The sequence below is a fragment of the Pseudomonas sp. ANT_H12B genome (assembly GCF_008369325.1).
Classification (GTDB): domain Bacteria; phylum Pseudomonadota; class Gammaproteobacteria; order Pseudomonadales; family Pseudomonadaceae; genus Aquipseudomonas.
Genome location: NZ_VOBI01000003.1, coordinates 287,707 through 345,377, shown reverse-complemented (window position 1 = coordinate 345,377; position 57,671 = coordinate 287,707). Strand labels below are relative to the sequence as shown.

The 57,671-nt window shown below is 60.1% G+C and carries 49 protein-coding genes and 2 pseudogenes (1 of these 51 running past the window's edge); 31 read left to right on the top strand and 20 right to left on the bottom strand.

Annotation, left to right across the window (positions count from 1 at the left end; genetic code table 11):
- From putA to FQ185_RS06835, 3 genes are all read left to right on the top strand, one after another.
- On the top strand, window positions 1–597 hold the final stretch of the coding sequence (gene putA, locus FQ185_RS06845; RefSeq protein WP_149416847.1) for a trifunctional transcriptional regulator/proline dehydrogenase/L-glutamate gamma-semialdehyde dehydrogenase. It extends 3,357 nt beyond the left edge of the window; 597 of the gene's 3,954 nt are visible here — the last part of the coding sequence; the start codon falls outside the window, past its left edge; it ends in the stop codon at window positions 595–597.
- Window positions 598–855: 258 nt separating this feature from the next.
- A complete protein-coding gene (locus FQ185_RS06840; protein WP_149416846.1) occupies window positions 856–2,658 on the top strand; it encodes an acyl-CoA dehydrogenase in 1,803 nt (600 codons plus the stop codon).
- A gap of 184 nt (window positions 2,659–2,842) precedes the next feature.
- Window positions 2,843–3,565: a hypothetical protein gene (locus FQ185_RS06835; protein WP_149416845.1), complete on the top strand. Its 723-nt coding sequence runs from the start codon at window positions 2,843–2,845 to the stop codon at window positions 3,563–3,565.
- Between the two features lie 79 nt (window positions 3,566–3,644).
- Here the strand turns inward: FQ185_RS06835 and FQ185_RS30840 are convergent.
- The 3 genes and pseudogenes from FQ185_RS30840 to FQ185_RS06820 all read right to left on the bottom strand — a co-directional run.
- Window positions 3,645–3,992, bottom strand: a pseudogene (locus FQ185_RS30840) (chemotaxis protein); the annotation flags it as partial.
- Window positions 3,993–4,279: 287 nt separating this feature from the next.
- On the bottom strand, window positions 4,280–4,582 hold the full coding sequence (locus FQ185_RS06825) for a cell division protein ZapA (protein WP_149416844.1): 303 nt from the start codon (window positions 4,580–4,582) through the stop codon (window positions 4,280–4,282).
- The gene (locus FQ185_RS06820; protein WP_149416843.1) at window positions 4,579–4,809 is read right to left on the bottom strand and encodes a hypothetical protein; all 231 of its coding nucleotides are present in this window, start codon (window positions 4,807–4,809) and stop codon (window positions 4,579–4,581) included. Before FQ185_RS06820 ends, FQ185_RS06825 begins: the two co-directional genes overlap by 4 nt.
- A gap of 275 nt (window positions 4,810–5,084) precedes the next feature.
- Here FQ185_RS06820 and FQ185_RS30990 point away from each other — a divergent pair.
- The 6 genes and pseudogenes from FQ185_RS30990 to trxC all read left to right on the top strand — a co-directional run.
- Window positions 5,085–5,855 (top strand): annotated as a pseudogene (locus FQ185_RS30990) (MCP four helix bundle domain-containing protein); the annotation flags it as partial.
- Window positions 5,838–6,710, top strand: a complete 873-nt coding sequence (locus tag FQ185_RS30985) for a methyl-accepting chemotaxis protein (protein ID WP_371926599.1) — start codon at window positions 5,838–5,840, stop codon at window positions 6,708–6,710. The pseudogene FQ185_RS30990 and the gene FQ185_RS30985, both read left to right, overlap by 18 nt.
- A gap of 167 nt (window positions 6,711–6,877) precedes the next feature.
- Window positions 6,878–8,620, top strand: coding sequence for a potassium/proton antiporter (locus FQ185_RS06810; protein WP_149416841.1), 1,743 nt, complete (start codon window positions 6,878–6,880; stop codon window positions 8,618–8,620).
- A gap of 34 nt (window positions 8,621–8,654) precedes the next feature.
- Window positions 8,655–12,005, top strand: coding sequence for a mechanosensitive channel MscK (gene mscK / locus FQ185_RS06805; RefSeq protein WP_149416840.1), 3,351 nt, complete (start codon window positions 8,655–8,657; stop codon window positions 12,003–12,005).
- 48 nt (window positions 12,006–12,053) lie between these two features.
- Entirely contained in the window at window positions 12,054–13,517 is a 1,464-nt protein-coding gene (gene selO / locus FQ185_RS06800; RefSeq protein ID WP_149416839.1) for a protein adenylyltransferase SelO, read from the top strand.
- Window positions 13,518–13,605: 88 nt separating this feature from the next.
- Window positions 13,606–14,040 (top strand): thioredoxin TrxC, encoded by a 435-nt coding sequence (trxC, locus tag FQ185_RS06795; RefSeq protein WP_149416838.1) that lies wholly within the window; start codon window positions 13,606–13,608, stop codon window positions 14,038–14,040.
- A 52-nt stretch (window positions 14,041–14,092) separates the two neighbouring features.
- Here trxC and FQ185_RS06790 read toward each other — a convergent pair whose 3' ends face one another.
- Window positions 14,093–14,863 carry a ParA family protein gene (locus FQ185_RS06790; RefSeq protein ID WP_149416837.1) on the bottom strand — a complete coding sequence of 257 codons (771 nt, stop codon included), beginning with the start codon at window positions 14,861–14,863 and terminating at the stop codon, window positions 14,093–14,095.
- 356 nt (window positions 14,864–15,219) lie between these two features.
- On the opposite strand from FQ185_RS06790, the gene FQ185_RS06785 reads away from it, so the two are divergent.
- From FQ185_RS06785 to FQ185_RS06690, 20 genes are read left to right on the top strand one after another with little or no spacing between them, the layout of a single operon-like run.
- The gene (locus tag FQ185_RS06785) at window positions 15,220–15,945 is read left to right on the top strand and encodes a beta-ketoacyl synthase chain length factor (protein WP_149416836.1); all 726 of its coding nucleotides are present in this window, start codon (window positions 15,220–15,222) and stop codon (window positions 15,943–15,945) included.
- A complete protein-coding gene (locus tag FQ185_RS06780) occupies window positions 15,921–16,730 on the top strand; it encodes a 1-acyl-sn-glycerol-3-phosphate acyltransferase (RefSeq protein WP_149416835.1) in 810 nt (269 codons plus the stop codon). Before FQ185_RS06785 ends, FQ185_RS06780 begins: the two co-directional genes overlap by 25 nt.
- The gene (locus FQ185_RS06775) at window positions 16,711–16,971 is read left to right on the top strand and encodes a phosphopantetheine-binding protein (protein WP_149416834.1); all 261 of its coding nucleotides are present in this window, start codon (window positions 16,711–16,713) and stop codon (window positions 16,969–16,971) included. The genes FQ185_RS06780 and FQ185_RS06775 overlap by 20 nt, the downstream gene beginning before the upstream one ends.
- A 9-nt stretch (window positions 16,972–16,980) precedes the next feature.
- A complete protein-coding gene (locus tag FQ185_RS06770; RefSeq protein WP_017336166.1) occupies window positions 16,981–17,235 on the top strand; it encodes an acyl carrier protein in 255 nt (84 codons plus the stop codon).
- The gene (locus FQ185_RS06765) at window positions 17,232–17,777 is read left to right on the top strand and encodes a hypothetical protein (RefSeq protein ID WP_149416833.1); all 546 of its coding nucleotides are present in this window, start codon (window positions 17,232–17,234) and stop codon (window positions 17,775–17,777) included. Before FQ185_RS06770 ends, FQ185_RS06765 begins: the two co-directional genes overlap by 4 nt.
- Window positions 17,774–19,456, top strand: coding sequence for an acyl-CoA synthetase family protein (locus tag FQ185_RS06760; RefSeq protein ID WP_149416832.1), 1,683 nt, complete (start codon window positions 17,774–17,776; stop codon window positions 19,454–19,456). Before FQ185_RS06765 ends, FQ185_RS06760 begins: the two co-directional genes overlap by 4 nt.
- 53 nt (window positions 19,457–19,509) lie before the next feature.
- Complete coding sequence (locus FQ185_RS06755) at window positions 19,510–20,244, top strand: glycosyltransferase family 2 protein (protein ID WP_149416831.1); 735 nt, start codon at window positions 19,510–19,512, stop codon at window positions 20,242–20,244.
- Window positions 20,241–21,188: a glycosyl transferase gene (locus tag FQ185_RS06750; RefSeq protein ID WP_149416830.1), complete on the top strand. Its 948-nt coding sequence runs from the start codon at window positions 20,241–20,243 to the stop codon at window positions 21,186–21,188. The genes FQ185_RS06755 and FQ185_RS06750 overlap by 4 nt, the downstream gene beginning before the upstream one ends.
- A complete protein-coding gene (gene hutH, locus FQ185_RS06745; protein ID WP_149416829.1) occupies window positions 21,169–22,713 on the top strand; it encodes a histidine ammonia-lyase in 1,545 nt (514 codons plus the stop codon). The genes FQ185_RS06750 and hutH overlap by 20 nt, the downstream gene beginning before the upstream one ends.
- On the top strand, window positions 22,706–23,131 hold the full coding sequence (locus FQ185_RS06740) for a thioesterase family protein (RefSeq protein ID WP_149416828.1): 426 nt from the start codon (window positions 22,706–22,708) through the stop codon (window positions 23,129–23,131). Before hutH ends, FQ185_RS06740 begins: the two co-directional genes overlap by 8 nt.
- Complete coding sequence (locus tag FQ185_RS06735; protein ID WP_149416827.1) at window positions 23,128–23,730, top strand: outer membrane lipoprotein carrier protein LolA; 603 nt, start codon at window positions 23,128–23,130, stop codon at window positions 23,728–23,730. Before FQ185_RS06740 ends, FQ185_RS06735 begins: the two co-directional genes overlap by 4 nt.
- Window positions 23,714–26,053 (top strand): MMPL family transporter, encoded by a 2,340-nt coding sequence (locus tag FQ185_RS06730; RefSeq protein WP_149416826.1) that lies wholly within the window; start codon window positions 23,714–23,716, stop codon window positions 26,051–26,053. Before FQ185_RS06735 ends, FQ185_RS06730 begins: the two co-directional genes overlap by 17 nt.
- Window positions 26,050–27,210 (top strand): sodium:proton antiporter, encoded by a 1,161-nt coding sequence (locus tag FQ185_RS06725; protein WP_149416825.1) that lies wholly within the window; start codon window positions 26,050–26,052, stop codon window positions 27,208–27,210. Before FQ185_RS06730 ends, FQ185_RS06725 begins: the two co-directional genes overlap by 4 nt.
- Window positions 27,197–28,444 carry an NAD(P)/FAD-dependent oxidoreductase gene (locus tag FQ185_RS06720; protein WP_149416824.1) on the top strand — a complete coding sequence of 416 codons (1,248 nt, stop codon included), beginning with the start codon at window positions 27,197–27,199 and terminating at the stop codon, window positions 28,442–28,444. Before FQ185_RS06725 ends, FQ185_RS06720 begins: the two co-directional genes overlap by 14 nt.
- A complete protein-coding gene (locus FQ185_RS06715) occupies window positions 28,441–29,166 on the top strand; it encodes a class I SAM-dependent methyltransferase (RefSeq protein WP_149416823.1) in 726 nt (241 codons plus the stop codon). The genes FQ185_RS06720 and FQ185_RS06715 overlap by 4 nt, the downstream gene beginning before the upstream one ends.
- Window positions 29,166–29,771 carry a hypothetical protein gene (locus FQ185_RS06710; protein ID WP_178113500.1) on the top strand — a complete coding sequence of 202 codons (606 nt, stop codon included), beginning with the start codon at window positions 29,166–29,168 and terminating at the stop codon, window positions 29,769–29,771. The genes FQ185_RS06715 and FQ185_RS06710 overlap by 1 nt, the downstream gene beginning before the upstream one ends.
- Window positions 29,768–30,964, top strand: coding sequence for a beta-ketoacyl-[acyl-carrier-protein] synthase family protein (locus tag FQ185_RS06705; RefSeq protein ID WP_149416821.1), 1,197 nt, complete (start codon window positions 29,768–29,770; stop codon window positions 30,962–30,964). Before FQ185_RS06710 ends, FQ185_RS06705 begins: the two co-directional genes overlap by 4 nt.
- Window positions 30,961–31,422, top strand: a complete 462-nt coding sequence (locus tag FQ185_RS06700) for a hotdog family protein (RefSeq protein ID WP_149416820.1) — start codon at window positions 30,961–30,963, stop codon at window positions 31,420–31,422. The genes FQ185_RS06705 and FQ185_RS06700 overlap by 4 nt, the downstream gene beginning before the upstream one ends.
- Window positions 31,419–32,147: a 3-oxoacyl-ACP reductase FabG gene (gene fabG / locus FQ185_RS06695; RefSeq protein WP_149416819.1), complete on the top strand. Its 729-nt coding sequence runs from the start codon at window positions 31,419–31,421 to the stop codon at window positions 32,145–32,147. The genes FQ185_RS06700 and fabG overlap by 4 nt, the downstream gene beginning before the upstream one ends.
- Window positions 32,147–33,373: a beta-ketoacyl-ACP synthase gene (locus tag FQ185_RS06690; protein WP_149416818.1), complete on the top strand. Its 1,227-nt coding sequence runs from the start codon at window positions 32,147–32,149 to the stop codon at window positions 33,371–33,373. The genes fabG and FQ185_RS06690 overlap by 1 nt, the downstream gene beginning before the upstream one ends.
- Before the next feature lie 54 nt (window positions 33,374–33,427).
- On the opposite strand, the gene FQ185_RS06685 is transcribed toward FQ185_RS06690, so the two are convergent.
- Complete coding sequence (locus FQ185_RS06685) at window positions 33,428–33,871, bottom strand: DUF2846 domain-containing protein (protein ID WP_149416817.1); 444 nt, start codon at window positions 33,869–33,871, stop codon at window positions 33,428–33,430.
- Between the two features lie 131 nt (window positions 33,872–34,002).
- A complete protein-coding gene (locus FQ185_RS06680; protein ID WP_149416816.1) occupies window positions 34,003–34,905 on the bottom strand; it encodes a LysR family transcriptional regulator in 903 nt (300 codons plus the stop codon).
- 119 nt (window positions 34,906–35,024) lie between these two features.
- Between FQ185_RS06680 and FQ185_RS06675 the strand changes: the two genes are divergently transcribed.
- A complete protein-coding gene (locus FQ185_RS06675) occupies window positions 35,025–36,299 on the top strand; it encodes an MFS transporter (protein ID WP_149416815.1) in 1,275 nt (424 codons plus the stop codon).
- A 150-nt stretch (window positions 36,300–36,449) separates the two neighbouring features.
- Here the strand turns inward: FQ185_RS06675 and hemE are convergent, their stop codons facing one another.
- The 11 genes from hemE to FQ185_RS06610 form a co-directional block, all read right to left on the bottom strand.
- Window positions 36,450–37,517 carry a uroporphyrinogen decarboxylase gene (gene hemE, locus FQ185_RS06665; RefSeq protein ID WP_149416813.1) on the bottom strand — a complete coding sequence of 356 codons (1,068 nt, stop codon included), beginning with the start codon at window positions 37,515–37,517 and terminating at the stop codon, window positions 36,450–36,452.
- 240 nt (window positions 37,518–37,757) lie between these two features.
- The gene (locus tag FQ185_RS06660) at window positions 37,758–39,176 is read right to left on the bottom strand and encodes an FAD-dependent oxidoreductase (RefSeq protein ID WP_149416812.1); all 1,419 of its coding nucleotides are present in this window, start codon (window positions 39,174–39,176) and stop codon (window positions 37,758–37,760) included.
- Between the two features lie 33 nt (window positions 39,177–39,209).
- Window positions 39,210–43,655 (bottom strand): glutamate synthase large subunit, encoded by a 4,446-nt coding sequence (gene gltB, locus FQ185_RS06655; protein ID WP_149416811.1) that lies wholly within the window; start codon window positions 43,653–43,655, stop codon window positions 39,210–39,212.
- A 350-nt stretch (window positions 43,656–44,005) separates the two neighbouring features.
- The gene (locus tag FQ185_RS06645) at window positions 44,006–45,598 is read right to left on the bottom strand and encodes an AAA family ATPase (protein ID WP_149416810.1); all 1,593 of its coding nucleotides are present in this window, start codon (window positions 45,596–45,598) and stop codon (window positions 44,006–44,008) included.
- Window positions 45,599–45,608: 10 nt separating this feature from the next.
- Window positions 45,609–46,709, bottom strand: a complete 1,101-nt coding sequence (gene aroB / locus FQ185_RS06640; RefSeq protein ID WP_149416809.1) for a 3-dehydroquinate synthase — start codon at window positions 46,707–46,709, stop codon at window positions 45,609–45,611.
- Window positions 46,710–46,849: 140 nt separating this feature from the next.
- Complete coding sequence (gene aroK / locus FQ185_RS06635; RefSeq protein ID WP_010464421.1) at window positions 46,850–47,368, bottom strand: shikimate kinase AroK; 519 nt, start codon at window positions 47,366–47,368, stop codon at window positions 46,850–46,852.
- Window positions 47,369–47,372: 4 nt separating this feature from the next.
- Window positions 47,373–49,460, bottom strand: coding sequence for a type IV pilus secretin PilQ family protein (gene pilQ / locus FQ185_RS06630; protein WP_149416808.1), 2,088 nt, complete (start codon window positions 49,458–49,460; stop codon window positions 47,373–47,375).
- A 13-nt stretch (window positions 49,461–49,473) separates the two neighbouring features.
- On the bottom strand, window positions 49,474–50,001 hold the full coding sequence (locus FQ185_RS06625) for a pilus assembly protein PilP (protein ID WP_149416807.1): 528 nt from the start codon (window positions 49,999–50,001) through the stop codon (window positions 49,474–49,476).
- Complete coding sequence (gene pilO, locus FQ185_RS06620) at window positions 49,998–50,621, bottom strand: type 4a pilus biogenesis protein PilO (protein WP_149416806.1); 624 nt, start codon at window positions 50,619–50,621, stop codon at window positions 49,998–50,000. The genes FQ185_RS06625 and pilO overlap by 4 nt, the downstream gene beginning before the upstream one ends.
- Window positions 50,618–51,184 carry a PilN domain-containing protein gene (locus FQ185_RS06615; RefSeq protein ID WP_149416805.1) on the bottom strand — a complete coding sequence of 189 codons (567 nt, stop codon included), beginning with the start codon at window positions 51,182–51,184 and terminating at the stop codon, window positions 50,618–50,620. The genes pilO and FQ185_RS06615 overlap by 4 nt, the downstream gene beginning before the upstream one ends.
- On the bottom strand, window positions 51,184–52,248 hold the full coding sequence (locus tag FQ185_RS06610) for a pilus assembly protein PilM (protein WP_149416804.1): 1,065 nt from the start codon (window positions 52,246–52,248) through the stop codon (window positions 51,184–51,186). The genes FQ185_RS06615 and FQ185_RS06610 overlap by 1 nt, the downstream gene beginning before the upstream one ends.
- Window positions 52,249–52,470: 222 nt before the next feature.
- On the opposite strand from FQ185_RS06610, the gene FQ185_RS06605 reads away from it, so the two are divergent.
- Complete coding sequence (locus FQ185_RS06605; protein WP_371926598.1) at window positions 52,471–54,918, top strand: penicillin-binding protein 1A; 2,448 nt, start codon at window positions 52,471–52,473, stop codon at window positions 54,916–54,918.
- Between the two features lie 71 nt (window positions 54,919–54,989).
- Here FQ185_RS06605 and FQ185_RS06600 read toward each other — a convergent pair whose 3' ends face one another.
- The 3 genes from FQ185_RS06600 to rpmE form a co-directional block, all read right to left on the bottom strand.
- Complete coding sequence (locus tag FQ185_RS06600) at window positions 54,990–56,258, bottom strand: malic enzyme-like NAD(P)-binding protein (protein WP_149416802.1); 1,269 nt, start codon at window positions 56,256–56,258, stop codon at window positions 54,990–54,992.
- Window positions 56,259–56,442: 184 nt separating this feature from the next.
- The gene (locus FQ185_RS06595; RefSeq protein ID WP_149416801.1) at window positions 56,443–57,243 is read right to left on the bottom strand and encodes a thermonuclease family protein; all 801 of its coding nucleotides are present in this window, start codon (window positions 57,241–57,243) and stop codon (window positions 56,443–56,445) included.
- Between the two features lie 14 nt (window positions 57,244–57,257).
- Entirely contained in the window at window positions 57,258–57,491 is a 234-nt protein-coding gene (gene rpmE / locus FQ185_RS06590; protein WP_149416800.1) for a 50S ribosomal protein L31, read from the bottom strand.
- Between the last annotated feature and the right edge of the window lie 180 nt (window positions 57,492–57,671).

Below are 57,671 nucleotides of genomic sequence, written 5' to 3'. Positions count from 1 at the left end.
GGTGACGCAATCGCTGCGCCGGACGTTCGTCTGCGTGACGCCATGAGCAAACCGCTGACCGCCCTGCAAGCCTGGGCTGACAGCAACAAGCTTGCTGATCTGAGCGACCTGTGCGTGCAGTTCGCGGCGCAATCGCAAAGCGGGATCACCCGTGTTCTGTCGGGCCCGACCGGTGAGCGCAACAGCTACGCCATTCTGCCGCGTGAACACGTGCTGTGCCTGGCGGAAGTCGAAGGCGATCTGCTGACTCAATTGACAGCGGTCCTGGCGGTAGGCGGTTCGGCGGTGTGGCCGGAAGCTGAATTGACCAAGGCATTGTTCGCACGTCTGCCGAAGGAGATTCAGGCGAAGATCAAGCTGGTTTCCGACTGGAACAAGGACGAAGTGGTGTTTGATGCGGTTCTGCATCATGGCCATTCCGATCAGCTGCGCGCGGTCTGCCAGCAGGTTGCCAAGCGTGCCGGTGCGATTGTCGGGGTTCATGGTTTGTCGCAGGGCGAAACCAACATTGCGTTGGAACGTCTGGTGATCGAGCGTGCATTGAGCGTTAACACCGCTGCGGCGGGTGGTAACGCCAGTTTGATGACGATCGGCTAAACCGTAATAAGACCGGGCATCCGCAATGGTTGCCTGGTTTGCAAAATCCCTGTGGGAGCGAGCCTGCTCGCGATAGCGGTCTGTCAGTCACATCTTTTTTGGATGTGCAGGCGCCATCGCGAGCAGGCTCGCTCCCACATTTGTTTTGTGGCGCCTGCTAAGCTGCCGCTCTGCTCCACCATCACCCACATCAATCATCCTTTCAGCCAGCCCTCCCCACGCCTAGACTCGGTCCATTCCAAAAAAAGGTAGGCCGCCATGTCCGAGACGTTGCTCAGTTCCCGCAATCTGGCTTTCGAGCTGTATGAAGTCCTTGATGCCGAGGGCCTGACCCAGCGTGAGCGGTTCGCCGAGCACAACCGCGAGACCTTCGATGCGGCCATCGGTACCGCCCGCAACATCGCCGAGAAGTTCTTCGCCCCGCATAACCGCAAGGGCGACGAGAACGAGCCGCGCTACGAGAACGGTCAGGCGATTCTGATTCCAGAAGTGAAACCGGCGGTGGATGCCTTCCTCGAAGCCGGTTTCCTCAACGCGGCGCGCAGTTTCGACGCGGGCGGCATGCAACTTCCTACGCTGTTGTCCCAGGCCTGCTTCGCACACTTCCAGTCGGCCAACGCGGCCTCGACCTCGTACCCGTTCCTGACCATGGGCGCGGCAAACCTGATCGAAAGCTTCGGCACCGACGAGCAGAAGCAACGCTTCCTGCAACCGATGATCGACGGTCGTTTCTTCGGCACCATGGCGCTGACCGAACCGCATGCCGGCTCGTCGCTGTCGGATATTCGTACCCGCGCAGAGCCTGCGTCTGACGGCACCTATCGACTCAAGGGCAACAAAATCTTCATCTCCGGCGGCGATCACCCGCTGTCGGAAAACATTGTGCACATGGTGCTGGCCAAGTTGCCGGATGCACCGGCCGGAGTGAAAGGGATTTCGTTGTTCATCGTGCCCAAGTTTCTGGTCAACGATGACGGCAGTCTCGGCAAGCGCAACGATGTGTTGCTGGCCGGGCTGTTCCACAAGATGGGCTGGCGCGGCACCACGTCCACTGCGCTGAACTTCGGCGATAACGGCGAGTGCGTCGGCTATCTGGTGGGCAAGCCGCACCATGGTTTGAGCTACATGTTCCAGATGATGAACGAGGCGCGGATTGGCGTAGGCATGGGCGCGGTGATGCTTGGTTACGCCGGTTACCTGTATTCCCTGGAGTACGCCCGCGAGCGTCCACAGGGTCGCGTGCCGGACAGCAAAGACCCGAACACCGCACCGGTGGCGATCATTCAGCACGCCGACGTCAAACGCATGCTGCTGACGCAAAAGGCCTACGTCGAAGGCTCATTCGACCTCGGTCTATACGCGGCGCGGCTGTTCGATGACACCACAACCCTTGAGACCGAACCCGAGCGCAAGCAGGCTCACGAGCTATTGGATTTGCTGACGCCGATCGTCAAATCCTGGCCTTCGGAGTTCTGCCTGAAGGCCAACGAACTGGCGATCCAGATTCTTGGCGGCCACGGTTATACCCGCGAATATCCGGTGGAGCAGTATTACCGCGACAACCGTCTGAACCCGATTCATGAGGGCACTCACGGCATTCAATCGCTGGACTTGCTGGGCCGCAAATTGGCGCAGAACGGTGGTGCGGGGCTCAAACAATTGATCCGCCTGATCGCCAGCACCGTCGAGCGCGCCCAAGCGTACGAATCGTTAACCCCACTGCGTGAGCCACTGGAGCAACTGGTGGCGCGCTTGCAAACGGTGACCATCGGATTGCTGACAGATTTGGGCCAGGGCAAGGTCAACAGCAGCCTGGCGAATTCGGCGCTGTACCTGAAAGTGTTTGGTCATACGGTGATTGGCTGGCGCTGGCTGGAACAGGCGATTCGCGCCGAGGAAGGGTTGGCCAAGGGCAATGCGGCGGATGTCAGCTTCTATAAAGGCAAGCTGCAGGCGGCGCGGTATTTCCTGACGTGGGAAGTGCCAGGTTGCCACCATGAGCTGGCGATTCTTGAGGCGCGGGATGATGTGTGCCTGACGATGCAGGATGAGTGGTTCTGACAATTCAGTAATCGAACCGATAACCCGTCGCCCGTTTCAAACTTCCCACACCTGTCAACTTTGACAGGTGTGGGAATGAATAATGGAGGATAAGCTGATTTCGCCTGACATGTAGTTAGCAGTTTGCCCGGCAAGAATGGACTCGAATGACGTCCGACTCTTATCTTCAAACGAGCAAAACACCATGAGCAGCCAAACTTTCGAAGAGCGATCCATAAAGATTTCCGGGCTTGTGACGCAGGATTACTGCATCCTCGCATCTGTCTCACAAACGCCTTTGCGAAATGGCACTGTCTGGACGAACAAAAACTCAACACTTTCCACTGTATCCAGCAAAAATCACCACCGGCTTTCTGATGAAAAAACGCGGATCATCATCACAACATTACCTGACAACATTGAATCAAGTGTTGAAACAACAGCAACAGCAATGTTCGAGGTTACGTCGGTAGACGATCACTACCTGAGCACCCACCGTGTCACTTTCAAAGATTTTACGCATATCGGGATCGATCAATGGAATGCAACGGTGTATGGCACCCCATTACGTGGCGAAGCGTCAGAAATACTAATAGATCCTTATGTAATGCTCACCGAATACCAATTTTTCATGTCAGCCAGAGTCAACGACGTAATAAAGGATCAAGGTAACGTACGAATCAGCGAAAAGAGATACATAAAGCTAGGTGATGATCTGTATACGAATGAAATCGTAACTCCGGATACCACTTACACTAACTCTAAAGTGTTCAGACAAGACGACATGTTCAGAACGCTAGCTGCAGATGACATCTACATTGATGAGCAAGAATCGAACTGGAGGGTTAAGGAAAAGCAGGTTTTTTACATGTTAAGTATGGGAGGAGTCGACTTTTATGGGCGGGAAATTTTTCTGATAAGGGCATAACTGTCGCTTCGCAGACGCGCCTTCATCGGCGCGTCGTGTTCTTGAAGCGGTCAGGCTCAACTCAACCGAAACCCACCCATCCCACCGCGCTGGCGGCGAGGCCGATTTCGTCGGACATGCTTTCAATATGCCGGATCGATCCGCCCACCACTTCCCGCGCCTGCATCGCCTCATCACGAGCGTTTTGCGAAGCGACTGCCGCGTTGCCGGCGTTCTGAGCGATTTCCTGCACGGTCAGGCCCATTTCATGGACGGCGGTGGCGACCATGTCGGTCATTTCCTGCTGACGACCGGAGCGCTCGGCGGTGTTGTCGACTACCCGCGCGACCTGGCCGACGGCTGTGCGCAATTGCTCGCTGGTGGTCACTACTTCGCCGATCATCTCGCGCTGACTGTCGAGGAACCGGTTGAAGCCACGCGCCAACGAGGATTCGCTCGATGTCGTTGCGCATCGCTTCGATGCTCGACGGCAGTGCCTGTTCGACCAGATAGCTCTGGGCGAGACGGTTGACCACGAGGGTATAAATGCCAACCACAATCACAATACTGGCCAGCAGGGCGGTGCCCATACTCAGGATCAACTGCCATTGAATACTGCGTCGCCAGAACTGCATGGAGCACCCCCAAAGAATAAGAGGCTGAAACACTGCAACAGCCGTGCCGATTGTATACAACACAAACGACAATTTATTCTTTGGTTGTGCGCAAAGCCGATCAGGCCTGATTGATCGTCTTGGAGATCACTTCAACCGTGGCGCTGACTTGCTCTTGGTAACGGTCGAGTTCCTGCTTGTGCTGCTTTTGCATTTCGATCTGCTGGGAGCACAGATTCATCGCGGCCAGCACCAGCAGTCGGTCACCGATCAGTGTCGGGTACTTCTTTTTGGTGTCGGCCAGGGCAGCCTTCAACATTAATGCGGCGTCCAGCAGGGTTTGCTCTTCCCCGGCCGGCGCCTTGATCGAATAGTCCTCCCCCAGGATCGAGACGACTTTTACCCCTGCGGCGCCGTGACTCATGCGCTGACTGGGCCGGCGCTGACGCGCTCAACGAGGGCCTGAATGCGTGCAGCGGTGGCGCCTTGTTTCTCTTCCTGTTCCATCAGGCTCAGTTGCAGGCTTTCGTTTTCATCCTTGGCCTGGGCCAGTTCTGCGCTCAGGGTCTGGTTGGTGCCGAGCAGGGTCTGGTTCTGTTGCACCAAGTCGCTGACCAGCTGTTCCAATTGGTTGAGGGATGCTTCCAACATTTTGATTTTCCAGGCATTTTCAAAGGGCGCGTACGATAAAGAAAAGTCACCACGGATGCCAGGGTTATTCGGGCGCAAGGCCTTGATTTTGCTGGCGGGCGACCTTCCTCGCGAACTTTAAAGACTGTGATTGGCGGATCTGGTTCCTGCACTTCGTCGCCGAAGCCTTTGTGCGACAAAAACGCGCAGGGCCTCAAGACTTTAGTCGTCGGACCGATAAGTCCCCCATACCTCAGTCTCAGCGCCGCACGGATGCGCTCATTTCGGTAAAAACCATGTCCCTTCGTAACATGAATATCGCGCCGCGGGCGTTCCTGGGCTTCGCCCTGATTGGCGGGCTGATGCTGGTCCTGGGTGTGTTTGCCTTGAACCAGATGAGCAAGATTCGCGGTGCCGGTGAAGACATCGCCTCCATCAGTGTGCCGAGCATCAAGAGCCTCGATGAATTCACCCAGCTGACCCTGCGTCTGCGAGTGCTGTCTTATCGTTTGCTGGTCAACCGCGAACCTGAGACCCAGCAGAAAACCATGGAGTTGTTCGACCTGCGCAACCAGCAGATCCGCAACGCTCAAAAGATGTATGAACCGCTGATTGAAGGCCAGCAGCAACGTGCTGCTTACGATCAATATGTACAGTTGCTAAACCAATACCGCCAACTTGAAGACCGGATGAAAACCCTGTCGCGCAATAATCAGGTTGATGAACTGCGCAACATGCTCAATACCGATTTGCTGGCAAACTCTGAGGCGGTGAATTCGGCCTTGGCGAAGTTGCTTGAGATCAACACGCAACAAATCGACGAAACCACGAAGGGCGCCAGCGACCAGTATTCGTCTTCCTTCAACCTGGTCATTACCTTGCTGGTCACCGCCGGCGGCCTGACCCTTCTCTTCGCCTGGCTGCTGACCAACAGCATCACCAAGCCGATCGCCAATGCCCTGAGCGCCGCCGAAGAAATCGCCGAAGGCAACCTGACGCGTCCGATTACTGTCGACGGCGAGGATGAAGCCGGCCGTTTGCTGCTGGCCATGTCGAAGATGCAAGACAAGCTGCGCGATACCTTGCAACGGATTTCCGGCTCCGCCACGCAACTGGCGTCCGCCGCTGAAGAACTCAACAGCGTCACCGACGAAAGCGCCCGTGGATTGACTCAACAGAACAACGAGATCGAACAGGCCGCCACCGCCGTCAACGAAATGACCAGCGCAGTGGAAGAAGTCGCGCGCAATGCCGTCAGCACTTCCGAAGCTTCGAAAAACGCCACCACCTCCGCCGGTGACGGCCGTGACCTGGTGCAGGAAACCGTCAGCGCCATCGAACGCATGAGCGCCGATGTGCAGAGCACCGCCACCCTGATCGGCGACCTGGCCAATGAGTCCCGGGATATCGGCAAGGTGCTGGACGTGATCCGCGGCCTGGCCGACCAGACCAACCTGCTGGCGTTGAACGCAGCCATCGAAGCGGCTCGTGCCGGTGAGGCCGGCCGTGGTTTCGCGGTAGTCGCGGACGAAGTGCGCGCCCTGGCCCATCGTACTCAGCAGTCGACCAGCGAAATCGAACGCATGATCGGCAGCATTCAGAGTGGCACCGAGCACGCGGTAGATTCGATGCGCAACAGCACCGAGCGCGCTGAATCGACCTTGAACATCGCTCGCGGTGCTGGCATGTCGCTGGACACCATCAACAGCGCCATCGTCGAGATCAACGAACGCAACCTGGTGATCGCCAGCGCTGCCGAAGAACAGGCGCAAGTGGCTCGGGAAGTGGACCGTAATCTGGTGAACATTCGTGACCTGTCGGTGCAATCGGCGACCGGGGCGAATCAGACGAGTGCAGCCAGCAGTGAGCTGTCGCGATTGGCGCTGGACCTGAACAATATGGTTGGGCGGTTTAGCCTCTAACCCGTAACTGATCGTTCCCACGCACCCGCGTGGGAACGATCACCGTCCCTGCGCCTCCCTGCTGCAAAACCTTTTTGACAGCATCACATTTCAACAGGTTAGAATCGCTGGCACGCAGACTGCATGGTCAGTTTGTGCCCGCCTTTCAGCTTTCTGGAGTATTGCCTTTGAATGCGACGACCATCAACAGCCTGTTCTTGATCGGCGCGTTGCTGGTAGGTGCAAGCATTCTGGTGAGCTCACTTTCGTCCCGCCTCGGTATCCCGATTCTGGTGATCATCCTGGCCGTGGGCATGGCCGCTGGCGTCGACGGCGGCGGCATTATCTTCGATAACTACCCCACCGCTTATCTGGTCGGCAACCTCGCACTTGCCGTGATCCTGCTCGACGGCGGCTTGCGAACCCGGGTTTCCAGTTTCCGCGTAGCGTTATGGCCGGCGTTGTCTCTGGCCACGGTCGGGGTGTTGATCACCACCGGGCTGACCGGCATGGCAGCCGCCTGGCTGTTCAACCTGAACCTGATTCAGGGCCTGCTGATCGGCGCCATCGTCGGCTCCACTGACGCCGCGGCGGTGTTCTCGCTGCTGGGCGGCAAAGGCTTGAACGAACGGGTGACCGCCAGCCTCGAGATCGAATCCGGCAGCAACGACCCGATGGCGGTGTTCCTCACCGTGACTCTGATCGACATGCTCGCCAGCGGCCAGACCGGCCTGCACTGGAGCCTGCTCACCCACCTTGTGCGCGAGTTCGGCATCGGCGCCATCATCGGCCTCGGCGGCGGCTGGGTCATGCTGCAACTGGTCAATCGAATCAACCTGGCTACCGGCCTCTATCCGATTCTGGTGATTGCCGGCGGCTTGCTGGTGTTCGCCCTGACCAACGCCCTGCACGGCAGTGGCTTCCTCGCGGTCTACCTGTGCGGTCTGGTGATCGGCAATCGCCCGGTGCGCAGCCGCCACGGCATTTTGCACATGCTCGACGGCATGGCCTGGCTGGCCCAGATCGGGATGTTCCTGGTGCTGGGGCTGCTAGTGACGCCCCACGATTTGTTGCCGATCGCCCTGCCAGCACTGGGTCTGGCGTTATGGATGATTCTGTTTGCCCGGCCGCTGTCGGTGATGGTGGGCCTGCTGCCGTTCAAGGCGTTCCACGGGCGTGAGAAGGTGTTCATTTCCTGGGTCGGGTTACGCGGCGCGGTCCCGATCATTCTGGCAGTGTTCCCGTTGATGGCCGGTCTGCCTAACGCCCAGCTGTACTTCAACCTCGCCTTCTTTATCGTGCTGGTCTCGCTGCTGGTACAGGGCACGAGCCTGCCGTGGGTGGCGAAACTTTTGAAAGTGACCGTTCCGCCGGAGCCGGCGCCGATCTCCCGCGCGGCTCTTGAAGTGCACGTCACCAGCGAGTGGGAGTTGTTCGTTTATCGCCTCGGTGCCGAGAAATGGTGCATCGGCTCGCCCCTTCGCGAGCTGAAAATGCCCGAAGGCACCCGGATCGCAGCCCTGTTTCGGGGTCAGCAACTGCTCCATCCGTCGGGTAGTACGGTGCTCGAAGTCGACGATTTGCTGTGCGTAATCGGCCATGAACACAACCTTCCAGCCCTCGGAAAACTCTTCAGCCAGGCGCCGCAACGGGGCCTCGATTTGCGCTTCTTCGGCGACTTCGTTCTCGAAGGAGATGCCCAGCTGGCCGCGGTTGCCGCGCTGTACGGGTTGAAAGTCGAAGGTATCGATCCGGACATGTCCCTGGGCCGTTTCATTGCCCAGAAAGTGGGCGGTGCTCCAGTCGTCGGTGACCAGGTGGAATGGAACAACACCATCTGGACCGTCGCGGTCATGGAAGGGAACAAGATCGGCAAAGTGGGCGTCAGATTCCCCGAAGGAAGTCGCCCGGGTCCGGGCTTGTTCCTCTAAACTCCACACTTCGTCTTGTTTTCGATCGGTCTCTATGTCAACCCTGCGCACCTTTTTCGTCACGGCCCTGCTGGGCTTGAGTCTTTCTGTCGGTACGTTGCAAGCGGCCGAACCGCCGACCAGCGAAGCCGTGCAGGCGAATCTGGACAAGATCGCCGACCGCAAACTGCCGGAAACCGATCAAAAAGCCCTGCAGAGCATCCTGCAAGGCACGCTGACGCAGCTCAACAACAAGCGTGATTACGAGCAGAAGCTGGCCGACATCAAGCAGCAGCTGGCCACCGCCCCCAAGCAGAACATCGAAAACCAGCGCGAACTGACCCGGCTCAAGGCCACCAATATGGTGCCGGTGCCGCAACGCTATGCCAAAGAGTCCATTCAGCAACTCGAGCAGATGCTGACTGAGCGCTCCACCCAGCAAAGCGATCTGCAAAAGGCCCTGGCCGACGCCAACAGCCTGATCATTACCGCCCAGACCCGGCCCGAGCGCGCCCAGGCGGAAATCTCCACCAGCCAGACGCGCATCCAGCAGATCAATAACATCCTCAAGGCCGGCAAGGACAACGGCAAGACCTTGAGCGGTGAGCAGCGCGACCTGCTCAATGCCGAGCTCGCGGCACTCAATGCCCTGATCCCGTTGCGTCGTCAGGAGTTGGCCGGTAACAACCAGTTGCAGGACCTGGGCAACAGTCAGCATGACTTGCTCTCGGAAAAATCCGACCGCCTGGAAAAGGAAATCCAGGATCTGCAAAACCTGATCAACCAGAAGCGCCTGGCACAGTCTCAAGAAACGGTTACCCAACAATCCATCGAAGCGCAGAAGGCTGGCGGCAGCGCCTTGCTGGCCACCGAAAGCGCGGCCAACCTGAAGCTGTCGGACTACCTGCTCAAAAGCACTGACCGCCTCAACGAAGTCACCCAGCAAAACCTGCAGACCAAGCAGCAGTTGGACAGCGTGACCCAAAGCGATTCGGCCCTGGACGAGCAAATCAATGTGCTCAAGGGCAGCCTGCTGCTCTCCAAGATTCTCTACAAACAGAAACAGGCCCTGCCGCGCCTCAAGCTCGACCGCGACCTGGCCGACCAGATTGCCGACATTCGCCTGTATCAGTTCGAAGTCAGCCAGCAACGGGAACTGCTCAGCAATCCGGCCACTTACGTCGACAATCTGCTGGCCACCCAAACGCCGGAGCAGGTCACCCCGCAGCTGCGCAAAAGCCTGTTGGAACTGGCGACGACTCGCGCAGACCTGCTGGAGCGGCTGAACCGCGAATTGAGCGCGGTGCTTAACGAATCCATTACCCTGCAACTCAATCAGAAACAACTGCTCAGCACCGCGCAAAGCCTGCGGGCGACCCTCGATGAGCAAATGTTCTGGATTCCCAGCAATAAACCGCTGGATCTTGAATGGATGCACGGCGTGCCGGAGCGCCTGCAGCGTCAGGCCACCACCCTGCCATGGGCCTCAAGCCTGAGCGAACTGTCTGATGGCCTGACCCAGCGACCGCTGCTGTTCCTGCCGCTGGCGCTGCTGATCGGCGCCCTGTTGTGGCGGCGCGAGAGCCTCTATGCCCGACTGAACAAGGTTCACCAGGACATCGGCCACTTCAAGCGCGACAGTCAGTGGCACACCCCGCAGGCGATCCTGATCAATATCCTGCTGGCGATGCCGGTCTCGCTGGGTCTTGCCTTGTGTGGCCTGGCCCTGCAGATCGACGCCCGCGGACAGAACGCCAATATGGGCGCGGCGCTGCTGCAAATGGCTCAAGCCTGGCTGGTGTTCTACACCGCTTACCGGATCCTCGCGCCGGGTGGCGTGGCCGAATTGCACTTCCGCTGGGAAAAACCCCAGGTCGAATTCCTTCAAGGCTGGGTCCGCCGCCTCGGGCTGGTGGTGATGGCCCTCGTCGCGGTCGTGGCGGTCGCCGAACTGCAACCGGCGGCGTTGGCCGATGACGTACTCGGCATGCCGGTGGTGCTGACCTGCTACGCCTTGATGGCCTGGTTGCTCAGCCGCCTGCTGATCAGCAGCCCGACTCACCAGAACACGTCGCTGTTCCGCAAGGCCGTAGGGGTCATGTTCACGGTCCTGCCCGTCGCGTTGTTTGTGGCGGTGTGCTTCGGCTACTACTACACCGCTCTGAAACTCAGCGACCGGTTGATCAACACCCTTTACCTGCTGATGTTCTGGCTGGTGATCGAAGCCACCTTCGTGCGCGGTCTCAGCGTTGCGGCACGACGCCTGGCCTACCAGCGCGCCCTGGCTAAACGCCAGGCCGCGAAAGAGGCCGGCGACGGCGAAGCGGTGATCGAGGAGCCGACGCTGGACATCGAAAAGGTCAACGAACAGTCCCTGCGCCTGATTCGTCTGGCCCTGCTCGGCGGTTTCATCGCGGCGTTGTACTGGGTCTGGTCCGATCTGATCTCGGTGTTTTCGTACCTGGACAACGTCACCCTCTACGAATACACCAGCGGCACCGGCGCCAACATGAGCATGGTGCCGATCAGCATCGGCGACATGCTCGGCGCGGTGATCATCATCGGCATCACCTTCGCGCTGGCGCGCAACTTGCCGGGGCTGCTGGAAGTATTGGTGCTGTCGAAGCTGAACCTGGCTCAGGGCAGCGCTTACGCCACCACCACGTTGCTGTCCTACGTGATCGCCGGCGTCGGTTTCGTCTCGACCCTGTCCACGCTCGGCGTGAGTTGGGACAAGTTGCAATGGCTGGTAGCGGCGCTATCGGTAGGCCTCGGTTTCGGGATGCAGGAGATCTTCGCGAACTTCATCTCCGGGATCATGATCCTGTTCGAACGCCCGGTGCGGATCGGCGACACCATCACCATCGGCAACCTGTCGGGCACGGTGAGCAAGATCCGTATCCGCGCCACGACCATCACCGACTTCGACCGCAAAGACATCATTGTCCCGAACAAGACGTTCATCACCGGGCAACTGATCAACTGGTCCCTGACTGACACCATCACTCGCGTGACCCTCAAGCTCGGCGTCGATTACGGCTCGGACCTGGACCTGGTGAAAGAACTGCTGTTGAAAGCCGCACGGGAGAACCCTCGAGTGCTCAAGGAACCCGAGCCGCTCGTTTACTTCCTGAACTTTGGCGAAAGCACCCTCGACCACGAACTGCGTATGCATGTGCGCGATCTCGGCGACCGAAACCCGGTGCTCGACGAGGTCAACCGCTTCATCAACCGCGAGTTCAAGAAACAGCACATCAACATCTCGTTCCGGCAGATGGAGGTTTACCTCAAGAACCTTCACGGCCAGGAATACAAAATGGTGCCCGTCGAGCCGGAAGTCAAAACCATCGTGCCGCTGGCTGATGGCAAATCGCCGCAAGAGCCGCCGTCCGCCAAGCTCGACTAAGCGGCTTATCCCTAGCAGAATGCTCGGACATTCTGCTGGAGATGGCCCTTGAAAGCCCTCGACGAACTGACCTTCGATAATCGCTTCGCCCGCCTGGGCGATACGTTTTCCACCCATGTGCTGCCCGAGCCGATCGACAACCCGCGCCTGGTGGTGGTCAGCCCTGCCGCCATGGCGCTGCTCGACCTCGACCCGGCCGTGGCCGAAACCCCGGAGTTCGCCGAGCTGTTCAGCGGCCATAAACTCTGGGCCGATGCGGTCCCGAGGGCGATGGTCTATTCCGGTCATCAATTCGGTTCCTACAACCCACAGCTGGGCGATGGTCGCGGCCTGCTGCTGGGCGAGGTCTACAACGAGGCCGGCGAGCATTGGGACCTGCACCTCAAGGGCGCCGGCCAGACGCCCTTCTCGCGCATGGGTGATGGGCGGGCCGTGTTGCGTTCGTCGATCCGCGAATTTCTCGCCTCCGAAGCGCTGAATGCCCTGAACATCCCGACCACCCGCGCGCTGTGCGTGATCGGCTCCGACACGCCAGTGTGGCGCGAGAAGCAGGAACGCGCGGCGATGGTCCTGCGCATGGCGCCGAGCCATGTGCGCTTCGGGCATTTCGAATATTTCTACTACACCAAACGTCCCGAGAAGCAGAAAGAACTCGGCGAGCATGTGCTGGCGATGCATTTCCCCGAATGCCTTGAACAACCGGAACCGTACCTGGCGATGTTCCGTGAAATCGTCGAGCGCAATGCCGAGCTGATCGCCAAATGGCAGGCCTATGGTTTCTGCCACGGTGTGATGAACACCGACAACATGTCGATCCTCGGCATCACCTTCGACTACGGTCCGTTCGCCTTCCTCGACGATTTCGACGCTAACTTCATCTGCAACCACTCCGACGACCAGGGCCGTTACTCCTTCAGTAACCAGGTGCCGATCGGCCAATGGAACCTCAGTGCCCTGGCCCAGGCGCTGACGCCGTTCATCAGCGTCGAAGCCCTGCGCGAAACCCTCGGTCTGTACTTCCCGCTGTACCAGGTCCATTACCTCGACCTGATGCGCCGCCGCCTCGGCCTCACCACTGCTGAAGACGACGACCAGAAACTGCTGGAACACCTGCTGCAACTGATGCAGAACAGCGGCGTCGACTACAGCCTGTTCTTCCGCCGCCTGGGGGATGAATCACCCGAACTGGCCGTCGCCCGCTTGCGCGATGACTTCGTCGACATCAAGGGCTTCGATGCCTGGGCCGAGCTGTATATCGCCCGGGTTGCCCGTGAAGGCGAGATTGATCAAGCGCAGCGCCGCGTCCGGATGCATGCAGTGAATCCGCTGTACATCCTGCGCAACTACCTGGCGCAGAAGGCTATCGATGCGGCGGAAAGCGGCGACTATTCAGAAGTTCGCCGACTGCATGCGGTACTGAGCAATCCGTTCGAGGAACAGCCAGGGATGGAGAGCTATGCAGAGCGGCCGCCGGAGTGGGGCAAGCATCTGGAGATCAGTTGCTCGTCGTGACGGATCAGCGCAGAAGTTTGCGACTTGATAAACATATTTTAGGCTCCAGATCATTTTCACAGATTGCCCACCTATTCAGAGCCCAACCATGACCGACCCACTCCTCATCCCCTGCCCCCACTGCAACGGTCTCAACCGCATCCCCGCCGAGCGACTTGACGACCATCCAAAATGCGGCCGCTGTAAGGCCGAGGTCTTGCTGAGCAAGCCGTTCGAATTGAAGCAAGGCGATTACGCCAGCCAGATCAAGGGCGACTTGCCGCTGTTGGTGGACGTGTGGGCGGACTGGTGTGGGCCGTGCAAGTCGTTTGCGCCGGTGTTCGAGCAGGCAGCGGTGCAGTTGGCGGGCAAATGCAGGCTGGCCAAGCTGGACAGCGAGGCGAACCAGCAATTGTCGGCGCAGTTGGGGATTCGTTCGATTCCGAGCCTGATTCTGTTCAAGAACGGCCAGGAAGTGGCGCGTCAGAGCGGGGCTTTACCATTGCCGCAGTTAATGAGCTGGTTGCGTAGCCAGGGGATTTAACAACAACGCGATCAAATGTGGGAGTGAGCAAGCCCTCTCCCACATTTTAGTTTCAGGCGTTTTCGAGGAGGCTGTGCAGTTCGACGAATTGCTGGGTCAGCTTATGCCGCGGATCAAGGTGAATCAGCGGCGTGTTGGCCTGGTGAGATTCACGCATGCGCACCGAGCTGCCCAGGTACACCGGCAACACCGGCAGGCCTTCGGCGATCAATTCGTCGAGAATTTGCTGAGGAAGGCTGGCACGGGCCTGGAACTGATTAACGACGATGCCTTCGACTTCCAGCCCTTCATTGTGGTCTTCCTTCAATTCTTCGATTTCCGCCAGCAGGCCATAGAGCGCTTGGCGCGAGAAACTATCGCAATCGAAGGGGATCAGCACGCGATCAGCGGCAATCAATGCCGATACAGCATAGAAGTTCAGGGCTGGCGGAGTATCGAGGTAGATCCGATCGTAATCTTCACCCAGTTCCTCGAGCAATTTGCGCAGCTTGTTGATCTTGTGTTTAGCCTCAAGCTTGGGCTGCAAGTCGGCGAGCTCGGCCGTGGCGGTAATCACATGGAGGTTTTCGAACGGAGTTTCGTAGATGTCGACCTGGTTTTTCTTCGAGAACGGCCCGGAAGACAGCGTCTGCTTGAAGAAGTCGGCGATACCCATCGGAATGTCATCACCGGTGAGCCCCGTCAGGTACTGAGTGGAGTTGGCCTGCGCATCGAGATCCACCAATAGGGTGCGATAGCCCTCGCTGGCGCTGACTGCCGCCAGATTGCAGGCAATGCTGGATTTGCCTACACCACCTTTCTGATTGAATACCACGCGCCGCATGTCAAAACCTCCGTGTATCAAAGAATGACCGAGTGTAGTAGTCCACGGCGCTGCTTAGCTACCTCGCGGGGATGTGGACTACACAGTCATTCGCGAAATCACGCTAAAAAGTTCGCAAACTCGTCCATTGATTGACGACTGAGCCGACAGACATCGCCGTCGCAATGTGGACAATGGCTAAACGACCGCTTTTCACGAACCAAACGGTACATTTCATTGCGCAAAAGATAACCAGCATTTGCTACACGCCCGTCGCACCGGGATAATGCGCGCCACTCGGCGCTTAGCGCCACGTAGGGTCTGTCGCATTTTTTGCGACTCACCGCGTCAAGGAAAAGCCCGCAGGGGCGGGATGAATGTCTGTGATCAATTTCAACATCGCCCAATGGCGCGCGTGGGCCCCGGGGCTCGAAAGCGTGGACGATTGGCAGGCCTGGAGCCGACAACCGGTCGTGCTCGCGAGCAGCGATGCCGCCCCGGACGTCTCGTTTCTACCGGCCATGCAGCGGCGGCGACTGAGCCGCCTGGCGCGAATGGCGTTCAGTGTCGGCTGGCCTTTGGCCGCTGGTCGCGAGGACCTACCGTTGGTCTTTATTTCCCGCCACGGCGAAACCCCGCGCACCTTCGATATTCTCAGCGACCTGGCCGCCGATCAGCCGCTTTCGCCAACGCAGTTCAGCCTGTCGGTGCACAACGCGATTATCGGTCTGTGGTCGATCATGCGCGGCGAAACCAGCGAAATGACCGCACTCGCCGCGGCCGGCGACGGCCTTGAACACGGCATGCTAGAGGTTGCGGCGCTGCTTGATGAGGGCGCACCCGCAGTTTTGCTGGTAGTCACCGAAGAACAACCGCCCGAGGCCTACTCGACCTGGATCGACGACGTGCCGTTCCCTTACGCGGTCGGTTTGCTGATCACCCCCGGCAACGACTGGCAGCTGTCCCTGAACAGCACTCCGGATGAGTTGTCCAAAGCCCACTGGCCCCATGCCCTGAATCTCTTGCGTACCCTGCTCGGCCAGCAGACTACCTGCCAACATGCCTGGAAAAATCGTGTATGGACCTGGCAACGCAACCTGTAAACGATAAAAACCGCGACGCCTATTACTGGCGTCTGCTGGCGACCGCCGCAAGCTTCACCTTGTTCGGGTTGGGCGGGCTGTGCCTGCGCCTGGTGGTATTCCCGCTGTTGAACTGCCTGCCCGGCGATGCCCGGACACACCGCCGGCGAGCTAGGCAGACCGTCGCTCGCCTGTTCTGGTTTTTTGTCCGGTTCATGGCCCGCACCGGCGTGCTGACTTACGACATTCAGGGCGCAGAAAAACTTGGTCGACCGGGGCAGATGATCATCGCCAATCACCCGTCGCTGATCGACGTGGTATTCCTGATCGGCCTGGTGCGCCACGCCAACTGCGTGGTCAAGAAAAGCCTCTGGGAGAACCCCTTTACCCGCGGTCCGCTACGCTGCACCGAATACATCAGCAACGACGGCAGCATGGACATGCTCGATGCTGCGGCCGACGCACTGAAAAGCGGCCAGACCCTGATCATCTTTCCCGAGGGTACCCGCACCCAGCCCGGCCAGGCGCCGGCATTTCATCGGGGGGCTGCGGCCATCGCCCTGCGCGGTGCGAAAATCCTCACGCCGGTGATTATCAAGGTCAACCCGACCACATTGACCAAGGCCGAGCCCTGGTATCGGATCCCCAAACGTCGTGTGCACTTCAGTTTCCGTGTCGGGGCCGATATAGACCCACAAGCCTTCGCAGCGTGTGGCCCGGCTCCTCAGGCCTCGCGCAAGCTCAATGACTATTTGCATCATTACTACATTAAGGAGCTCGCCGAAGATGAGCGATCTACACCGTGAAATCAAAGAACTGATCATCGATGCCCTGGGCCTTGAAGACATCAACGCCGACGACATTGGCGACGACCAGACGCTGTTCGGCGAAGGCCTGGGCCTGGATTCGGTAGATGCGCTGGAACTCGGCCTGGCCATCCAGAAAAAGTACGGCATCAAAATCGACGCCGACGCCAAGGACACCCGCAATCACTTCAGCAACGTGGCGAGCCTTGCGGCGTTCGTCACTGCAAAACAGGCAGCTTGAGACCGGACCATGCAAACTCGTGACGACATTTTCAACACCCTGCGCGATGCCTTGGTCGAGCTCTTTGAGCTGGACCCCGAACGGGTGAGCCTCGAATCCAACCTGTACCAGGATCTGGAAATCGACAGCATTGACGCGGTAGACCTGATCGATCACATCAAACGCCAGACCGGCAAGAAAATCGCCGCCGAAGAATTCAAAACGGTGCGCACGGTCAGCGACGTGGTCGAGGCGGTCTACCGTCTGGTTCAACCCGCCGCATGAGCCGACTGATCGGCCTTGGCCTGCTGCTGGCGGGCCTGCTGTACCCCTTCGCGGTGTATTTCGGCATGGAACATTTTGCCCCGTGGCAGTTCGGTCTGCTGCTGGGCAGCCTGTGGCTGGCCCGCGCACTGCTTGGTGCGCGAAGGCCCGGCAGCCTGTGGATGGCGATCACCGCGATCGGTTTTTGCCTGTTGCTGGCGTTGTTCGACAGCCCGCTGATGCTGCGCTGGTACCCGGTGCTGATCAGCGCCTTCATGCTCGGCCTGTTTGGCCTGAGCCTGAAATACGGCCCGCCGATGATCGAACGCCTGGCGCGTCTGCGTGAACCGCAACTGCCGGCCAGGGCGATTGTTTATACCCGCCAGGTGACGATCGCCTGGAGTGTGTTTTTCCTCTGTAACGGTTTGCTCGCCGCCGCCCTGACCCTGTGGGCGCCGTTGAGTTGGTGGATGTTGTACACCGGCCTGATTTCCTACGGATTGATGGGCCTGCTGTTTGCCATTGAATGGCTCATACGACAACGGGTACGAGGCCACCCATGAATTGGATAACGCTTGAGCAGCTGTTGCTCAAGGCTCAACCGGAACGTGCCGTGACGGCCGAGCCGGCGCTGAATCACGCGCAGCTGTGCGAACAGGCGCTGAGCCTGGCCGCCGGCCTGCAAGCCCAGGGTGTGCGGCGCATTGCCGTGCACCTTGAAGACGCCGCCGACCTGGCAATTGCCCTGCTCGGCGCCTGGCGCGCCGGGGTCAGCGTGCTGCTGCCTGCCGATCTGCAACCCCAGACTCGCCAGCGCTGGTCAAACGAGGTCGATCTATGGCTGACCGATCAGGCCGATGACGCGCACCTGGGTGATTACCGGCACGCGCCACTGCCCGCCGCTGCACTGGATCTGGATCGCTGTTCGCTGAGCCTGTGCACGTCCGGCTCCAGTGGCGAGCCCAAACGCATCGAGAAAACCCTGCGTCAGCTGGCCAATGAAGTCCAGGCGCTGGAGCAACTCTGGGGTGCCAATCTGGGCCAGGCGTGCATCATCGGCAGCGTCGCCACCCAGCATATCTATGGTTTGCTGTTTCGGGTGCTGTGGCCGCTGTGCGCCGGGCGTTCGTTCGTGCGCAAGCAACTGGCCTTCCCGGAAGACCTGCAACGCGCCAGCCGCGAACACCCGGCGTTTGCCTGGGTCGCCAGCCCGGCGCTGCTCAAGCGCATGGGCGACAACCTTGACTGGCCGGCACTGAGCGCAGTTCGGCAAGTCTTTTCCTCCGGCGGTGCTCTGCCGGCAGAGGCCGCGCAAAGCCTGTACGAGCGTCTGGAACAATGGCCGACGGAAATTTTCGGCAGCTCGGAAACCGGCGGTATCGCCTGGCGTCAGGGCCACGATCTCTGGCAGTCGTTTGCTGACGTCGCGTTGAGCCAGGACAGCGACGGCGCGCTACTCATTGCCTCGCCGTACCTGCCACCGGGTCATATCGAACATACCGCCGATGCCGCGCGCATCGCCGCAGACAGCCGTTTCGAATTGCTCGGACGGCTGGACCGGATCGTCAAACTGGAAGAAAAACGTATCTCGCTACCGATGCTGGAAAAGGCCTTGATTGACCACGAGTGGGTCGCCGAAGCGCGCCTTGGCGTGGTTCAGGAGAACCGCGCCTCGTTGGGTGCGCTGCTGGTGTTGAGCGAACAGGGTCTGCATGCCTTGCGCAATCAGGGCCGACGCACCCTCACTCAAGAGTTGCGCCAGCATTTGAGCCAGCATTGCGAAGTCCTGGCCTTGCCACGCCGTTGGCGTTTGTTGCGGCAACTGCCGCTTAATGCTCAGGGCAAACTGCCTCAGGCCGAGGTTGAAGCCCTGTTGCTGGCACCGCGCCCAAAGGCGCCGCAAGTGCTGGAACAGGTCGAAGTCGATGGCGAGTGGAGCCTGCAACTGGCAGTGCCGCCCGACCTCGCCTACTTCAGCGGCCACTTCCCCCAGACGCCGGTACTGCCCGGCGTAGTGCAGGTGGACTGGGCGCTGAGCCTCGGTCAGCAATTGATGGATTTGCCGGCAAAATTCGCTGGCATGGAAGTGCTGAAATTTCAGCAACTGGTACGCCCCGGCGATGAAGTCCAACTGCACCTGCGCTTCGATCCGGTACGCAGCAAATTGTATTTCGCCTACCGCAACGAGACCGCCACCTGCTCCAGCGGGCGCATTTTGCTGGAGGCCTCGAGCGATGCATAACTATGGTGAGTGCTCGCGAAGCGGACACCTCGGTCTTTCAGGCGCGCGCCAACATGCATAACCCCTGCGCAATCGTCCCGGTCTACAACCACGAAACCGCCATCACCACGGTGGTCGACGCGCTGCTCGCAAGCGACCTGCCATGCATTCTGGTGGACGATGCCAGCGATCGATCCTGTGCAAAAGTGCTGAACCAACTGGCCCAGCGCGACAGGGTTCACCTGATCCGCCTCGCCACCAATCAAGGCAAGGGTGGCGCCGTGATGACCGGCATGCGTGAAGCCTCGCGACTGGGTTTCAGCCATGCCTTGCAGGTGGACGCCGACGGCCAGCACGATCTGCAAGACGTCTGGACCTTCATCGAGCAATCACGCGCCCATCCCGAAGCGGTGATCTGCGGCTATCCGCAATACGACGCCAGCGTACCGAAAGGTCGCTTGTATGCGCGCTACCTGACCCACGTCATGGTCTGGATCAACACCCTGTCGTTGCAGATTCGCGACTCCATGTGTGGCTTTCGCGTCTACCCGTTGCCACCGATCCTGGCGCTGATCGACTCGGCGAAGATCGGTAAGCGCATGGACTTCGACTCGGACATTCTCGTGCGCCTGGCCTGGCGCAATCAGCCGATGCAATGGCTGCAAACCCGGGTCCATTACCCGCTGGACGGCGTTTCGCATTTTCGCCTGTTCCACGACAACCTGCTGATTTCGAGCATGCACACCCGGCTGTTCTTCGGCATGTTGCTGCGCGCACCCGTGATCCTCTGGCGACGGTGGCTAACATGAGCACTGGGACGGATAAAAAGCACTGGGCTGACCGCGAAGAGCGCGGCAGCTTCTGGCTGATGAAATTCACCGCACTCTGCGCCAAAGTGTTGGGCCGGCGGCTGCTAAGCCCGCTGCTGTACGGCATCGTTCTGTACTTTTTCCTGTTCGGTCGTAGCGCCCGCCAAAGTGCCTGGCAATACCAGCAACGACTCGCCGACTGGACGGGTCGCAACGAACTGCGCCCGACCCATTGGCGGGTGTTCGGTCAGTTCATGGCCTTCGCCGACTCCATGCTCGACAAGCTCGACGTGTGGAACGGCAAATTGAGCATCGAGCAAATTGAAATCATCGACCCGGCATTGCTGCGCAATCAACTGCGCGGCACCCGCGGGCAGATGCTGGTAGGCGCGCATCTGGGCAATCTCGAGGTCTGCCGTGCGTTGGCCGAGATCGGCGAAAAAGTCACGATGAACGTGCTGGTGCACACCAAGCACGCCGAGCAGTTCAACCGTTTGCTGGGCGAAGCCGGGGCGACCAATTTGCGGCTGATCCAGGTCAGCGAGCTGGACCCGCTGATCATGCTGCAACTCCATGAACGCCTGGAGCGCGGCGAGTGGCTGGCGATTGCTGGCGACCGCGTGCCGTTGCACGGCGGGCGCAGCGTGACCGTGGATTTCCTTGGCCATCAAGCCGCGTTCCCTCAGGGGCCGTGGCTGCTGGCCGGGCTGCTCAAATGCCCGATCAATCTGATGATGTGCCTGAAGAAGCCGACGGGGGATTATCGACTGACCCTCGAACCGTTCGCCGAGGCCGTGGTGTGGAAGCGCAGCGACCGCGAACAGGTCATTCATCAGTGGGCTTCCCGCTATGCCGAACGCTTGAGTCACTATTGCCTTGAAGCGCCTCAACAATGGTTCAACTTTTACCCTTTCTGGAAGACCGATGACGACGCCAACGCTTGAGCCGGTAACCTTCGGCGAACTCCCTTTGCGCATCGAAGACGTGCTGGCCCTGGCCAACCGTCAGGTGCCGACGCAGTTGCAAGGCGACCCCGAGTTCCGCCGACGCATCGCCAAGGGCGCGCAGTTCCTTGATTCCCTGTTGGACAAGGAAGGCGTGATCTATGGCGTGACCACCGGTTATGGCGATTCCTGCGTGGTCGCGGTGCCGCTGCATCACGTCGAAGCCCTGCCTCGTCATCTGTACACGTTCCACGGTTGTGGTTTGGGCAAACTGCTCGACGCCCAAGCCACCCGCGCGGTCCTGGCGGCGCGTTTGCAGTCGCTGTGCTACGGCGTATCCGGGGTGCGCATAGAACTGTTGGAACGCCTGCACGCCTTTCTCGAACACGACATCCTGCCGCTGATCCCGGAAGAAGGTTCGGTGGGCGCCAGCGGTGATCTGACGCCGTTGTCCTATGTTGCCGCGACCTTGTCCGGTGAGCGCGAAGTGATGTTCCGTGGTGAGCGCCGACAAGCCGCCGACGTCCACCGCGAACTGGGTTGGGAGCCGCTGGTACTGCGCCCCAAAGAAGCCCTGGCGCTGATGAACGGCACCGCCGTCATGACCGGCCTCGCCTGCCTGGCCTACGCCCGCGCCGATTACCTGCTGCAGCTGGCCACCCGCATCACCGCGTTGAACGTGGTCGCCCTGCAAGGCAACCCGGAGCACTTCGACGAGCGCCTGTTCGCCGCCAAACCGCATCCGGGGCAAATGCAAGTCGCCGCGTGGTTGCGCAAGGATCTGGCGATCGACGCGCCGACCGCACCGCTGCATCGTCTGCAAGATCGCTACTCCCTGCGTTGCGCGCCCCACGTCCTCGGCGTGCTGGCCGACAGCCTGAACTGGCTGCGCTCGTTCATCGAGATCGAGCTCAACAGTGCCAACGACAACCCGATCATCGACGCCGAAGCCGAACGCGTGCTGCACGGCGGGCACTTCTACGGCGGCCACATTGCGTTCGCCATGGACAGCCTGAAGAACCTGGTGGCCAACGTCGCCGACCTGCTCGACCGTCAACTCGCCTTGCTGGTGGACGAGCGTTACAACCATGGTTTGCCGAGCAACCTGTCCGGCGCCACCGCCGACCGCGCGATGCTCAACCACGGTTTCAAAGCCGTGCAGATCGGCACCAGCGCCTGGACCGCCGAAGCGCTGAAAAACACCATGCCGGCCAGCGTCTTCTCGCGCTCCACCGAGTGCCATAACCAGGACAAGGTCAGCATGGGCACCATCGCCGCCCGCGATGCCATCCGTGTGCTGGAGCTGACCGAACAGGTCGCCGCCGCCACCCTGTTGGCCGCCAATCAAGGCGTCTGGTTGCGCAGCAAAGCCGAGGATGCCCGTCCATTGCCGCCAGCCCTGGCGGCCATGCACGAAGAACTGGCGAAAGACTTCCCGCCGGTCATCGAAGACCGTGCCCTGGAAGGCGAATTGCGCCTGTGCCTGAAGCGCATCGCCGAGCAACACTGGAGGCTGCATGCGTAGCAAGGGAGTGCTTCACACCGATACGGAAATCCTCGTGCCGTTCTTTGATGTCGACACCATGAACGTGGTCTGGCACGGCCATTACATCAAATACCTGGAAGTCGCCCGCTGCGCGCTGCTGGACAAGATCGGCCACAACTACGACGCCATGGTCGAGTCCGGTTACGCCTGGCCGGTGATTGATCTGCAATTACGTTATGTGCGCGGCGCCGTATTTGGCCAGAAGCTGAACGTGCGCGCCAATCTGGTGGAGTGGGAGAACCGTTTGAAGATCAGCTACCTGATCAGCGATCTGCAAACCGGCGAACGTTTGACCCGCGCCAGCTCCGTGCAGGTCGCGGTCGACATGAGCAGCCGCGAAATGCAGTTGGCTTCACCCAAGGTCTTCACTGACGCTGTTGAAAGGATGCTTGCATGACCCCGTTTTTCAAATGCCTCAGCGCTTTGGCGCTACTTGGCTTGGCGTCGATGGCCAACGCCTTCGATCTGCAACAGCTCAGCGATCAATTGGCCAAACCCGACGTCATCCACGGCAACTTCATCCAGGAAAAACACCTGCGCGCCCTGCCCAAGCCACTGACCAGCAAAGGCACCTTCGTCCTCGCTAAAAACCACGGTTTGCTCTGGCGGCTGAAAACCCCGCTGCAACAGGATTACCGCATCAGCGACAAAGGCATCGCCCGGCGTGATGTCAACGGTTGGCAAATGCTGCCGAGCAAGAGTGCCGGCGCCGAACAGAACCGTTTGTTCCTCGCCGTCCTACAGGGCGACAGCAGCGGGCTGCAACGGGATTTCGAGCTGTCCCTGAGCGGCGACGCACAGACCTGGAGGCTGACCCTGATCCCGCGCTCAATGCTGCTCAAGCAGGTGTTCACTCAGATCAACATTGCCGGCGGCGAACTGGTGCACAGCATCGAGCTGCTCGAAACCCAGGGTGACAGCACCCTTTTGCGCATGCAGGACAGCACGAGTGCACAACCTTTGAGCGATGCGGAGCAACATGACTTTGCCGAGTGAACGGATGCTTTCGCGGCTGTTTCTGATCCTGCTGCTGGCGGTGCTCGCGCTCGCCGGTTGGCAGTGGCGTGACGGCGCACCGCTGTCGGCCAACCTGATGGAACTGGTGCCCGGCACCGCTCCCGATGCGCTGGAACTGCGCGCCGAACAACGCATGCAAGAACCGCTGAACCGCGAAATGCTGGTGCTGGTGGGTCATGCCGATCGCCAGCAAGCAGTCGCCATGGCCCAGAAACTGGGCGAGCAGTGGCAGGCCAGCGGCCTGTTCGAGAAGGTCCAGTGGAACCTGCAAGCCGACTTGCCCGCGCTGCGCACGCAATTGCTGCAAGGGCGGTTGGCGATGCTCGCGGCGGCGGATCGACAGCAACTGATCGAACATCCCGACGCGTTTATTCAGCAACGGGTGCAAGCGCTATTCGACCCCTTCACCGGTTTCACCCTGGTGCCGAGCCAGGATGACTGGCTGGGCCTGACCGGGCGCATCCAGAACAGCCAGCCGCAACACGGTTCGGTGCAACTGGACATCAGCAGCGGTGCGCTGGTCGCCGATGCCGACGGCAAGAGTTGGGTGTTGCTGCGGGCACGAACCACCGGCAATGCCTTCGACCTGAGCCTGCCGTTGCAAGTGGCCGATCTGCTCAAGCACAGCCGCGAAGAAGCCGTCCAGGCGGACGTGCAATTGCTCGCCGCCAGCGGCCTGCTTTACGCAGCCGCCGGTCAACAGCAGGCCACCCGGGAAATGACCTGGGTCGGCGGCGGTGCCACGGTGGGCATTCTGTTGCTGCTGTTGCTGGCGTTCCGCCGTTGGCGGGTATTGCTGGCCTTCATCCCGGTGCTGGTGGGCATGCTCTTCGGCGCGGTTGCCTGCGTAGCGATGTTCGGCCACATGCATGTGATGACCCTGGTGCTGGGTTCCAGCCTGATCGGTGTGGCTGTCGATTATCCGCTGCATTACCTGTCCAAAAGCTGGAGCCTGAAGCCCTGGCACAGTTGGCCGGCGTTGCGCCTGACCCTGCCGGGCCTGACGCTGAGCCTGATCACCAGTTGCATTGGCTACCTGGCCCTGGCCTGGACGCCGTTCCCGGCGCTGACGCAGATTGCCGTGTTCTCCGCCGCCGGGCTGCTTGGCGCCTACTTGTCCGCTGTGTGCTTGCTGCCGGCGCTGCTCAAAGGCGTGGACCTGCGACCGGCGCAATGGCCGCTGAAGGTTTGCGAGTGTTTGCTCAATTGCCGCGAAGCGCTGCTCAAACGGGCGAACACGCCGGTGTTGCTGGCGCTGCTGATCGCCTTCTGTGTTGCCGGTCTGCTGCAGCTTGAAAGCAAAAACGATATTCGCCAATGGGTCGGCGCACCGCAGCAACTGACTGACGAGGCCCAGACCATTGCGCGCATCACCGGCTATCAACCCACCAGCCAGTTCTTCCTGGTGCGCGCGGCCAATGAAAAGGAACTGCTCGAACGCCTGACGGCATTGAGCGAGCGCCTGGATCAGCTGGTCAATCTGGACAAGCTCCAGGGCTACCTGTCGCTCAATCAGCTGCTCAGTCAACCGAGTGACCAGCAACAAGTGCGCGAGGCGTTGAACAAGCTCCCGCAGTTCTGGCAACCGTTGCTTGACCTTGGTGTTCCGGCCGCCGCCCTTCAAGCCGAACTGGCGAAGTTGCAGGCGCTGCCCACCGAAGACATTGATGCCGCGCTGGTCGGTCCTTTGGCGGAACCCTATCGCACGTTGTGGCTGGGGGCCGTCGATGACGGTGTGGCGGCGATGGTCAGCCTGCAAGGCCTGAACAACCCTTCACTGCTGCGGGTCCAGGCGCTGGGCTTGCCGGGCGTGGAGCTGGTGGATCGTCTCGGTGAGTTGAACAAGGTCTTCGCCGACACCCAGATCAGTGCCGCAGAACTGAAACTCGCCTCCTGCGTGCTGATCGTGCTGGTGCTGATCCTGCCGTTCGGCTTCGGCGGTGCACTGCGAATCGTCGCGCTGCCGCTGCTGGCCGCGTTGTGCAGCCTGGCCAGTCTCGGCTGGCTGGGACAACCGCTGACGCTGTTCAGCCTGTTCGGTCTGTTGCTGGTGACGGCCATCAGCGTTGACTACGCGATCCTCATGCGCGAACAGATCGGTGGCGCCGCTGTGAGTCTGCTGGGCACCTTGCTGGCGGCATTGACCACTTGGTTGTCGTTCGGCCTGCTGGCGGTCTCCAGCACACCGGCGGTGAGCAACTTCGGCCTGTCGGTGAGCCTGGGCCTGGCCTTCAGCTTCATGCTTGCACCGTGGGCCGGTCGACAAGTGCATGCCGCCACAGTCGCGGAGCCGGCAGCATGATGGTCGTTCTGTTCTGGGTGATGGCCCTGGCGCTGTTTGCCGTGGCCACTCGAGTCGGTCGTCACTTCAGCCTGATTCCGATCGTCAGCCAGTTGCTGCTGGCGACCCTTGGCTTGCCGCTGCTGATGTATTTCTGGGTCGAACCCCAGTGGCAATTGAGCGGCGCGGCGCTGGTCTCGCCGGCCTGGCTGAAAAACCTCTACAGCCTGAGTTTCGCGCTGCTGCTGGGCTACATCCTCAGCGATGTGATCGACCTGCGACTGGATCGCCAAAGCCTGAAAATCGCGCTGCCCAGTTTCTGCGTTCCGTTTGCCTGCGGCCTGGCCACGGCGATCTGGCTGTTACCGCCGCAGCCGTGGATCAGTTCCCTGGCGGTGGGTCTATTGTTCGCCATCACCGCGATCCCGGTTTTGTATCTATACCTGCGGCATATCGGTTACCCGCCCGCCGCCACCCGGCGACTGGTGCAGACCGCGATCCTGATCGACCTCGCCTGCTGGACCCTGTTCGCCATCGCCCAGGGCAGCCTGCACCTGAGCAGTTTGCTGCTGCCATTGGCCGGCGCTTGCCTGCCATTGCTGCTGCGGCTGGTCGGTGTGCACCGGCCACGGGTATACAGCGTGTGCTTCTTCGCGTTGCTGGTGGTCGCCGAGCATTACAAGCTCAATGCTTTGATTTTCGGCATCGGGTATCTGCTGTGCATGGCCGCGATCAAAGTGCCGCTGGTGCTGCCAATACGGGCGCTCTGGATGAATCGTTTGCAGACCTGGATCGCCATCCCGCTGATCCTCACATTCGGCATCGTGCAGATCAACGTCCACAGCGCCATCGATAGCCTCAGCTGGGTACAACTGGCCGCACTGCTGTTGTTCCCGATTGCCAGCAAAATGCTGGGCAACTGGTATGGCCTCGGTTGGGCCGGTGCCTCGTTTGAAGGTGCCAGTCGCTGGCGGGAAAGTGTTTTGCTGAATATTCGCGGCTTGAGCGAGATCGTCTTTCTCAACCTGCTGCTGCAACAACAGCTCATCAGCCCGGCGCTGTACTTTGCGCTGATGTTGATGGGCCTGATCGCGACACTGCTGCCGGCATTGGCCGGTATGCACCGAATCCCCTTGAAAGCTGCCGTCCCGGCAAGGAGCCCCCATGCCAACCGTTGAAATGGAACGTCGCCAGGTCGTCATCATCGGCGCTGGCCCCTCGGGCGCCATCGCCGCCGCGCTGCTCAAGCGCAAGGGTCACGACGTGCTGGTGATCGAGCGTCAGCATTTCCCAAGGTTTTCCATCGGCGAAAGCCTGTTGTCTCACTGCCTGGATTTTGTCGAAGAGGCGGGCATGCTCGACGCCGTCAACGCGGCTGGATTCCAGCTGAAAAACGGCGCAGCGTTTGCCTGGGGCGAGCGCTATAGCGCCTTCGATTTCGGCGATACGTTCAGCAACGGCAAGCCGACCACCTTCCAGGTTCAACGAGCTGATTTTGACAAGCTGCTGGCCGATCAGGCCGCGCTGCAAGGCGTAGAAATCCGCTACGGCGAAGCCATCGTCAGCGTCGATAACGACCGTCCGAAACCGCAGCTCGGCGTACGTCGTGAAGACGGCAGCGAGTACCGCATCGAGGCTGATTTCATGCTCGACGCCAGTGGTTACGGTCGTGTCCTGCCGCGCTTGCTCGACCTTGAAGCACCGTCGGACTTTCCGGTGCGCCAAGCGGTGTTCACCCACATCGAAGACCATATCGACAGCCCGACTTTCGAACGGGAAAAAATCCTCATCACCACCCATCCGACCCAGCGCGATATCTGGTTCTGGACGATCCCGTTCAGCGGCGGGCGTTGCTCGGTAGGCGTGGTCGCGGCAGCCGAACATTTCGAAGGCCGCATGGAGAATCTGGACGACTGCTTGCGCAGCTTCATCGACGAGACCCCTAGCCTGTCCGGTGTGCTGAACAACGCTGTATGGGACACGCCTGCACGAACCATCGGTGGCTACTCGGCCAACGTCAAAACCCTCCACGGTCCGGGCTTCGCGTTGCTGGGTAACGCGGCGGAATTCCTCGACCCGGTGTTCTCCTCCGGCGTGACCATCGCCATGCGCTCGGCGAGCATGGCCGCCGGGGTCCTGCATCGCCAGCTGCAAGGCGAAAGCGTCGATTGGCAAACAGAGTTCGCCGAGCCGCTCAAACGCGGGGTCGACACCTTCCGTTGCTACGTCGAAGGCTGGTACGCCGGGACCTTCCAGGACGTGATTTATCATGAGGGCGGCTCACCGGATATCCGCCGCATGATCAGCGCGATCCTCGCCGGTTATGCCTGGGACGAGCGCAACCCCTTCGTCAGCGAACCTAAACGCCGGCTGCGAATGCTCTCGGAAATCTGCGCGAGTGACGCGCCTTGAGCTACCTGAGTGAAAACTACGTCGAGGAAACCCGATTCGGTTTCTGGTTCCTGCGCAGCCGCACCTGGCAGCACCATGTATTGCGCGTAGCCATCGACGATTTACGCAGCCTGTTCAGCGAACCGTTACCGAACCATCCGGTATTGCTGGATGCCGGTTGCGGTCAGGGCAAGTCGTTCCAATACCTGCGCCAGACGTTTGCGCCACAACGCTTGATCGGTCTGGACGCCGACCCTCACAGCCTCAACCTGAGCGGCGAAGAAGCTGCCCGTCAGGGCATGGAAGTGGAGTTGCTCGGCAGCGACTGCGCGAGCATCAACGTCCCGGACGCCAGCGTCGATCTGCTGTTCTGTCATCAGACCTTTCATCATCTGGTGGACCAGGAACAGGCGCTGTCCGAGTTCTACCGCGTGCTCAAGCCCGGTGGTTATCTGCTGTTCGCCGAATCCACCGAGGCTTACATTAATACCTGGGTGATACGCTGGTTGTTCCGCCATCCGATGCACATGCAGAAGAGCGCTGCCGGGTACCTGGACATGATTCGCCGGCAGCGTTTCGAATTCGGCCCGCGAAACGTGTCTTATCCATACTTGTGGTGGAGCCGCGCCAAGGATTTCGGCCTGTTTGAACGCTTGGGTCTGCGCCAGCCAAAGCCCTTCGGCCAACGGGAAGAAACCCTGGTCAATGTGGTCGCGCGCAAACCCCTTGAAGGTGCCGTGTGATGTTTAGTGCAACTCAAACCTGTGGGAGCGAGCCTGCTCGCGATAGCGGTGGGTCAGCCAACATAGTTATCGAATGCATTGCCGCCATCGCGAGCAGGCTCGCTCCCACAGGGTGTGCGGTGGTGCTGCGCTTCCTGCTGTTGGGTTGTGTCCTGTTGCTGAGCGCCTGCGCCAGTCGGGTGCCGCTGCCTGAGCAAACCCCGAACCTGTCGTTGCCGCTGCAATTGCACATCCAGCGTCTGCAAGCCGACCAACGTCAGGACTGGGTGCTGGTGATCCAACGTGAAGGCCCGGGGATTCGCTGGTCGATGATGGACTTGCTGGGCATTCCACAGGCACGCCAGAAACTGGTCGATGGCAAGTGGCAGGCTGACGGTCTGCTGCCGCCCAACCCGGAAGCGCGAGAGCTGTTCGCCGCGCTGCTGTTTGCGCTGACCCCCAAAGATGAGCTGTCGGGCAACTATCCCGCCGCTTGGCAGCATGGCTCGCAACGCACCCTGCCATCGCATTGGGACGTCCGTTATTCACAACCCATGAGCTTTGAATTGAACCTGCCCAAAGGCCCGAGATATCAAGTCACGCCGCTCAGCGGGGACACGCCATGACGGCTTATCTGAATGCCCTCGGGGTCATCTGCGCCCTGGGCCGCGACAAGCACGAAGTCGCCCGTAACCTGTTTGCCGGCGACTGCTCCGGCATGCGCAGCGAGGCCGGCTGGGTGGCGGAACGCTCGTTACCAGTGGCCGCGGTCCAGGGGGAGCTGGCACCGATACCAGTCGAACTGACCGAGCAACGCAGCCGCAACAATCAGTTGCTGCTGGAAGCCGCGCTGCAAATTCGCCAAGACATCGACCAGGCGATCCAGACCTACGGTCGCGACCGTATCGGTATCGTTCTGGGCACCAGCACCTCAGGTATCGACGAAGCCAGTCGCGGGCTGGCTCATTACATCCGCGAGCATCAGTTCCCGGCCGATTACAACTATCAGCAACAGGAACTCGGCGCTCCGGCAAATTTCCTCGCCGACTGGCTGCAATTAAGCGGTCCGGCTTATGTGATTTCCACCGCCTGCACTTCCAGCGCCCGGGCACTGATGAGTGCTCAGCGTCTGCTGGATCTGGGCGTGTGCGATGTGGTGCTGTGTGGCGGTGTCGACAGCCTGTGCAAGCTGACCCTCAGCGGGTTCTCGGCGCTGGAAGCGGTGTCCGGACAGCGCTGCAATCCGTTCTCGGTCAACCGTAACGGCATCAATATCGGCGAAGCGGCGGTGTTGTTCCTGATGAGCAAAAGTGCCGGCGACAGCCAGCCGATTGCCCTGCTGGGCAGTGGCGCCAGCTCCGATGCACACCACATTTCCGCACCGGAACCGACTGGCCGGGGCGCCCTGCAAGCGATGCGCAAAGCCTTGGGCCGAGCACAACTGCAACCGCAGCAGATCGATTACCTGAACCTGCACGGCACCGCGACCCAACACAACGACGCCATGGAAAGCCTGGCAGTGGCCGCATTGTTCCCGGCCGGTGTGCCCTGCTCCTCGACCAAACCCATGACCGGCCACACCCTGGGCGCGGCCGGGGCGCTGGAAGCGGCGTTCTGCTGGCTGAGCCTGAGCGCAGGCAACCGCGAGCATGCGCTGCCGCCTCACGTCTGGGACGGTCAACCCGACCCCGAACTGCCGCCCCTGAATTGGGTGACCCCGGCCGATCGCCTGGCGTCCATTGCACCGCGCTACCTGATGAGCAATTCCTTTGCTTTCGGTGGCAACAACGTCAGCCTGATTATCGGAGATGCACCATGATTGACTGGCCGCTCGCCGAACTGCTGCCTCACGCTGGCGACATGATCCTCATCGATCAGATCCTGGCGTTCGATGACGAGCAGATTCATACCCGCCTCACCGTCAAACCCGACGGCCTGTTCAACCGTCCCGACGGCAGCCTGCCGGCCTGGGTCGGCATCGAACTGATGGCCCAGAGCGTCGCGGCCTACGCCGGTTGCCATGCCCGCCAGCGTGGCGATGCGGTGGAGCTGGGGTTTCTGCTCGGCACCCGCAAATTCGAATGCAACGTCGAGCACTTCCCCGCCGGCACCGAGCTGACCATCCATGGGCTGCGCTCGCTGGAAGACGACAACGGCATGGGCGTGTTCGAATGTCACATCAACGCGCCCGGCATTCACGCCACCGCTCGTCTGAACGTGTTCCGTCCGCCTCAGGCCGCTCAATACCTTCATGAAACCCAAGGAACCCAGCCATGACTGAATCCGTACTGATCACCGGTTCCAGCCGTGGCATCGGCCGCGCCATCGCTTTGCGTCTGGCCCAGGCCGGGCATGACATCGTGCTGCATTGCCGCAACGGCGTTGCTGACGCCGAGGCCGTAAAGGTCGAAATCGAGGCCTTGGGGCGTAAAGCGCGGATTCTGCAATTCGACGTGTCCGACCGCGCCAGTTGCAAAGCCGTTCTGGAGGCTGACGTGGAAACCCACGGCGCCTATTACGGCGTGGTGCTTAATGCCGGCCTGACGCGCGACGGTGCATTTCCCGCCCTGAGCGAGGATGATTGGGACGTGGTAATGCGCACCAACCTCGACGGTTTCTACAACGTACTGCACCCGGTGATGATGCCGATGATCCGTCGTCGCGCCGCCGGGCGAATTGTCTGCATCACCTCGGTTTCCGGGCTGATCGGCAACCGTGGCCAGGTCAACTACAGCGCCTCCAAGGCAGGCTTGATCGGCGCGGCGAAGGCGTTGGCGATCGAATTGGGCAAGCGCAAAATCACCGTCAACTGTGTCGCTCCCGGCTTGATCGACACTGCGATGCTCGATGAAAACGTGCCGGTGGAAGAACTGATGAAAATGATCCCCGCACAACGCATGGGCACCCCTGAAGAGGTGGCCGGCGCGGTGAATTTCCTGATGTCGGCGGAAGCGTCATACATCACCCGGCAGGTTCTGGCCGTCAACGGAGGCCTGTGCTGATGAAGCGCGTCGTCGTCACCGGCATGGCCGGCATCACCTCACTGGGCAGCGATTGGGACACCATCGCCGCCAACTTCGCCGCCAACCGCAGCGGCATTCGCCGGATGGACGAGTGGGATCGCTTCACCGAACTCAACACCCGCCTGGCGGGGCCGATCGATGGCTTCAAAGTGCCGAGCCACTGGACCCGCAAGCAACTGCGCAGCATGGGCCGGGTTTCGCGCCTGGCGGTCGGCGCGGCGGAACAGGCCTTGGCCGATGCCGGGCTGTTGGGCAACGAATTGATCAAGGACGGGCGCATGGGCGTCTCCTGTGGTTCGTCCACCGGCAGCACCGACGAGATCAAGGCGTTCGGCAACATGCTGCTCAATTCGGTGGCCGAGGGCCTGAACGCCAATTCCTACGTGCGCATGATGCCGCACACCACGGCGGCGAATATCAGCATCTTCTTCGGCCTCACCGGCCGGCTGATCCCGACCTCCAGTGCTTGCACCAGCGGCAGCCAGGGCATCGGCTACGCCTACGAATCGATCAAGTTCGGCCGTTTGCCATTGATGCTCGCTGGCGGTGCCGAAGAGCTGTGCCCCACCGAAGCCATGGTCTTCGACGCGCTCTACGCCACCAGTCTGAAAAACGATGCCCCGCATACCAGTCCACGCCCTTACGACAAAGGACGCGATGGCTTGGTGATTGGTGAAGGCGGCGGCATGCTGGTGCTTGAAGAGCTGGAACATGCTCTGGCGCGTGGCGCGCACATTCACGCCGAGCTCGTCGGTTTCGGCAGCAACGCCGACGGCCAGCACGCCACCCGTCCGGAGCAAATCACCATGCGCCGGGCCATGGAGCTGGCCCTGGAAGACGCCGGGCTACAGCCTTCGGACATCGGCTACGTGAATGGTCACGGCACAGCGACAGAACAGGGCGACATCGCCGAAACACTCGCGACCAGCGCGTTGTTCGGCGAACACATGCCCATCAGCTCGCAGAAGAGCTTCCTTGGTCACACCTTGGGAGCCTGCGGCGCGCTGGAGTCCTGGTTCAGCATCGAGATGCTGAACCGCGACCTGTACGTGCACACCCTCAACCTCGACGATGTCGATCCGCACTGCGGCAAGCTCGATTACCTGCGCGGCGAGTTCCGGCAGATGAGCAACCAGTACGTGATGAACAACAACTTTGCGTTTGGCGGGGTTAATACTTCGCTGATTTTTCGGCGGTGGTCGTAACGGTGATGATCGTTCCCACGCTCCGCGTGGGAACGATCCGCTGTGTTCTGACGCTTACTGAGCCTGAATCAACTTGCTTTCAGTGACGCCCGCGCGACCTGTCTTGTCGTCGACGACTTGCAGGTTGTTACGCGCCTTGATGAAGCCCACTTTCACTTCCTGCCAGACAAAGTAGTTTTGGCCGGCTTCTGCGGTGAGTTTCAGTTCAGAATCGTTTTCCGCCGAAGACACCAGGGTCTGCTGACCCGCCGGGACGGCCAACATCAGATAGGACTTGGCGACAGTCTGCCCGACAGGCTTGCCATTGAGCGTCACCGGCATTTTCACCCCGGCCCCCATGCTCTCGTTGCGATAAACGTAGATATTGGCTTTGTCGGGAGCGACTTGGAACGACTTGGCCTGTGCGTCCTGGGTTTCATCAGCCATTTTTACCGAAGCACAACCACCGGTCAGTGCGATCAAGGCCAGCAAAGCGGTGAAGGTTATCTGCTTGAACATCCTGTATCTCCATAGTTTGTGATGAGTCCAATGACGGTTATCGGCCGTATCCAACAAAACCTTGAAGCGCTATGGCGTCATCCCGAAGAACCCTGTGGGAGCGAGCCTGCTCGCGAATGACTGCGCAGCAGTCACGCCTTCAGCGGCTCAACCTTGCGCGTCAACAACTCAACAAACGCCTTGGCCATCGGCGATTTCTGATCCTTGCGCTGCACCAGCCATACCGCCGACACCGCCGCTGGATCGAGCAGAGGGCGATAGACCACACCATCGATGCGCATACGCTGATAAGACGCCGGCAGCACGGATACGCCGAGCCCTGCTGCCACCAACCCGATGATGGTCATCGCCTCGCCGGCCTCTTGGGCAAAGTGCGGGCTGAAACCGGCATCCCGGGCCAGGCTGAGCAACTGCGCGTACAGACCACTGCCATAACTGCGTGGGAAAAATACGAAGGGTTCGAGGGCCAAGGCTGACAGAAACAACCCTTCCTCGCTGCCGGCCACCAGCGGATGCTTGGAACTGAGCACGGCCACCAGCGGCTCACGCATCAGTTCCACCACGCTGAGTGAATCCGGCAATCCCAACGGCCGCATGATGCCGACCTCGATCGATTCATCCACTAGCGCATCGGCCACTTGAGTACTGCTCATCTCCCGCAGATTCAAGTGCACTGCCGGAAATCGCTGGCGAAACGAAAAAATCGCCTGAGGGATCGTCGAGTTGAACGGTGCCGACGAGGTGAAGCCAATCTTCAGTTCGCCCAACTCACCCAACTGCGCCCGTCGCGCCACATCCGCCGCTTTGTCGACCTGCGCCAGCACCAGCCGCGCCTCTTCCAGAAACAACCGACCGGCTTCACTCAGCTCGACCCGACGATTGGTCCGCTCGAACAACCGCGCCCCGACCTCCTGTTCCAGCGCCTGAATCTGCTGGCTCAACGGTGGTTGCGAGATGCCCAGCACCTGAGCGGCGCGGCCGAAGTGCAGTTCTTCGGCGACGGCAATGAAGTAGCGCAGGTGACGCAATTCCATGAAAACTCCATTAGGCCGTAAAACCTCTCAAACAGGTCGAACAATATATTGGATTGAATCATTAGCCAGCTATATGCTTTTTTACATTGCCTGACCGGCTGCGTTCCCCGAGGTCTGAAGTGAAAACTGCTGTTGTTCCACTTGCCCATGAAGTTCCACCGGCTCCGCTCGACGATGTCGTCGCCGAACTTGCAGAGATCTACATCGAAAAAGGCACGCCGATGTTCATGCGCACAGTGCTGGCGCTGTTCTCCGGCGGTTTCGCGACCTTTGCCCTGCTCTACTGCGTGCAGCCGATGATGCCGCTGCTGTCCCACGAATACTCCATCAATGCGGCGCAAAGCAGCCTGATCCTGTCGGTGGCCACCGGCATGCTCGCCATTGGCCTGCTGATCACTGGCCCGATCTCCGACCGTGTCGGACGTAAACCGGTGATGGTCGCGGCGTTGTTTGCCGCGGCACTGTGCACCATGGCCAGCGCGATGATGCCGAGCTGGCAAGGCGTATTGGTGATGCGCGCATTGATCGGGTTGTCGTTAAGCGGCCTGGCGGCGGTTGCCATGACTTACCTGAGCGAAGAGATCCACCCGCAGCACATCGGCCTGGCAATGGGCTTGTACATCGGCGGGAACGCGATTGGCGGGATGAGCGGACGCTTGATCACCGGCGTGCTGATCGACTTTGTCAGCTGGCACACGGCGATGCTGGTGATTGGCGGCCTGGCACTCATTGCGGCGACGGTGTTCTGGAAAATTCTCCCCGAATCACGCAACTTCCGCGCTCGCTCGCTGCACCCGCGCAGCTTGATTGACGGCTTCGCCATGCACTTTCGCGATGCCGGCCTGCCGCTGCTGTTTGTCGAAGCGTTCGTGCTGATGGGCGCATTCGTCACGCTGTTCAACTACATCGGCTATCGCTTGCTGGCCGAGCCGTACCACATGGATCAGGCCTTCGTCGGGCTGCTGTCGGTGGTGTACCTGTCGGGGATTTATAGCTCGGCGAAAATCGGTTCGCTGGCCGACAAACTGGGCCGGCGCAAAGTGTTGTGGGCAACAATTGTTTTGATGCTCGCGGGCCTGGCGCTGACGATGTTTACGTCACTGCCGCTGGTGATCATCGGCATGTTGATTTTTACCTTCGGTTTCTTTGGCGCGCATTCGGTGGCGAGCAGCTGGATTGGGCGCCGGGCGATCAAAGCCAAGGGGCAGGCGTCGTCGCTTTATCTGTTCAGCTACTACGCCGGGTCGAGTATTGCCGGTACGGCGGGCGGTGTGTTCTGGCACATGGGCGGGTGGAACGGGATCGGGCTGTTCATTGGCGGGTTGCTGGTGATTGCGCTGCTGGTGGCGTTGAAACTGGCGAAGCTGCCGCCGCTCGGCGGTGTAAAGGTTTAAACACAAATATGCAGTCAACCATAAACAACTGTGGGAGCGAGCCTGCTCGCGATGGCGGCATAACAGCCAACTTAAATGTTGAATGTTATGGCCTCATCGCGAGCAAGCTCGCTCCCACATTAAAGCCGGGTGTTTATCAGACCGTCACGATCACTCGTGATACTGCGCCGACAGTTCATGCACCGCGCGCAGGAAGGCGCCCGCGTGTTCCGGGTCGACTTCAGGCGTGATGCCATGGCCGAGGTTGAACACGTGGCCGCTGCCCTTGCCATAGCTGGCGAGGATTCGACCGACTTCGGTGCGGATGGCTTCTGGCTTGGCGTAGAGCACGGTCGGGTCCATGTTGCCTTGCAGGGCGACTTTGCTGCCGACGCGATCACGGGCGCTGCCAATGTCGCAAGTCCAGTCCAGGCCGAGCGCATCAGCGCCAACATCGGCGATGCTTTCCAGCCACAGGCCGCCGTTCTTGGTGAACAGGATGACCGGCACTTTGCGGCCCTCGTGCTCGCGGATCAGGCCGCTGACGATTTTGCGCATGTAGGCCAGGGAGAATTCCTGGTACGCCGCCGCCGAAAGGCTACCGCCCCAACTATCGAAGATCTGCACCGCTTGCGCCCCGGCCATGATCTGGCCGTTGAGGTAGCTGGTGACCGTCTGCGCGAGCTTGTCCAGCAGCAGGTGCAAGGCTTGCGGGTTGTCGTAGAGCATGGTTTTGGTCTTGCGGTAGTCTTTCGACGAGCCGCCTTCGACCATGTAGGTGGCCAGGGTCCATGGGCTGCCGGCGAAGCCGATCAGCGGCACGCGGCCGTTCAGTTCGCGGCGGATGGTGCTGACCGCGTCCATGACGTAGCCGAGGTCTTTGTGCGGATCAGGAATCGGCAGTGCTTCGATATCAGCCATCGTGCTGATGACTTTTTTGAAGCGCGGACCTTCACCGGTTTCGAAGTACAGGCCTTGGCCCATGGCATCGGGGATGGTCAGGATGTCGGAGAACAGGATCGCCGCGTCCAGTTGTGGGTAGCGGTCGAGCGGCTGCATCGTGACTTCGCAAGCGAACTCCGGGTTCATGCACAGGCTCATGAAGTCGCCGGCCTTGGCACGGCTGGCGCGGTATTCAGGCAGGTAGCGGCCGGCCTGACGCATCATCCAGACAGGCGTGACGTCTACGGGTTGCTTGAGCAGGGCGCGAAGGAAACGGTCGTTCTTCAGGGCAGTCATGTCGGCATCCGGAAAAAAAGTGTGGGCATTTTCTCAGAGCGCGACGCAAAAGGCACGGCTGCAGGTCAGCCTTTTGTCTATCGGGTCAATTTGTCGCGGTGGAATGCAGTCTTCCGGACAACCAGAAACCAATGTGGGAGCGAGCCTGCTCGCGATGAGGGCTTCACATTCAACACTTCTGTTGACTGATCTACCGCTATCGCGAGCAGGCTCGCTCCCACAGGGTTTTGTGTCGTTTGGTTAGACGCCCAGGTAATCCAGGATCCCTTCAGCCGCATTACGGCCTTCGAAGATCGCCGTTACCACCAGGTCAGAACCGCGAACCATATCGCCACCGGCGAAGATTTTCGGGTTGCTGGTCTGGTGCTTGTACTGACCTTGCTCCGGGGCCACGACGCGGCCCTGGCTGTCGGTCTGGATACTGTGTTGTTCGAACCACGACGCAGGGCTTGGACGGAAACCGAAGGCGATGACCACGGCATCAGCCGGGATGATCTCTTCGGAACCCGGGATCGGCTCGGGGCTGCGACGGCCACGGGCGTCCGGTTCGCCGAGACGGGTCTCGACCACTTTCACGCCTTCGACGCGGTCTTCACCAACAATCGCAATTGGCTGGCGGTTGTAGAGGAATTTCACGCCTTCTTCCTTGGCGTTCTTCACCTCTTTGCGCGAGCCGGGCATGTTCGCTTCGTCACGACGATACGCACAGGTCACCGACTTGGCGCCCTGGCGAATCGACGTACGGTTGCAGTCCATCGCCGTGTCGCCGCCACCCAGCACCACGATCTTCTTGCCTTTCATGTCGACGAAATCTTCCGGCGACTTTTCAAAGCCCAGGTTGCGGTTGACGTTGGCGATCAGGAAGTCGAGCGCATCATGCACGCCCGGCAGGTCCTCGCCGGCAAAGCCGCCCTTCATGTAGGTGTAGGTGCCCATGCCCATGAACACGGCATCGTATTCTTCGAGCAGTTGCTCGATGGTCACGTCCTTGCCCACTTCGGTGTTCAGGCGGAACTCGATGCCCATGCCGGTGAAGACTTCGCGGCGATTGCTCAGCACGGTCTTTTCCAGCTTGAACTCGGGGATGCCGAAGGTCAGCAGACCACCGATTTCCGGGTTCTTGTCAAACACCACCGGAGTCACGCCGCCACGTACCAGCACGTCGGCACAGCCCAGGCCCGCAGGACCTGCGCCGATTACCGCGACACGCTTGCCGGTCGGTATGACCTTGGACATGTCCGGACGCCAGCCCATGGCGAACGCGGTGTCGGTGATGTACTTCTCGACCGAACCAATGGTCACCGCGCCGAAGCCGTCGTTGAGGGTACAGGCACCCTCGCACAGACGATCCTGCGGGCACACCCGGCCGCACACTTCCGGCAGGGTGTTGGTCTGGTGCGACAGCTCGGCGGCCTGAAGGATGTTGCCCTCGGCCACCAGCTTCAGCCAGTTCGGAATGAAGTTGTGCACCGGGCACTTCCATTCGCAATACGGGTTACCGCAACCCAGGCAGCGGTGGGCCTGGTCGGCCGACTGCTGGGGTTTGAACGGTTCGTAGATTTCCACGAACTCTTTCTTGCGTTGACGCAACAGTTTCTTCTTCGGATCTTTGCGCCCGACGTCGATGAACTGGAAGTCATTATTCAGACGTTCAGCCATTGTTAAAACCTCATCAAACTCTTCAGGCGCATATCACTGCGGGTTGGCACGGGTGCTGGAAAGCAACGATTTCAGGTTGGCAGCCTTGGGCTTGACCAGCCAGAAACGACGCAGATAGTCATCGAGGTTTTCAGCGAGGTTACGACCCCATTCGCTGTCGGTTTCCGCGACGTATTCGTCCAGCACGCGTTGCAGGTGGCTGCGATAGGCTTCCATCGCTTCGCCGCTGATCCGCTGGATTTCCACCAGTTCGTGGTTGACCCGGTCAACGAAGGTGTTGTCCTGGTCGAGCACGTAGGCGAAACCGCCGGTCATGCCTGAACCAAAGTTGTAACCGGTCTTGCCCAGCACGCAGACGAAACCACCGGTCATGTATTCGCAGCAGTGATCGCCCGTGCCTTCCACCACGGTGTGAGCACCAGAGTTACGCACCGCGAAACGCTCGCCCGCGGTACCGGCGGCGAACAACTTGCCGCCAGTGGCGCCGTACAGGCAGGTGTTGCCGATGATGGCACTGTCCTGAGTCTTGTAGACGCTGCCCTTGGGCGGAACGATGACCAGCTTGCCACCGGTCATGCCTTTGCCGACGTAGTCGTTGGCGTCGCCTTCCAGGTACATGTTCAGGCCGCCAGCGTTCCACACACCGAAGCTCTGACCGGCCGTCCCTTTGAAGCGGAAGGTGATCGGCGCATTCGCCATGCCTTGGTTGCCATGCTTGCGAGCGATTTCACCGGAGATCCGCGCGCCGATCGAACGGTCGCAGTTGCAGATATCCAGCGCGAAGTCGGCGCCGCTCATGTCGTTGATGGCCGAGGTGGCCATGTCGACCATTTTCTCGGCCAGCAGGCCTTTGTCGAATGGCGGGTTGCGCTCAACCTGGCAGAACTGTGGTTTGTCTGCCGGGATGTGATCGCTGCCCAGCAACGGGGTCAGGTCCAGGTGTTGTTGCTTGGCGGTCTGGCCTTCGAGGATGTCCAGCAGATCGGTACGACCGATCAGCTCCTCAAGAGAGCGCACGCCCAGCTTGGCCAGCCACTCACGGGTTTCTTCGGCGACGTAGGTGAAGAAATTCACCACCATGTCGACGGTCCCGATGTAGTGATCCTTGCGCAGCTTCTCGTTCTGAGTCGCGACGCCGGTGGCGCAGTTGTTCAGGTGGCAGATGCGCAGGTATTTGCAGCCCAACGCGATCATTGGCGCGGTGCCGAAGCCGAAGCTTTCAGCGCCGAGGATGGCTGCCTTGATCACGTCGAGGCCGGTTTTCAGGCCGCCGTCGGTCTGTACCCGGACCTTGCCGCGCAGGTCGTTGCCGCGCAGGGTCTGATGGGTTTCGGCCAGGCCGAGTTCCCACGGAGCACCCGCGTATTTGATCGAGGTCAGCGGCGATGCACCGGTGCCACCGTCGTAGCCGGAGATGGTGATCAAGTCCGCGTAGGCCTTGGCCACACCGGCAGCGATGGTGCCGACGCCCGCTTCTGCCACCAGCTTCACCGAGACCAGGGCCTTCGGGTTGACTTGTTTCAGGTCGAAAATCAGCTGCGACAAGTCTTCGATCGAATAGATGTCGTGGTGCGGTGGAGGCGAGATCAGGGTCACGCCCGGCACTGCATAACGCAGCTTGGCGATCAGACCGTTGACCTTGCCGCCTGGCAGCTGACCCCCTTCGCCGGGCTTGGCGCCCTGAGCGACTTTGATCTGCAGCACTTCAGCGTTGACCAGGTATTCCGGGGTCACACCGAAACGGCCAGTCGCAACCTGTTTGATTTTCGAGCTCTTGATGGTGCCGTAACGCGCCGGGTCTTCGCCGCCTTCGCCGGAGTTGGAACGCGCACCGAGGCGGTTCATCGCTTCGGCGAGGGCTTCGTGAGCTTCCGGCGACAAGGCGCCGAGGGAGATGCCCGCGGAGTCAAAGCGCTTGAGCACCGATTCCAGCGGTTCGATCTCGCTGATGTCCAGCGGCGTGTCCAGGGTTTTGACCTTGAACATATCGCGAATCATCGACACCGGACGGTTGTCCACCAGCGCCGTGTATTCCTTGAACTTGCTGTAGTCGCCCTGCTGCACAGCGGCTTGCAAGGTGCTGACGACGTCCGGGTTGTACGCGTGATATTCGCCACCGTGGACGAACTTCAACAAACCGCCCTGCTGGATTGGCTTGCGCGGGCTCCAGGCTTCGGCGGCCAGGGCTTTCTGCTCGGCTTCGATGTCGACGAAACGCGCACCTTTGATGCGGCTCGGTACGCCACGGAAGCTCAGGTCGCAGACTTCTTCGGACAGGCCAATGGCTTCAAACAGCTGCGCACCGCGGTACGACGTGATGGTCGAGATGCCCATCTTCGACAGGATCTTCAGCAGACCTTTGGTGATGCCTTTGCGGTAGTTTTTGAACACCTCGTAGAGGTCGCCCAGGACTTCACCGGTACGGATCAGGTCGCCCAGCACTTCGTAGGCCAGGAACGGATAGACCGCCGAGGCGCCGAAACCGATCAACACGGCGAAGTGGTGCGGATCGCGAGCAGTGGCGGTTTCCACGAGGATGTTGGAGTCGCAACGCAGGCCTTTTTCGGTCAGGCGATGGTGCACCGCGCCGGTGGCCAGGGAAGCATGGATCGGCAACTTGCCCGGGGCAATGTGACGGTCACTCAGCACGACCTGGGTACGGCCGGAGCGCACGGCTTCTTCAGCCTGATCGGCAACGTTGCGGATGGCCGCTTCGAGGCCGACGCTTTCGTCGTAGTTGAGGTCGATGATCGCGCGCTCGAAGCCCGGACGGTCGAGGTTCATCAGCGAGCGCCACTTGGCCGGCGAAATGACCGGCGAGCTGAGGATCACACGCGAGGCGTGTTCCGGCGACTCCTGGAAGATGTTGCGCTCGGCACCGAGGCAGATCTCCAGCGACATGACGATGGCTTCACGCAGCGGGTCGATCGGCGGGTTGGTAACCTGCGCGAACTGCTGGCGGAAATAGTCGTACGGCGTGCGCACGCGCTGGGACAGCACGGCCATCGGCGTATCGTCGCCCATCGAGCCGACGGCTTCGTAGCCTTGCTCGCCGAGCGGACGCAGCACTTGATCACGTTCTTCGAAAGTGACCTGGTACATCTTCATGTACTGCTTGAGTTGGTCAACGTCGTAGAACGCCGAACCGTGGTCGTTGTCTTCCATGGTCGCCTGGATGCGCAGGGCATTCTTGCGCAGCCATTGCTTGTACGGATGACGCGACTTCAAGCGGTTATCGATGGCGTCGGTATCGAGGATCTGACCGGTTTCGGTGTCCACGGCAAAGATCTGACCCGGGCCAACGCGGCCCTTGGCGATCACGTCTTCAGGCTGGTAGTTCCAGACACCGATTTCCGAGGCCAGGGTGATGAAACCGTTCGTGGTGGTGACCCAACGCGCCGGACGCAGACCGTTACGGTCGAGCAGGCACACCGCGTAGCGACCGTCGGTCATTACCACGCCGGCCGGGCCGTCCCACGGTTCCATGTGCATCGAGTTGTATTCGTAGAACGCACGCAGGTCCGGGTCCATGGTTTCGACGTTCTGCCACGCAGGCGGAATGATCATCCGCACGCCACGGAACAGGTCGATACCACCGGTGACCATCAACTCGAGCATGTTGTCCATGCTGGAGGAGTCGGAACCGACACGGTTGACCAGCGGGCCGAGTTCTTCCAGGTCCATCAAATCGTTGGTGAACTTGGTCCGACGGGCCACGGCCCAGTTGCGGTTACCGGTGATGGTGTTGATTTCGCCGTTGTGGGCGAGGAAGCGGAACGGCTGAGCCAGCGGCCATTTCGGCAGGGTGTTGGTCGAAAAGCGCTGGTGGAACACGCAAATCGAAGTTTGCAGGCGCTGGTCGCTGAGGTCTGGATAGAAGGCGGTCAAATCCGCCGGCATCATCAGGCCTTTATAAATGATGGTCTTGTGCGAAAAGCTGCAGACGTAGTGATCGGCGTCGGCGGCGTTGGCCACGGACGAGCGACGACGGGAGGTGAACAGCTTGACGGCCATGTCCTGATCGCTCAGGCCTTCACCGCCGATGTACACTTGCTCGATCTGCGGCAGGCGCTCAAGGGCCAGGCGGCCGAGGACGCTGGTGTCGATCGGCACTTTGCGCCAGCCGACGAGGGTCAGGCCAGCAGCGAGGATCTCGCGGTTCATGTTCTCGCGAGCGGCTTCGGCTTTGACCGGGTCCTGGTTGAAGAAGACCATGCCCACTGCATATTGCTTGGGCAGTTCGACGCCGAAGGTTTCCTGGGCGATGGCTCGCAGGAACACATCCGGCTTTTGAATCAGCAGACCGCAACCGTCACCGGTTTTGCCGTCGGCGTTGATCCCACCGCGGTGGGTCATGCAGGTCAGGGCCTCGATGGCCGTTTGCAAAAGGGTATGGCTGGGCTCGCCCTGCATATGGGCTATCAGGCCGAAACCGCAGTTATCCTTGAATTCATCTGGTTGGTACAGACCTGCTTTCATAGACACTTTCTCACCAGGCTGCCTCTTATCGAGGCAAATTTCTTTTCAATTCAACCACTTGCCATCCGCGCCGAACGTACGCCAGCTTTGCGGAGGCAAAAGGGAGGTCATTGTACACACCGACACGGAGGCTCACAAATTCGACGACGAAATGTCGTAAATCTATGTCGCATTTGTGAAAGGTTTAAAGCGATACGCTGTGCTAGTCAAAACTTTTTTAATTTTGACCGCAACGACTCAAAGACTACTGTGACGCAGACACCACAAGGCACGCGGCCTGTAGAGGCGGCATGCACTTGTAGAAATTTTGAGGTGCCGGGAGAGGCGGCCTGGGTAAGGCCGCCGAATCTTCAGCGAGCTGTTGCCAGTTCCTGTTGGACGCTGGCGACAGTGCGAGGCCAAGGTTTACCAGCCTGCACCTTCGCTGGCAAGGCCTTGATGGCGCTAAGGGCTGCATCGCGGTTGGCGAAGCTGCCGTAGGTGATGACGTAAAGCGGTTTGCCGTTGAGCACTTTCTTGAAATAACGGTACTCGCCGCCCTGCTCTTTCACGAAGTTTTGCGCGGCTGATTCCGAGCTGGTGCCGAGGATCTGCACCACGTAATTACCCGACGCCTGACCTGCGTACCAAGTGCCACCGGCGGCCTTGGCCACGGTGGTTGGTTTCTCGGCGGGCTTGGCGGCAGCAGCGGCTGGTTTGGCTGGCGCTGGAGCCGGCTTCACGGCAGGCGCTACCGGGACTGGCTTGGCGGTCGCGACTTGTGTCGGTGCTGGTGCAGGCTTGGCGGCCGGTGTCGGTGCAGGGCCGGCCGAGAGACCTGCTGGCGGTGCAGTCGTGGTCACGGTCGGCGGCGTAGCGCTGGAACCTTCGACTGGCACACCGTCGTCGCCTTCGGTGATACCACCGGCGGCTTCAGCCAGCGGACCACGCATGACCGGCTGCGAGTTGCCCACGAGCGGCAATGGCATCGGTTGCGAGTTACCGGCGAATTCGACGGCAGGCGCGCCACCGCTATTAGGTTGCGGCGTACCCTGACCCAGTGGCAGTTGTGCCTGTTCGTTGGCAGGTGCGCCGGTGGTCGGTGCTTTGCTGCGACCTGGCATCAACCAGGCGGCGACTACCGCGACCACGACGACGGCGGAAATCGCCAATACGTGTTTCTTCGGCATGTTGAACCCCATACTTGGACGCTTGACCGCTGAGCGGCTGGCAATCATGGCTTCGATCATTGCATCGCGGGCGACCTGGTTGATGGTGCCAGGCCAACCGTCGGAGCTTTCGTGAATATCAGAGATCTGATCTGCGGTGAAAAGTTCGATACCCCGACCGGCGCCTTCGAGCCGCTGGTCCAGATATTCGCGGGTTTCTTCTTCGGTGTAAGGCTGCAATTCGATGACGTGGAAACGCTCTTCCTCAAGGCTCAGCGCTTCAAGTTGAGCAATCAGCGACGACTCACCGAACAGGAACACGTGCGGACGGCCTTCCGGTGCACCGGCGGCCAGGGCCAGCAAGGCTTCCAGCGCGGACTCGTCGAGTTGCTCGGCGTCATCCACCAGCAAATAGACTTCCTGCCCGGTAAGCGCAAGTTGCACCACTTGAGCCAGAATCGCGCCGATCTCGGCCTGGGCGACGTTCAGCGCCTGAGCCACCTGACGCAGCACGCCGGCCGCATCACCGGCGCCACGGGCGGAAACCACCACGCTCTGCACCGATTGCTTGTTGGTGCTGGCCACCAGGGCCTGCCGCAACAGGGTCTTGCCACTGCCTTGCGGGCCAGTGACCACCAACAGCAACTGGCTGTAGCGGGCCAGGTGATGCAGTTGCCCCAGCACCGGTTTGCGCTGAGCCGGAAAGAATTTGAAGCCAGGCACCCGTGGAGCGAAAGGGTCATGACTTAACTGGTAATGGCCGAGGAAAGCCTCGTCGGCGTGCAAACTAGTCATCGGGATCTTATTAACCTTTAAGCTGAGCCAGGGCGCGGTAATCCGCTCCCAGCGTGGCCTGTAGAACCTCTTTCGGATAATCGTCGGTCACCACCGCTTCGCCCATGTGGCGCAGCAGCACCAGGCGTAAACGACCGTCGATCACTTTCTTGTCAATTGCCATGTGTTCGAGAAAATCGGCTTCAGTCATCTCTTCAGGCGGAATGACCGGCAGGCCGGCACGCTGAAACAGACGAATGCCGCGATCGCGCTCTTGTTCGCTGATCCAGCCCAGACGCGTGGACATTTCCAACGCCATTACGGTGCCAGCAGCGACTGCCTCACCATGTAGCCAGACACCATAGCCCATGTGGGTTTCGATGGCGTGGCCGAAGGTATGACCCAGATTGAGCGTTGCGCGCACGCCGGTTTCCCGCTCGTCGGCACCGACCACCGCAGCCTTGGCCGCGCAGGAGCGTTCAATGGCGTAGGTCAGGGCGACCTGATCCAGTGCGCGCAGGCGATCGACGTTTTCTTCAAGCCAGGTCAGGAACGGCTCGTCGCAGATCAGCCCGTACTTGATGACCTCAGCAAGCCCGGCGGACAGTTCGCGGGCCGGCAAGGTGTTGAGGGTGGCGGTATCGATCAGCACAACATTCGGCTGATAGAAGGCGCCGACCATGTTCTTACCCAGCGGATGGTTGATCCCGGTCTTGCCGCCCACCGAGGAATCGACTTGCGACAGCAGTGTGGTCGGGATCTGGATGAAATCGACACCGCGCTGATAGCAGGCGGCAGCAAAACCGGCCATGTCACCAATCACACCGCCACCGAGGGCGATGACCGTAGTACGGCGGTCGTGTCGTGCAGTCAGCAGACCGTCGAAAATCAGCTGCAGGGTTTCCCAGGTCTTGAAGGCCTCGCCGTCGGGCAGCACAACGGAGACGACTGAAAACTGAGCGAGGCTTTTGGTCAAACGTTCGAGATAGAGCGGCGCCACGGTCTCGTTGGAGATGATTGCCACTTGCCGCCCGCGAACATGCGGAGCCAGCAACTCGGGCTGATCCAACAAACCTTCGCCAATATGAATCGGGTAGCTGCGTTCGCCTAGATCGACCTTGAGTGTCTGCATGTGTCCCCACGGTGAAGATGGAATCAGGCGTCCTGCCTTGAATTAACGGATATCCACGGCGTCTGCTGGTGTGACGCCATCCGCCATAACCTTGAGCGGCCGTGACAGGACGCCGAGGATAGCGCATTTCGCGCTTCGCTTTAACGGGGAGGTAGCTGCTGCAAGCGTTCGAGAATATCAAGCACGACCATTCGCGGCGGCCGCTCATCGGTTTCCACCACCAGGTCGGCGATTTCCCGATAAAGCGGATCGCGGATCGCCAGCAGATCCCGAAGGGTCTTCGCCGGATCGGCGGTACGCAACAGGGGTCGGTTACGGTCGCGGGAAGTGCGACCGACCTGCTGCTCGACAGACGCATGCAAGTAGACCACCCGACCACCGGCATGCAACGCCCGACGATTGGCTTCGCGCATCACTGCGCCGCCACCGGTCGCCAACACCACACCATCGCATCCGCACAGCTCGGCAATCATTGCCTGCTCGCGATCACGAAAACCCGGTTCGCCTTCCTTATCGAAGATCCACGGGATATTGGCGCCCGTGCGCAATTCAATTTCCTTATCGGAATCTTTGAACGGCAGGCGCAGCTCTTTGGCCAGCAACCGGCCGATGGTGCTTTTTCCAGCCCCCATCGGTCCAACAAGAATCAAATTTCGCACAGAATCAACGACTCACAGCAATCGCCTGGTTATTCATGATACGCGGTGTGAGAAACACCAACAGCTCGGATTTTTTCTCCGAAACCACGTCACGCCGGAAAAGGCGGCCAAGATACGGCACATCACCGAGAAATGGCACCTTATCTACAACCTTGCTCTGAGTATTTGAGAAAACCCCACCAATCACTATGGTCTCGCCGTCATTGACCAGCACCTTGGCGTTGACCTCGTTTTTCTTGATCGGCGGTACATCCTGCACCTTGTTCAGGTAGTCCGGTTCGTCCTTGGTGACCTTGACCTCCATGATAATCCGGTTGTCCGGAGTGATCTGCGGTGTCACCTCCAGGGACAGCGACGCCTCCTTGAACGACACCGAAGTGGCGCCGCTGGAACTGGCTTCCTGGTAGGGAATCTCGGTGCCCTTGAGGATTTTCGCGGTTTCCTTGTCGGATGTGACCACTTTGGGCTGCGAGACGATTTCACCGTTACCGGTCTTCTCCATGGCCGTCAGTTCGAGATCCAGCAGTACATTGTCGGTGATGAAGGCGATGCCGAGCCCCGAGGTGTTGCCGGAGGTGCCCAGATCGACGAACGGCGAGTTGGTATTGGTGCCGCCTGGCGTGCCAATGGTCGATGAACCGGCCGCCCCGTTGCTGACACCTGAGGTGTTCCAGTTGCCCTTGTTCTGGATCGATCCACCCCAGCGCACGCCGAGGCTTTTGTCGTAGTCGACGTTGGCTTCGACGATTCGCGCCTCGATCATCACCTGACGCACCGGAATATCCAGTTGCGCGACGATACGGCGTAGTTCGTCGAGGCGGTCCTGGGTCTGGTAGGCGATGATGTTGTTGGTCCGCTCATCAACGGTGATCGAGCCTCGCTCGTCGACTTTCGCCTCGGCACTGGTTACCGACTGGAACAGCTTGGCGATATCGGCCGCCTTGGCATAGTTGACCTGCAAGAGCTCGCGACGCAGGGGGGCCAGGTCGGCTATTTGCTTCTGGGACTCCAGCTCCTGACGCTCGCGAGCCGAGATCTCATCGGCCGGCGCCACCAGCAAAACGTTACCGATCTTGCGTTTATCCAGCCCCTTGGTTTTCAACACCAGATCCAGCGCCTGATCCCACGGTACGTTCTGCAAACGCAGCGTGATGCCGCCCTGTACCGTGTCGCTGGCCACCAGATTGAGATTGGTGAAATCGGCGATCAGTTGCAGTACCGAACGCACATCGATGTCCTGGAAGTTCAACGAGAGCTTTTCACCGGTGTAGGCGAAACGTTCGGTGTTGCGTTTCTGCAAGTCATCAACAGTCATCGGGCGGATGCTGACGGTCAGTTTGTTGTCGGTCTGGTAGGTCGAGTAATCGAAGGCGCCGCTGGGCTCGATGCTGATGGTGGCACGATCGCCCGTGGCGCTGGCGTTGACGAACTGCACCGGCGTGGCGAAATCCTTGACGTCCAGACGCACTCGCAGCTGCTCGGGCAATTGGGTCCTGGCGAAACCGAGAACGATCTTGCCGTCGCGTTCCTGAATATCCGGGGCGATAGAGGGATCTGACAGATCGATGACCACATTGCCTTCGCCCTGAGTGCCGCGTTGGAAGTCCACGCCACGAATGGCCTTGCCCACCGGCGCGTAGGCTTTCGCCGGGGCTGGCGTTGCAGTCGCGGCGCGCGGCGTTTTGGGCGCTGGGCTGGCGGCCGTTTTGTTGGCGCCTTGCCCGACCACCACGAACAGATTGTTGCCTTCGACTCGTGTGTTGTACGGAGTCAACTGGGTCAGACTGATGATCAGCCGCGTGCGGTCCTTGGCTTCCACCACCGTGGCGCTACGGGCATTTCCGCCGCCCAGCTCACGGTTTTTGCTTTTTAGCTGACTGACGACGCCCGGCAGATCCAGTGCAATCCGTGCCGGCGATTCCGTGGTGTAACCATGGGGCGGCGGTGGCGGCCCATCGAACGACAACTTCAACTCGACGCGGTCCCCCGGCAACGCCGCAACATCCAGCGCTTTAAGGTTGGCCGCGAGTACCATCGGCGACAGCAACGCTATCCATAGCGAAATACCGAAGGTTGAGAAAATCCTGTTCATTATTCGAGTTCCACTATGAGTGCTCTTTCAAAGGGATGGTCCGTGGTCGTTCCAGCCAGGCGCCTTCGCCGTCGGGAACGATTTCGACCACATCGACTTGGGAACCGCTGATGGCGACGATGCGCCCATCGTTACGCCCCAGGTAATCGCCGACTTTCAACCGATGTACCCCGCCCGCCCCGCGCAGCAGCGCAAAGGAGCCGGTCGCATTGGCGATCGTTCCGACCATTTCAAACTGCTCGATGTTGAAACCTTCGAGGTACTGCTTGACCCGATTCGGGTCAGGTTTGACGTTGCGCGAGCCGTGTTTCTGGCCGGCCAGATCGACTCTGACCTGCCGGGAAAACGGGCTTCGCAGGTTGGCGGCGTTGTAGGTGAATGTTGGGTAAGACCGAAATGTCGGTGTTGGTTCAATCTTGCCGGGCGCACGCAAACGCATTTCGTTCATGTACGCATCCAGGTCACTAAAGTCGTTGCCACTGCCACAACCGGACAGGCCGGCGAACAACACAATCATCGAAAAACAACGAATCGGGCTCATTTTTGCAGCCCCTTGTCGTTGTAGCGGTAGGTTTTGGCAAGGATGCTCATGCGCAACTTTGGCCCACCTTCGGGGTTGGCCGGTGCAAGGTCGAAGTCATGCAAGGTAACAATCCGCGGCAGTCCGGCCACGCCACTGACGAAAGTGGCCAGGTCGTGATAGGCGCCGGTAACCATGATCTGGATCGGCAGTTCGATGTAGAACTGCTGGGTGACCTCCGGCAACAGCTTGATCTCTTCGAACTCCAGGCCACTGCCCAGGCCAGTGCGCGTGATGTCCTCCAACAAGCCTGGCACTTCAGTGTCACTGGGCAATTGCCGCAGCAGCACGCCAAAAGAGTTCTCCATTTCCTTCATCTGCTGGGTATACAACTCCAGATTCGCCGCCATGTGGGCCTTATTGGCGAATTGCTCCTTGAGGGTCGACTCTTCTTCGCGCTTTTGTTCCAGGTGGCTTTGAAGGTCGCTCGTGGAAAAGCTGTAGCCCAGCGCCAGCAGCAGAATCATCAGCAGGACGCCGGCCAACGCCTTGATTGCTGGTGGCCAGGAACCGATGTTGTTGGTGTCCAGATCGTTGATGTCGATCTTGCGCAAACCTTCGAACCATTCGGACAGGCTCATTTGCCACCCTCCACAGCGGCGGGCTGAGTCTGACGAACGGTTAGCTGAAAGACATTGGCCTGATCCAACTGACCGGCAGTAGTCGCTTTGACTTCAGTGAGACTGGGGGCATCGAACCAGTCGGACGCATCCAGATTGCGCATCAGGTCTGACACACGGTTGTTGGATTCTGCAGCACCGGCGATGGACAAGGTCTTGCCGGCCATTTTCACCTCGGTGAAATACACCCCGTCCGGCAAGGTACGCGCCAACTGATCAAAAATCCGCCCGCTGATCGGACGGTTGCCTTGCAGGTCCTGGATGATGCGCATGCGTTCGACCAGTTGCTTGCGACGAGCCTTGAGGTCGCTGATCTGTTTGATCCGCTCATCGACCACGGTGATCTGCTTGCCGATGTAATCGTTACGGGCGATTTGCCGATCGATGGCGCCATTGAGGGCCTGGTTTGCGATCATGATCGCCCCCACCGACCCCACCAGCACACCGACCAGCGTCAGCAAAAAACGTTTGCGGCGCTGTTCACGCAGCTCTTCGCGCCAAGGTAAAAGATTGATCCGCGCCATCAGTCGAAACTCCTGAGGGCCAGCCCGCAGGCGATCATCAATGCCGGCGCATCGCTGGCCAGGGCACCGGCGTTGACCTTGCTGCTCAGGGACATATCGGAAAATGGATTGGCCACTTGCGTCGGCGTACCCAGTCGCTGCTCGATCAATCGATCCAGCCCCGGGACAGAGGCGGTACCGCCGGCCAGCAGGATGTGATCAACCGAGTTGTATTGACCGGAGGCGAAGAAAAACTGCAATGAACGCGACACCTGCTGCACCAGCGCATCGCGAAACGGTTGCAACACCTCGCTGACGTAATCGTCCGGCAAACCTCCCTGCTTCTTCGCCAGCCCGGCCTGCTCAACCGTCAGGCCATAACGCCGCTGGATCTCCTCCGTCAGCTGACGACCGCCAAACAATTGTTCGCGGGTATAGATGATCCGTCCGTTGTGCAGCACGCTCAGGGTGGTCATGGTCGCGCCGATATCAACCACCGCCACCGTCAGACGCTCCTGAGAGGCGGCCAGTTGACCCGCGAGCAATCCGTAAGAACGCTCCAGCGCATAAGCCTCGACGTCGACGACGCGCGCCGTCAGGCCGGCCAGCGCGAGGGCCGCTTCACGGACTTCGACGTTTTCCTTGCGGCAAGCTGCCAGCAGCACGTTGACCCGCTCGGCATTGCGTTCCGACACGCCCTGGACCTCGAAATCGATGGCGACTTCGTCCAACGGGTAAGGAATGTATTGATCGGCCTCGATCTTCAGCTGGTTTTCCATCTCGTCGTCGGAAAGACCGGCATCCATTTCAATGGTCTTGGTGATCACTGCTGAACCCGCCACGGCCACGGCGACGTTCTTGAGGTTGGTCCTGGCCTTGAGCAGCACGCGCACGAGTGCCTGCCCCACACCTTCGAGCTCGGCAATATTTTTTTCGACCACGGCGCTGGCGGGCAGCGGTTCAACCGCATAGGCCTCGACCCGATAACGGTCGCCGTGGCGGCTCAGCTCCAGAAGTTTCACCGACGTGGAGCTGATATCAATCCCCAGCAGCGTATTGGCCTTTTTGTTGAAGAGTCCTAGCACTACCAATTCCCTATGACTTTCCGTGAGTTACGGACTCTGTAATATGCATTGCGTTCAAACCACCCGTCTTGACAGCAGCGCAAATGACGCCTTCGACGGAAAAATGCTTATAATGCCCAGCGATTTTTTTCCGCTTTTTTACTTCAAGCGCAGGTCGTTCACCGTTATAGCCTGAACCCTGCTGCCTCATTCATTCTTTACCCTGGATGTCCAAAAGCCTTGATTCGTCTGCTGAAATTTTTCGGTTGGTCCATCGTCGCCGTTTTCTGCGGACTGCTCCTCGGTCTTAGCGGCGCATTTCTCTACCTTAGTCCGGGATTGCCGTCCGTGGAGGCGCTGAGAAGCATCCAGTTGCAGATTCCTTTGCGGGTCTACAGCAGCGACAACAAGTTGATCGCAGAATTTGGCGAAATGCGCCGCACTCCGATCCGTTTCGCCGACATTCCCCCCAATTTCATTAATGCGTTACTAAGCGCTGAAGACGACAATTTCGCCAACCATTACGGCGTCGATCCCGGCAGCTTGATGCGAGCCGCCACTCAATTGATAAAAAGCGGACACATTCAGTCCGGCGGCAGCACCATCACCATGCAGGTGGCGAAGAACTTCTTCCTGACCAGCGAACGCAGTTTCTCGCGCAAAACCACCGAAATTCTCCTGGCCCTGCAGATCGAACGGCAGCTGACCAAGGACGAGATCCTTGAGTTATACGTCAACAAGATCTATCTGGGTAATCGCGCCTACGGCATCGAAGCGGCAGCGCAAGTCTATTACGGCAAGTCGATACGTGACGTCAGCCTGGCGCAGATGGCGATGATCGCCGGCCTGCCAAAAGCCCCGTCGCGCTTCAACCCGTTGGCCAACCCGGCCCGCAGCAAAGAGCGTCGCGACTGGATCCTCGGCCGGATGTACAAACTCGGCAAGATCACCGAAGCCGACTACACCACGGCGATCAACGAGCAGCTGAACGCCAGCTATCACGTGCCGACTCCGGAAGTGAATGCACCGTACATCGCTGAAATGGCCCGCGCCGAAATGGTCGGCCGTTATGGCAGCGACGCGTACACCGAGGGGTTTCGCGTCACAACGACGGTGCCGAGCAATCTGCAGGAAATGGCCAACACGGCAGTCCACGAAGGCTTGATGACCTACGACCAGCGTCATGGTTATCGTGGCCCTGAGTCCCGCCTGCCGGGCAAGACTCGCGAAGCCTGGGCAACCGAACTGACCAAGCAGCGCACCATCAGCAGCCTTGAGCCCGCAATCGTCACCCAGGTCGACAAGACCGGCCTGCAAGTGATGACTCGTACCGGTGACGAACACGTCGCCTGGGATGGCATGAAATGGGCGCGTCCGTTCCTGAACACCAATAGCATGGGCGCCAATCCGAAGCAGCCTTCGGACGTCGCGCAGGTCGGTGATCTGATTCGTGTGCAGCGCCAGCCAGACAATTCGCTGAAATTCAGCCAGATCCCGCAGGCCCAAGGCGCACTGGTTTCCCTGGATCCGCAGAACGGCGCGATCCGCTCGCTGGTCGGCGGCTTCGCCTTCGAACAGAGCAACTACAACCGCGTCATGCAGGCCAAGCGCCAGCCGGGCTCGAGCTTCAAGCCGTTCGTCTACAGTGCTGCGCTGGATAACGGCTATACCGCTGCCAGCCTGGTGAATGACGCACCGATCGTGTTCGTCGACGAGTATCTGGACAAGGTCTGGCGCCCGAAGAACGACACCAACACCTTCCTCGGCCCGATCCGCATGCGTGAAGCGCTGTACAAGTCGCGCAACCTGGTATCGATCCGCCTGCTGCAAGCGCTGGGTATAGACCGCACCATCGACTACATCAGCAAGTTCGGCTTCAACAAGCAGGACCTTCCACGCAACCTGTCCCTGGCCCTGGGCACCGCGACCCTGACGCCAATGGAAATCGCCACCGGCTGGAGCACGTTCGCCAACGGCGGCTACAAAATCACCCCGTACATCATCGACAAGATCGAAAGCCGCAATGGCGACACGCTGTTCGTCGCCAATCCGCCGAGCGTGCCAAAAGTCGACGTAGCCAGCGACGGCATCGCCGCACCGGCCGCAAACGCCATCACGGTCAACGCAACCCCGGGCGAAACACTGACAGAACAACCAGCACAACCAGCGCCGCAAACGCCAGCAGTGGCCGAGCGCATCGTCGATAGTCGCACCACTTTCATCCTCAACAGCATGCTTGAGGACGTGATCAAACTCGGCACCGGCCGCCGCGCACTGGCCTTGGGCCGTTCCGACATCGCAGGCAAGACCGGCACCACCAACGAGTCCAAGGACGCCTGGTTCTCCGGCTATAACGCCGATTACGTGACCACCGTCTGGACGGGCTTCGATCAGCCGGAAAGCCTGGGCAAACGCGAGTTCGGCGGTACGGTCGCGCTGCCGATCTGGATGAGTTACATGGGTGCAGCACTCAAAGACAAACCGCCACATACGCAGACAGAGCCGGAAGGCATCCTCAGCCTGCGAGTCGACCCGATCAGCGGCCGTGCAGCCACCCCAGGCACACCAGGCGCCTACTTCGAACTGTTCAAGGCCGAAGACACGCCACCGTCGGTCAATGAGCTGGGCAACGGCAATGCGCCGGGCAGCCCGCTGCCAGCGGATGAAGCGGCGCCGATCGATTTGTTCTGATCGCGTAGCGCAACGCAAAAGCCCCGCCTTCGAGAGAAGCGCGGGGCTTTGTGTTGAAGCGCTACAACGACTTAGCCGTTGAACACGTCATCCACGCTTTTCAGCGGGTAGTTCTTCGGATACGGCAGGGTTGCGACGCCGGTCTCGATGGCAGCCTTGGCCACTGCATCGGAGATCACGGTGATCAGGCGTGCATCCATTGGCTTCGGAATGATGTACTCACGACCGAATTCCAGTTTGATGCCGCCGTAGGCGTCGCACACTTCCTGAGGAACCGGCAACTTGGCCAGTTCACGCAGGGCGTTGGCCGCAGCCACTTTCATTTCTTCGTTGATGCGCTTGGCGCGAACGTCCAGGGCACCGCGGAAGATGAACGGGAAGCCCAGCACGTTGTTGACCTGGTTCGGGTAGTCCGAACGGCCGGTGGCCATGATCACGTCGTCACGGGTGGCGTGAGCCAGCTCCGGAGCGATTTCCGGATCAGGGTTGGAGCAGGCGAACACGATCGGGGTGGCCGCCATGGATTTCAGGCCTTCAGCGCTCAGCAGGTTCGGGCCGGACAGACCAACGAACACGTCCGCGCCTTTCAGGGCGTCGGCCAGCGTGCGTTTTTCAGTCGCGTGAGCGAAAACAGCCTTGTACTGGTTCAGGTCGTCACGGCCGGAGTGGATCACGCCGGTACGGTCAACCATGTAGATGTTTTCGATATTGGCGCCCATGCTCACCAGCAATTTCATGCAGGAGATGGCGGCCGCACCGGCGCCCAGGCAGACGATCTTGGCGTCAGCCAGGGTTTTGCCAGCGATTTCCAGGGCGTTGATCATGCCGGCCGCGGTAACAATCGCGGTGCCGTGCTGGTCATCGTGGAATACCGGAATGTCGCACTGCTCGATCAGAGCGCGTTCGATCTCAAAGCACTCAGGTGCCTTGATGTCTTCCAGGTTGATGCCACCGAAGGTGATGGAGATGCGCTTGACGGTGTCGATGAAGGCTTGCGGGCTTTCGGAGTCGACTTCGATGTCGAAAACGTCGATGCCGGCGAAGCGCTTGAACAGCACGCCTTTACCTTCCATGACTGGCTTGGAAGCCAATGGGCCGAGATTACCCAGGCCGAGAATTGCGGTGCCATCAGAAATGACTGCAACCAGGTTGCCTTTGCCGGTGTATTTGTAGGCCAGTTCAGGATCGCGGGCGATTTCGCGTACTGGTTCGGCTACGCCGGGGCTGTAGGCCAGCGACAGATCGCGGGCGGTAGCGGTGGCCTTGGTGAGCTCGACACTCAGCTTCCCTGGACGGGGATGGGCGTGATATTCGAGAGCGGCAGTTTTCAGATCAGACATATGGGCATTCCGCTTTTTTACTGTTGGACAGACGGACCGCCGAGGATACTCGCCTCGCAAAGCCCTCACAAGACTGACCAGTCATCCCTGTCAAGCGCCCGGCCCTACGACTTTGGGCCAAGAGCCGCGGAACATAAGGGATAGACTGTTCACAATCAGTATAAAAAATGTCTACAATTTTTTATCACTGCGCCATCTGAAGCATCGCCGGGTCGGTCAATGGCAGAAGCCAGCGTGCCTGCCCCTCTTTAAGGCCGCCACGGCGCGAACGGTCCACCACCCAACCCCGAGCCTCGATCTGCTTGCCCTTCAGCCGCTCAAGCGCCGCGAGATCGAACCGCCCCAATAAATTGGGTGCAACGCGCAATACAACCGAATCCTGCAACTCGATCCAAACTCCGCCGCGATTGCGCTGAACCTTGCTTACACGACCACTGAGCACGGCGAAACCGGACGCATTGATCTGCTCCGCTTTCAGTACAGACGGCTGGCGCCACAACCCGAGCCCGGCCTGACGCGCACTGCGTTCCGCCGCTTGCTGACAGTCGACCAAATCCACATTCGGCGCCACCGCCACTTGAAAACCGAGACCTTCGACGAGCATTTGCGCTTCAAGGTTGGCGCCATCGGAGCTGTAGACATGGGCCAATGTGCGGCCGTAATGGTCTTTGCTCTCTTTGCCGGGCAGTAATCCGACCCGCCCGCCGCTGGCCGCTACCAGCGCTTTCAGGCGTTCGCGCGCAGCCACGGCGAACGGCTCATCGGAACGGCCTTTCTTGCCCAGCTCCGGCGTATTCAAACCGATCATGCGCACGCTGCGACCGTCGGTCAGGCGCAGCGTGTCACCATCCACCACCCGCTCCACCAGGACCTTCGTCAGATCGCCAGGCGCCGGGCAAAAGGCCTGGGCGCTGGAAATCCAAATCGCAGACACAAAAAAAGCGCCCGCAAGGGACGCCTTTTTCATCAGCAAGGAAAAGCCCATCGGGCCTTTCAACCTTACTCTGCAGCAGCAGGAGCTTTGGTTTTGCCAAAAGCACCGAAACGGTCTGCGAAGCGCTGTACACGGCCGCCAGTATCCAGAGTCTTCTGCTTACCGGTGTAGAACGGGTGGCACTCGTTGCATACGTCAGTACCCAGTGGCTTGCACAGGTTCGAACGAGTTTCGAACTTGTTGCCGCAGCTGCAAGTTACTGCGATGGTTTCGTACGCTGGATGGATATCGGCTTTCATGGTGTATTCCTCAGGCTAGTGTGCCGCCACTCAACACTATTGTTGAATACCGCACATAATTAGGCCGCGGATTCTACCAGACCTTTGCGATCACGCAAGCTGTCGCTTCTACCGACCGTCTGCTAGGCTCGCGCCCCAAATGCTGATCATCTGCACGCAAACCTGTGGGAGCGGGCTTGC

Excerpts from the sequence above, each read along its gene's own strand:
- FQ185_RS06840 (WP_149416846.1), top strand. The coding sequence starts at position 856 with ATGTCCGAGACGTTGCTCAGTTCCCGCAATCTGGCTTTCGAGCTGTAT.
- FQ185_RS06835 (WP_149416845.1), top strand. The coding sequence starts at position 2,843 with ATGAGCAGCCAAACTTTCGAAGAGCGATCCATAAAGATTTCCGGGCTT.
- FQ185_RS06825 (WP_149416844.1), bottom strand. The coding sequence starts at position 4,582 with ATGAGTCACGGCGCCGCAGGGGTAAAAGTCGTCTCGATCCTGGGGGAG.
- FQ185_RS06820 (WP_149416843.1), bottom strand. The coding sequence starts at position 4,809 with ATGTTGGAAGCATCCCTCAACCAATTGGAACAGCTGGTCAGCGACTTG.
- FQ185_RS30985 (WP_371926599.1), top strand. The coding sequence starts at position 5,838 with ATGTCGAAGATGCAAGACAAGCTGCGCGATACCTTGCAACGGATTTCC.
- mscK (WP_149416840.1), top strand. The coding sequence starts at position 8,655 with ATGTCAACCCTGCGCACCTTTTTCGTCACGGCCCTGCTGGGCTTGAGT.
- trxC (WP_149416838.1), top strand. The coding sequence starts at position 13,606 with ATGACCGACCCACTCCTCATCCCCTGCCCCCACTGCAACGGTCTCAAC.
- FQ185_RS06790 (WP_149416837.1), bottom strand. The coding sequence starts at position 14,863 with ATGCGGCGCGTGGTATTCAATCAGAAAGGTGGTGTAGGCAAATCCAGC.
- FQ185_RS06785 (WP_149416836.1), top strand. The coding sequence starts at position 15,220 with ATGTCTGTGATCAATTTCAACATCGCCCAATGGCGCGCGTGGGCCCCG.
- FQ185_RS06780 (WP_149416835.1), top strand. The coding sequence starts at position 15,921 with ATGGACCTGGCAACGCAACCTGTAAACGATAAAAACCGCGACGCCTAT.
- FQ185_RS06775 (WP_149416834.1), top strand. The coding sequence starts at position 16,711 with ATGAGCGATCTACACCGTGAAATCAAAGAACTGATCATCGATGCCCTG.
- FQ185_RS06770 (WP_017336166.1), top strand. The coding sequence starts at position 16,981 with ATGCAAACTCGTGACGACATTTTCAACACCCTGCGCGATGCCTTGGTC.
- FQ185_RS06765 (WP_149416833.1), top strand. The coding sequence starts at position 17,232 with ATGAGCCGACTGATCGGCCTTGGCCTGCTGCTGGCGGGCCTGCTGTAC.
- FQ185_RS06760 (WP_149416832.1), top strand. The coding sequence starts at position 17,774 with ATGAATTGGATAACGCTTGAGCAGCTGTTGCTCAAGGCTCAACCGGAA.
- FQ185_RS06755 (WP_149416831.1), top strand. The coding sequence starts at position 19,510 with ATGCATAACCCCTGCGCAATCGTCCCGGTCTACAACCACGAAACCGCC.
- FQ185_RS06750 (WP_149416830.1), top strand. The coding sequence starts at position 20,241 with ATGAGCACTGGGACGGATAAAAAGCACTGGGCTGACCGCGAAGAGCGC.
- hutH (WP_149416829.1), top strand. The coding sequence starts at position 21,169 with ATGACGACGCCAACGCTTGAGCCGGTAACCTTCGGCGAACTCCCTTTG.
- FQ185_RS06740 (WP_149416828.1), top strand. The coding sequence starts at position 22,706 with ATGCGTAGCAAGGGAGTGCTTCACACCGATACGGAAATCCTCGTGCCG.
- FQ185_RS06735 (WP_149416827.1), top strand. The coding sequence starts at position 23,128 with ATGACCCCGTTTTTCAAATGCCTCAGCGCTTTGGCGCTACTTGGCTTG.
- FQ185_RS06730 (WP_149416826.1), top strand. The coding sequence starts at position 23,714 with ATGACTTTGCCGAGTGAACGGATGCTTTCGCGGCTGTTTCTGATCCTG.
- FQ185_RS06725 (WP_149416825.1), top strand. The coding sequence starts at position 26,050 with ATGATGGTCGTTCTGTTCTGGGTGATGGCCCTGGCGCTGTTTGCCGTG.
- FQ185_RS06720 (WP_149416824.1), top strand. The coding sequence starts at position 27,197 with ATGCCAACCGTTGAAATGGAACGTCGCCAGGTCGTCATCATCGGCGCT.
- FQ185_RS06710 (WP_178113500.1), top strand. The coding sequence starts at position 29,166 with ATGTTTAGTGCAACTCAAACCTGTGGGAGCGAGCCTGCTCGCGATAGC.
- FQ185_RS06705 (WP_149416821.1), top strand. The coding sequence starts at position 29,768 with ATGACGGCTTATCTGAATGCCCTCGGGGTCATCTGCGCCCTGGGCCGC.
- FQ185_RS06700 (WP_149416820.1), top strand. The coding sequence starts at position 30,961 with ATGATTGACTGGCCGCTCGCCGAACTGCTGCCTCACGCTGGCGACATG.
- fabG (WP_149416819.1), top strand. The coding sequence starts at position 31,419 with ATGACTGAATCCGTACTGATCACCGGTTCCAGCCGTGGCATCGGCCGC.
- FQ185_RS06690 (WP_149416818.1), top strand. The coding sequence starts at position 32,147 with ATGAAGCGCGTCGTCGTCACCGGCATGGCCGGCATCACCTCACTGGGC.
- FQ185_RS06685 (WP_149416817.1), bottom strand. The coding sequence starts at position 33,871 with ATGTTCAAGCAGATAACCTTCACCGCTTTGCTGGCCTTGATCGCACTG.
- FQ185_RS06680 (WP_149416816.1), bottom strand. The coding sequence starts at position 34,905 with ATGGAATTGCGTCACCTGCGCTACTTCATTGCCGTCGCCGAAGAACTG.
- hemE (WP_149416813.1), bottom strand. The coding sequence starts at position 37,517 with ATGACTGCCCTGAAGAACGACCGTTTCCTTCGCGCCCTGCTCAAGCAA.
- FQ185_RS06660 (WP_149416812.1), bottom strand. The coding sequence starts at position 39,176 with ATGGCTGAACGTCTGAATAATGACTTCCAGTTCATCGACGTCGGGCGC.
- gltB (WP_149416811.1), bottom strand. The coding sequence starts at position 43,655 with ATGAAAGCAGGTCTGTACCAACCAGATGAATTCAAGGATAACTGCGGT.
- FQ185_RS06645 (WP_149416810.1), bottom strand. The coding sequence starts at position 45,598 with ATGACTAGTTTGCACGCCGACGAGGCTTTCCTCGGCCATTACCAGTTA.
- aroB (WP_149416809.1), bottom strand. The coding sequence starts at position 46,709 with ATGCAGACACTCAAGGTCGATCTAGGCGAACGCAGCTACCCGATTCAT.
- pilQ (WP_149416808.1), bottom strand. The coding sequence starts at position 49,460 with ATGAACAGGATTTTCTCAACCTTCGGTATTTCGCTATGGATAGCGTTG.
- FQ185_RS06625 (WP_149416807.1), bottom strand. The coding sequence starts at position 50,001 with ATGAGCCCGATTCGTTGTTTTTCGATGATTGTGTTGTTCGCCGGCCTG.
- pilO (WP_149416806.1), bottom strand. The coding sequence starts at position 50,621 with ATGAGCCTGTCCGAATGGTTCGAAGGTTTGCGCAAGATCGACATCAAC.
- FQ185_RS06615 (WP_149416805.1), bottom strand. The coding sequence starts at position 51,184 with ATGGCGCGGATCAATCTTTTACCTTGGCGCGAAGAGCTGCGTGAACAG.
- FQ185_RS06600 (WP_149416802.1), bottom strand. The coding sequence starts at position 56,258 with ATGTCTGATCTGAAAACTGCCGCTCTCGAATATCACGCCCATCCCCGT.
- FQ185_RS06595 (WP_149416801.1), bottom strand. The coding sequence starts at position 57,243 with ATGGGCTTTTCCTTGCTGATGAAAAAGGCGTCCCTTGCGGGCGCTTTT.
- rpmE (WP_149416800.1), bottom strand. The coding sequence starts at position 57,491 with ATGAAAGCCGATATCCATCCAGCGTACGAAACCATCGCAGTAACTTGC.